The organism is Streptomyces sp. P1-3, assembly GCF_050613155.1.
Classification (GTDB): domain Bacteria; phylum Actinomycetota; class Actinomycetes; order Streptomycetales; family Streptomycetaceae; genus Streptomyces.
This window is the reverse complement of sequence record NZ_CP192512.1, coordinates 620644-677250: the sequence shown is the minus strand read 5'-3', so window position 1 is coordinate 677250 and position 56607 is coordinate 620644. Positions and strand designations below refer to the sequence as shown.

The following is a 56607-nucleotide window of genomic DNA, read 5'->3' as shown; positions in this document are numbered from 1 at the left end:
GGCGGCTTCCACTACCCCCAGGACGCGCAGGTCATGCCGGCGCTGGCCGCCGCGCACCTGCTGCGCGCCGGCGGCGACCGGGTGCGGCTGCGGCTCGGGGAGGAGGTCACCGGCCTGCTCATCGGAGCCAGCGGCGAGGTGCGGGGGGTGCGGACGGCGGCCGGTCCCGTCCACGCTCCGTACGTGGTGAACGCCGCCGGCACCTGGGGCGGCGAACTCGCCCGCCTCGCCGGCGTGGAACTGCCCGTACTGCCCCGCCGGGGCTTCGTCCTCGTCACCGAACCGCTGCCGCGCGTGGTGCGCCACAAGGTCTACGCGGCGGACTACGTCGCCGACGTGGCCAGCGGCTCCGCCGCGCTGCAGACCTCGGCGGTGGTCGAGGGCACCCCGGCGGGCCCGGTCCTGATCGGCGCCAGCCGGGAGCGGGTCGGCTTCGACCGGACGCTGTCAGTGGAGGTGCTGCGGCGCCTCGCGGCCCAGGCCACGGCGCTGTTCCCGGTCCTGGCCGGGGTGCGGGCGATCCGTACGTACGCGGGCTTCCGCCCCTACCTGCCGGACCATCTGCCGGCGATCGGACCCGACCCGCGCGTCCCGGGACTGCTGCACGCCTGCGGCCACGAGGGCGCCGGGATCGGGCTGGCGCCGGCGACCGGGCTGATCATCGCCCAGTCCGTGGTCGGCGGCGAAGTGCCGCTCGACATCCACCCGTTCAGGCCGGAGCGCTTCACCTCCGACGCCTGAGCCCGACCGCCTCCGGCCGCCAGATCCCGTCTGCCGACGCCGTCCGTTACGAGAGGAGTGCCCACATGGCCCGTACCCCCGCCGAGCTGGTCGGCGCGCAGCCCGATCCGCCGTTCGAGATCACGATGGACGGCCGGACCGTGACCGCCCTGCCCGGGCAGTCCGTCGCCGCCGCGCTGTGGGGCGCCGGCATCGTCGCCTGGCGCACCACGCGCAACGGCGGGCGCCCGCGGGGCGCGTTCTGCGGCATCGGCCAGTGCTACGACTGCCTCGCCACCATCAACGGAGAACCCAACCGGCGGGCCTGCCTGGTTCCGGCCCGGCCGGGGGACGCGATCACCACCCAGGAAGGAGACGGCCATGCCGGGCTCGCCGTCTGAACCCTACGACCTCGCCGTCATCGGCGCGGGCGCCGCCGGTCTGTCCGGTGCCGTCGCCTCCTCCGAACACGGGCTGTCGGTCGCCCTGCTGGACGCGTCCGGCTCTGTCGGCGGCCAGTTCTACCGGACCCCGGAACCCGCGCTCGGAGCGGTCCGGCCCGAAGCGCTGCACCACGAATGGTCGGCCTTCGCCGACCTGCGCCGCCGCCAGAAGGCCAGGAGCGGCATCGCCCACCTCGCCGGACACCACGTATGGACGGTGACGCGGGACAGCGGCGACCTGTGGGCGGTGCACGCCGTGACCGGCGCCGACGGTGCGGACGGGCGGCCCGTGCGCGTACGGGCACGGGCGGTCCTCATCGCGACCGGCGCGTACGAGCGGCAACTGCCCTTCCCCGGCTGGACCCTGCCGGGCGTGGTGGGTGCCGGAGGCGCCCAGGCGATGCTCAAGGCGGGGCTGGTGCTGCCCGGCAAACGGGTCGTCGTCGCGGGCAGCGGGCCACTGCTGCTCGCTGTGGCCTCCTCGCTCGCCGCGGCCGGGGCGCGGGTCCCGGCGGTGGTGGAGGCGTCCGGCTACCTGGGATACGCCCGCTTCCCGCGGGTCCTCGCCGCCAATCCGCACAAGCTCGTCGAGGCGGTGGTGCACGGATCGGCGCTGCTGCGCCACGGGGTCCGGCTGCGGACCCGTAGCGCGGTCACCGAAGTCCACGGAGACGAGCGGGTGGAGGCGGTCACCGTCTCCCGGCTCGACCGCGACTGGCGGCCGGTGCGGGGGAGCGGCCGCCGGATCGAGTGCGACGCGCTGGCCGTGGGGCACGGCCTGGCGCCGCAGATCGAACTCGCCGTCGGGCTCGGGTGCGCCACCCGGCGCACCGCGGACGGCACCGCCGCCCTCGTCCTGGACGGCCTCCAGGAGACCTCGGTGCCCGGCGTGTGGGCGGCGGGGGAGACCGGCGGGGTCGGCGGCGCGCGACTGGCCCTCGCGGAAGGCGAACTGGCGGGCATCGCCGTCGCCGCCCGCCTGCACGGGCGGCCCGCGCTCGCCGTGTCGGCTCACGTGGCGCGACTGCGCCGCCGACGCGACCGGATGCGGTCCTTCGCGGACGCCATGGCGGTGGCACACGCCCCCGGTCCCGGCTGGCCCGAGTGGCTGGCCGACGACACCGACGTGTGCCGCTGCGAGGAGGTGACCGCCGGACGGATCCGCGAGGCGGTCACCGACCTGGGGGCCCGCGACGCGCGGACCGCCAAACTCCTCACCCGGGCGGGCATGGGGTGGTGCCAGGGCCGGATGTGCGGGGCGGCCGTGGCCTGCCTCGCGGCCGAGGGCGGCGGTGCCGTACCGCCGTCGGACGAGCGCCGCCCGTTCGCCGTCCCGGTGCCCCTCGGGGCGCTCGGGGCCCTTGCGAAGCCCACGGAAGACCAGAACGCCCCACACTGAAACGTCACCCACTACAAGCGTCACCCATCAAGAGCGTCACACCCTTCACGAAAGGCTCGATCGGCATGACCGCCACCACCTGGAACTCCACCCGCCCCTGGCGCGGCGTCATGGTCGCCACCGCGCTCCCCCTGCGCGACGACCTCTCCGTCGACTACGACGCCTACGCCGAGCACGTCCGCTGGCTCATCGACAACGGCTGCGACGGCGTCGTCCCCAACGGCTCGCTCGGCGAGTACCAGACGCTCACCGACGAGGAGCGCGCCCGGGTGGTCCGGACCGCGGTCGAGGCCGCGGGCGACGGGGCCCGGGTGATGCCCGGAGTGGCCGCGTACGGAAGCGCCGAGGCCCGCCGCTGGGCCGAGCACGCGGGCGAGGCCGGATGCGGCTCGGTCCTCCTGCTGCCGCCGAACGCCTACCGCGCCGACGAGGAGGCCGTGCGCGCCCACTACGCCGAGGTGGCCACGGCCGGGGTGCCGGTCGTCGCGTACAACAACCCCATCGACACCAAGGTCGACCTGTCCCCGGCCGTCCTCGCCCGGCTGCACGGCGACGGGAACATCGTGGCCGTGAAGGAGTTCAGCGGCGACGTGCGGCGCGCGTACGAGCTCGCCGAGCTCGCCCCGGAGCTCGACCTGCTGATCGGCGCCGACGACGTGCTGCTCGAACTCGCCGTGGCCGGGGCCGTCGGCTGGATCGCCGGCTACCCCAACGCCTTCCCCGCCACCTGCGCCGAGCTGTACCACGCCGCCGTCGCCGGCGACCTGGCCACGGCGCTGCCCCTGTACAAGTCGCTGCACCCGCTGCTGCGCTGGGACTCCAAGACCGAGTTCGTCCAGTCGATCAAGCTGTCCATGGACATGGTCGGGCGCCGTGGCGGCCCGGTGCGACCGCCGCGCGCCGCGCTCACCGGGGAGATCGAGACCGGGGTGCGGACCGCGACCGAGAAGGCCGTGGCCGACGGCCACCGCTGACCGCCCGCCGGCTGCCGACCCCGACCCCCGACCGCTGACAAGGAACCTGAAGTGCGTACTCGTCATGTCTTCCACGCCGTTGACTCGCACACCGAAGGGATGCCCACCCGTGTGATCACCGGTGGGGTCGGGGTGATCCCCGGCGCCACCATGGCCGAGCGCAGGCTGCACTTCATCGAGCACATGGACCACCTCCGTACGCTCCTGATGTACGAGCCGCGCGGCCACTCCGCGATGAGCGGCGCGATCCTCCAGCCGCCCACGCGCCCCGACGCCGACTACGGCGTGCTGTTCATAGAGGTGTCCGGGCTGCTGCCGATGTGCGGGCACGGCACGATCGGGGTGGCCACCGTGCTGGTCGAGACGGGAATGGTGCCGGTCACCGAACCGGTCACCACCGTCCGCCTCGACACCCCGGCGGGCCTGGTCTCCGTCGACGTACGGGTCGAGGGCGGGGCGGCGCGTTCGGTCACGCTGACCAATGTGCCCGCGTTCTGCGCGGGCCTGGACCAGCGGGTGGACGTGCCCGGCCACGGCACGGTGCGGTACGACCTCGCCTTCGGCGGCAACTTCTACGCCTTCGTCGAACTGGACGAGCTCGGCCTGCCGTTCGACCGCGCCCGCAAGGACGACCTGCTGGCCGCCGGGCTCGCCATCATGGACGCCATCAACGCCACCGACCGCCCGGTCCACCCCGAACACCCCGAGATCGGCGGCGTCAAGCACGTCTATCTCGCCGCCCCCGGCTCCGACGCCGTGCGGTCCCGGCACGCCATGGCCATCCACCCCGGCTGGTTCGACCGGTCGCCGTGCGGCACCGGCACCTCGGCGCGCATGGCGCAGCTGCACGCCCGCGGCGAGCTGCCCCTGCACCGCGACTTCGTCAACGAGTCCTTCATCGGGACCCGGTTCACCGGCCGCCTCATCGGCGAGACGGAGGTCGGCGGCCTGCCGGCCGTCGTCCCCACCATCACCGGGCGCGCCTGGATCACCGGGACCGCCCAGTACCTCCTCGACCCGGACGACCCCTTCCCCGGAGGTTTCCTCCTGTGACCAGCACACTGACCCCGGTTGTCTCACGCAACCCGGCCGACCCCTCCGACGTCGTCGTGGAGGTGGCCGCCCCCGGCGCGTTCGCCGCCGCCGACGCCGTCGAGCGGGCGCGCGCCGCCCAGCCCGGCTGGCTGCTCGGCGGCGCGGCCGCCCGGTCGGCCGCGCTCTCCTCGATCGCCGCCGCCATCGAGGCAGCGGCCGACGAGCTGGCCGCCCTGGCCGTCCGCGAGGTGGGCAAGCCGCTCACCGAGGCGCGGGCCGAGGTGGCGCGGACCGTCGCGATCTGGCGGTACTACGCCCAGGCGCCCTATGAGCCGGCCGGCGCCGTCCACGAGCCGGCCGCCGGAGCGGGGCTGCTGCTGACCCGCCGCCGCCCGCACGGCGTCGCGGGGCTCGTCACGCCCTGGAACTTCCCCTTCGCCATCCCCAGCTGGAAGGCCGCCCCGGCGCTCGCGGCCGGCAACGCGGTCGTGCTCAAGCCCGCGCCCGAGGCCACGGCCTGCGCCCAGCGGCTCGCCGAGATCCTCCATCGGGTGCTGCCCGAGCAGGTGTTCACCGTCGTCCCCGGCGGGGCCGCCGAAGGCAACGCCGTCATCTCCGCCGCCGACGTCGTCTCGTTCACCGGCTCGACCGCGGTCGGCCAGGCGGTCGTCCGCGCGGTCACCGAGCGAGGCGTCCCGGTGCAGGCGGAGATGGGCGGCCTCAACGCGGCGATCGTCCTCCCGGACGCAGACGTCGAGCGGGCCGCCGCCCATATCGCCGCCGCGATCGCCGGATACGCGGGGCAGAAGTGCACCGCCACCAGCCGGGTGATCGCCGTCGGCGCCGCCTACGACCCGCTGCGCGAAGCCCTCGCGGAGGCGCTGCGGACCGTGCCGGTGGGAGACCCGGCCGACCCCGCCACGGTGTGCGGGCCGCTCATCTCCGAGCAGGCCCGCGGGCAGGTCAGCGGCGCCTGGGAAGGCCTGTCCGCGGTGGCCGGGGGCACCGTTCCCGACGGCTCCGGCTGGTACGCGGTCCCGACCCTGGCCGCGGGGGTGCCATCGGACCACCGGCTGCTGCGCGAGGAGGTCTTCGGGCCGGTCGCGGCCCTGCTGGCGGCCGACGACCTGGCCGAGGCCGTGCGCGTCACCAACTCGGTTCCGTACGGCCTGGTCACCTCGGTGCACACGGCGGACCTGGACGCGGCGCTGTACGGACTCGACCAGCTCGACACCGGCATGATCCGGATCAACGCGCCGTCCAGCGGCGTCGACTTCCACCTGCCCTTCGGCGGCGCCAAGTCCTCCAGCCACGGCCCGCGCGAGCAGGGCCGCGCCGCCCTGGAGTTCTACACGGCCGGCCGCACGTACACCCTTACGCCCTCATAAGCAATGTGACATTGTACAATGGTGGTTCCGTTGCGGCACGAAGGGAACACCATGGGGCACCTGAAGCAGCGCACCCTCGTCACCACCAGGGAGCGGCTGCGCGACCAGGTGGCCCACGCCCTGCGGGCCGCCCTGATCTCCGGCGAGCTGCGGCCGGGCGCGGTCTATTCCGCGCCCGGCCTCGCCGAGGACTTCGGCGTCTCCGCGACACCCGTGCGCGAGGCGATGCTCGACCTGGCCCGGGAGGGCCTGGTCGAGCCCGTCCGCAACAAGGGCTTCCGGATCACCGAGGTCACCGAGGGCGACCTCGACCGGTACACCGAGATCCGGGCCCTGATCGAGATCCCCACGGTCGGCCGGATCACCAGGACCGCGGACCGCGCGGCACTGGAGGCGCTGCGACCGGTCGCCGAGGAGATCGTGCGCGCCGCGCGCGAGCACGACCTCATCGGCTATCTGGAGGCCGACCGCCGGTTCCACCTCTCGCTGCTGGCGCTCTCCGGCAACGACCGGCTCGTCGAGACCGTCGGCGACCTGCGCAAGCGCTCCCGTCTGTACGGCCTGACCGCACTGGACGAGCGGAACCAGTTGATCCCCTCGGCCGAGGAGCATCTGGAGCTGCTGGACCTGATGCTGGCGGGCGACGCCGAGGGGGCGGAGGCGTGCATGCGCCGGCACCTGGGCCATGTGCGGTCGCTGTGGGCCGGGCCCGAGGGCCCGTGACCGCCCCCCCTTCTGTTCTTCCCGCTGCCGAAAAGGGAGCCATGAACCCCGCGTACGCGACCGTCGACCATGTCTTCACGGTGCCCCTGGACCACTCCCGGCCGGACGGGCCCACCATCGAGGTGTTCGCCCGGGAGGTCGCCGACCGGGCCCGCGCCGACCAGAAGCTGCCCTGGCTGCTCTACTTGCAGGGCGGTCCCGGCGGCAAGTCGCCCCGGCCGTCCGCCGGGTCGCCCGGCTGGCTGGCACACGCCCTCAAGACCCACCGGGTGCTGCTGCTCGACCAGCGCGGAACCGGCCGCTCCACCCCCGTCACGGCACGCGAGGCCGCACGGATCGCCGACCCGGCCCGGCTCGCCGCGCACCTCACCCACTTCCGCGCCGACGCGATCGTCGACGACGCCGAGCTGATACGCCGTGAGCTGTGCGGCGACGAGCCCTGGGAGACGCTCGGCCAGAGCTACGGCGGCTTCGTCACGCTCACGTACCTGTCCCGGGCGCCCCAGGGGCTCAAGGCGTGCTACGTCGCGGGCGGCCTGCCGGGCCTGACCGCGACCGCGGACGACGTGTACGCGCGCACCTATCCCCGGGTGCGGGACCGCGTGCTGGAGTACTACGCCCGCTACCCGCACGACGCGGACCGGCTGCGCCGCATAGCCGACCTGCTCGCCGCCACCGAGGTCCGCCTGCCCGACGGAGACCGGCTCACCGTCCGCCGTCTGCGCGCGCTCGGCCTCGTCTTCGGCATGGGCGACGGCTTCGAGCGGGTGCACTGGCTGCTCGACGAATCCCTCGACGCGCGCGGCGAGTTGACCGACACCTTCCTCCACCAGGTGATGAACCTGACGGGGTTCACGGACAATCCGCTCTTCGCCGTCATGCAGGAGTCGATCTACGGCCAGGGCGCCACCCCCGCCCGCTGGGCGGCGGACCGGGCCCTGCCCGCACACCCGGAGTTCGCCGATGACGCGGACCCCCTGCTGCTCACCGGCGAGATGATCTACCCCTGGATGTTCCGGGAGGTCGCCGGCCTGCGCCCGTTCGCCGACGCCGCCGACGCACTGGCCGAGAAGGCCGACTGGCAGCCGCTGTACGACACGCGTGCTCTCGCCGCCAACCAGGTGCCGCTCGCGGCCGTCGTCTACCACGACGACATGTACGTCGACGCGGGCCTCTCGCTGAGTACCGCCCGCGAGGTGGGCGCCGCCCGCGTCTGGGTCACCAACGAGTGGGAGCACGACGGCGTCACCGCCTCGGGCGACCGCGTGCTCGCCCGCCTCATGGACCTGGCCGCGGGCCGCGCATAGCCCTCCTCGGCCTCAGGCGTCGGACTCGAGGACGGCCTCGACGTCGACGACGACGTCGACCATGTCGCTGACGACCACTCCGCCCCGGTCGACCACGTCGTTCCAACTGACCCCGAAATCATGGCGGTTGATACGCGTCGTGGCGGTGAAACCGGCACGGCGCCTGGGGCCGAGGTTCCGCCCGCCCTCCCACCAGGGCGTGTCCCACTGCCCCAGATAGGCGACGTCGAAGGTCACGGAACGCGTCACCCCGCGCACGGTGAGGTCCCCGGTGACCTCGAACCCGGTGGCGCTGACCTGGCGGACGCGCGACCCGGCGAACGTCCACGTCGGGTGGTGCTCGACGTCGAAGAAGTCCGCGCTGCGCAGGTGGGCGTCGCGCTCGGGAGCGCCGGTGTACACCCCGGTCGCGTCGATCGTCGCCTCGACGCGGGCCTTCTCCGGCTCCTCGGGATCGACCTCCAGCCGGCCGTGGATGTTCTTGAACTGCCCGCGCACGTAGGCGACCATCATGTGCCGGGCACGGAACTCCGCGCCCGTATGGCTGGGTTCGAAGAACCATTTGGTCGTCGCCATGGCCGTCACCGGTGCTTGTTCCCGCACTCGGCGATGAGGGACAGGCCGATGCCCAGCATCCACACGTCCTTGGCCAGCGGGATTCCCTGGTCGGTGGGGCGCAGGCTGCCTTCCCGGCGCATCCCCGGCGTGCGCAGGTAGAGCCCGAGGGTGCCGGCGGAGAAGGCGGTCAGCGCGGCTCCGGCGACGGCGGCGGGGACCACGGGCAGGAGCAACGCGGCGGCGACGGCGATCTCGCCGGTGGAGAGCAACCGGACGAAGCGCTGGGCGTCGAGTTTGCCGAGGAACGGATAGGTGGTGGCCGCGAACTGGTGCAGCTGCTCGGCGGCGGCCTCGTCCGCGTCGCGCTTCGCCAGCCCCGAGTTGAGGAAGAACGTGCCGACGGTGAGCCTGAGCGGCAGCTGCCGCGCCGCGGATCGCCAAGCAGAACCGGATCCCATCCTGAGCCTCCAACCGGTGGCCCCCGCCTACCACCCTGCCATCCGTCCCAGGCGTGTCAAACGCACGGATCCGCCTGGGGGAGCGGCGTTTCAGTGCAGGTACCGCCGCCAGTCCGCGGGCACCTTGCCCCGCGGGCCCGGGGTCGGCTGGGAGGCCGGGTGCGAGGCGGGCGGGGGCAGCGGCGGCCCGTCGTAGTACTGGTCGGTGTCGATGTTCCAGAACCAGCTCTCGCCCGGCTCGAAGCTGGTCAGGAACGGGTGCCCGGCCTCGCGCGCGTGCTTCGTGCCGTGCTGCGAGGGCGAGGAGTCGCAGCAGCCGATGTGCCCGCACGCGGCGCAGCGCCGCAGGTGCAACCACCATCCCGGCCCGTCACCCGCCAGGCACTCGACGCAGCCGTCTCCACTCGGAGCCGCGGTCGGATCGATGCCCGGGGCCGCATCACGTCCCATGGACCCAGCATGCATCCGCCGGCTCCGGCACGCCCGCGCACCGGAGCCGACGAGCCTGGCCTCAGGCGCGGGCGGAGCGCCTACGAGCGGCCAGGCCGACCACCGTGTCCACGGCGAGGAACAGCACCAGCCCGATCCCGAACAGCGGGACCAGCCAGCCGACCACCGCGAGAGCGCCCACCAGCGGCAGCAGCGTCGGCAGCGGGACGCGCCGCCACGTGCCGCGCGGCATCGGCCGCCCGACGCCCAGACGGCGCTCCTGCGCGGGCCGCCGCTGCCACCACATCCGGTAGCCCCACACGATGAGCAGGATGAGCCCCACCATCAGGGCCGCCAGCGCGATCTGGTTGGCCAGCCCGAACAGCACGCCCATGTGGCCGTCGATGCCCCAGCGGGTGAGCTTGGCGAGCAGCGGATAGTCCGCGAAGCGCACCTCGTCGACGACCGCGCCGGTACCGGGGTGCACGGCCATCGAGTCCAGGTGCACCGGCCACTGCTTGTCGATCTGCTTGACGACGTACGCGGTGCCCTCGCTCGGCGCGGCGATCTCGATGGGGGCGCCCGCCAGCTTCTTCTCGCGGGCGATGTCGAGCACCTTGTCGATCCCGATGTCCGGGCCCTTGGTGGCGTGGGTGCCGCCACCGCCATGGCCGGCGTGGTCGCCGTGCCCGCCGGCCGCCTCATCGGCGCCGGGCAGCGTCGCCGTTATGGCCGGGGTGGCGCCGCGCAGCTCCGTACGCAGCACGTCGATCTTCTCGCCCGCGTACGTCGACCAGGTCAGACCGGTCGCCGAGAGGAACACCAGCCCGAGCACGGCCCACAGGCCGACCGCTCCGTGCCGGGTCAGGGTGCGCTTGCGGCCCTTCGCGGCGCGCTCGGGGAGCAGCAGGCCGCGCGCGCCGCGGCCGGATCGCCTGCGCTTGATCCACAGCAGCAGGCCGCCGAGGGCGACGACCCACAGCCAGCTGGCGGCCAGCTCGCTGTACAGCCGGCCAGGCTCGCCCAGGTGCAGGTTCCCGTGCAGGTCGGCGACCCAGGAGCGGAAGGGCAGCGCGCCGAAGTCGCTCTCGAGCGCGCCGCGCACCTCGGCGGTGTACGGGTCGACGAAGACGGTGAGCGACTTGTCCTCGTCCACGCTCGGGTCGCTGAGGATGACCTGGGTGGTGGCGCCGTCCTCGGCGGACGGCCGCACCGCGGAGAGCGTGCCGTCGGGATGTGCGTCCAGGGCCGCCCGCACCTGACGGGACAGCGGAACGGTGTGCTCCCCGACCGGGACGCGCAGCTCGTCCGCGTAGAGGTACTTCTCTATCTGGAAGGACGCCGCGTAGAGCGTCCCCGTGACGGCTGCGACGAGCAGGAACGGCGCGATGAGCACGCCGGCGTAGAAGTGCAGCCGCATGACGAGCGGGCGCAGCCCTGCCCAGCCGCGCTGCGGTGCGGTGGTGTCGGCCGTGGGCGGCGCCTCGGGTCTCTCGGCGGCCTGGTCCTCGGCGTGGACGGTCTCGGTCCCCTGTACGGGGTCGTCGGCGGACATGGGTTTCCTTCGGGGTTCGGCGCCCGCGTACGGGCAGGGCCGTGCGCGGTGATGACGGGGGAGTGGCCGCCGTGCTTCTTGCGCGCGGCGGAGCGCGCCCGTCGCCTGGCCGAGGTCGGAGGGACCTGCGAGGTCGGAAGGACCTGTCCGGGGCCTCCCCCAGGTCCTTCAGGCCCCCTGTGCCTGCGGGCCGACGGGCGCGGTGTCGAGGAACACCGCGCTGGTCGGCGGCCCGCGCCGGGACAGGACGTGACCGAGGAGTACGCTCCGCGGCCGCCCGCCGCCGGTGTACCGCGCCGGTGGCCGTACGGCGGGAGGCGTGGCCCATCGCCGTATCGCGGCCATGGCCAGGGAGAGCGGTGCGAAGGCGAGCGCCCGCACACATCGCAGGAGCTGGAAGAAGGCGGCTTCGCCGCGCCACAGCCACAGCGCGCAGAGGAGCGCCGCGAGCAGGTGGAGGGTGAGCATGGCCGCCGAGCCGTAGCCGGTCGCGCACATGGCCGTCTCGGCACTGTCAGCGAGCGACGCGGCGCGCGGCGGACGCGTCGCATGGTGGGCCGCGTACTCGGCCGCGTGCCGGACCGGTGCCGCGTGTGCCGCGTGCTCCGCGTGTGCCACGGCCCGCTGCCCACCCGAGAAGATCAGGTGCAGGCCCCCTTGCACCGCCAGCAGCCCGCCGCCGATCGCGAGGACACCGCGCCGCCGGCCCCCGGCCAGCCACGCGGCCACGCCCGTGACGGCGAACGTCGCGAGCAGCGCGGACAGCGGAATGTGGTGGCCCGATGCCGCAGCGTGTCCGGCCGCTGCCAGAAGCACGCACACCGCCGCGAACAGCGCGGCGCGTACGAGCCGCACAGGCGACCGGGCTTCCACCATGACCCGACATGTTCGCATCACGGCGCGACGGGCGTGTCGGTGGGGCCGCCCAGCCGCGGCCGGGGGCAGGGGCCGGCCGAGCGGCTGCCGGAGACGAGGCCTTCGGCGGCCGGTTCCGATCGGTCTCCCGGCCGGTGCGGTCGCGGTCATGCGTACGGTCGAGCCCGCTGGGCAGCGTGACGGAGCGGCACAGAGCCGCGGCCACTGACAGTCGGGAGGGGTGCGGACATGGCCGGTGGGGCATTTGACCGTCCGGGCGGCGCAGGGGGAACGGCCCATGGCGCCGCGCGCCGGAGCGCGGCAGGGGAGGGCGACGCGCGGACCGGGCAGGAGCAGGCTCACGACGGCGCGCTGCCGCGCCAGGTCGCCGAAGCGTACGTCGACGCCCTCATCCGGCTCGACCCGCTCGTCGGCACCCTCCTCGGAGTGCCGGAGAGCGCGGGTGACCTCCCCGACTTCTCGCCCGCCGGCCAGGAGGCCGCCGCCGAGCTCGCCCGTGCCACGCTCGCCCGGCTCGGGGCGGCCGAGGCCCTGCCGAACGCGGACAGCGACGGGGAGCGGCGCTGCGCGCGGCTGCTGCGCGAGCGGCTGACCGCGGAACTCGCGCTGCACGAAGCGGGAGAGGGGCTGCGGCAGGTCAGCAACCTCGCCTCCCCGCTGCACCGGGTCCGCAAGATCTTCCCCCTCATGCCCACGGCGACCGACGACGAGTGGGCCGCGATCGGCCGGCGGCTGCGGGCGGTGTCCGACGCGTTCGACGGGTACCGGGCCGCGCTCGCCGAGGGTGTACGGCGCGGGCTGTCCGCCGGACCCCGGCAGGTCCGCGCCAACATCGGCCAGCTGGAGGAGTGGCTGGGCGCGGACGGCGGCTGGTTCGCCGACTTCGTCGCCGCCGGTCCCGAGGCTCTGCGCACCGAGCTGGCCGAGGCCGCGGAGACCGCCACGGCCGCCGTCGCGGAACTGCACGACTGGTTCCTCAACGTGTACGGCCCGCTGGTCGCGGACGCCCCGGACGTGGTGGGCCGCGAGCGCTACGCCCGCTTCGCCCGCTACCACACCGGCACCGACCTGGACCTCGACGAGGCGTACGCCTACGGCTGGTCCGAGTTCCACCGCCTGCTCGCCGAGATGCGGGCCGAGGCGGAGAAGGCGCTGCCCGGGGCCGGTACCCCCTGGGAGGCCATGGCCTGGCTGGACCGGCACGGCCAGGCCGTCGAGGGCGTCGAGGAGACCAGGGCGTGGTTGCAGTCCCTCATGGACGAGACCGCCGAAGCGCTGGACGGCACCCACTTCGACCTGCCGGAGCGGATCAAACGCGTCGAGTCCCGGATCGCACCCCCCGGCAGCGCCGCCGCGCCGTACTACACCTCGCCCTCGCTGGACTTCTCGCGCCCGGGCCGCACCTGGCTGCCCACGCTGGGCCGGACCCGCTTCCCCGTCCACGGCCTGGTCTCCACCTGGTACCACGAGGGTGTGCCCGGACACCATCTCCAGCTGGCCCAGTGGACCCTGCTCGCCGGCGACCTCTCCCGGTACCAGACGAGGGTGGGCAAGGTCAGCGCCAACACCGAGGGCTGGGCGCTGTACGCGGAGCGGCTGATGGACGAACTGGGCTTCCTCACCGACCCCGAACGCCGACTCGGCTATCTCGACCACCAGATGATGCGGGCCATCCGGGTCGTCATCGACATCGGCATGCACCTGGGGCTCCGGATCCCCGCGGACTCGCCCTGCCACGCCGGAGAGCGCTGGACACCCGCGCTGGCGCGGGACTTCTTCGGCCGGTATTCCGGCCGCCCCACCTCGTACATCGAGAGCGAGATCATCCGCTACCAGGGCAGGCCGGGCCAGGCCATCGGCTACAAACTCGGCGAACGCGCCTGGCTGCGCGGCCGGGAGGCCGCCCGCGCCCGGCACGGCTCCGGCTTCGACCTCAAGCGCTGGCACATGGCGGCGCTGTCCCAGGGCTCGCTGGGCCTGGCCGACCTCGAGACCGAACTCGCCCTGCTCTGAGCGGCTCCCCGGCGTGCCCGGCCACCGTAGGGGGCGAGCGCGGCGGCGAGCTCGGCGGGGTCGCCGGTGCCGATCAGCACGTCAGCGCTTGGGCCAGTGCCACAGCGGTTCGTCCAACAGGCCCTCGCGGCCCGCGACATCCGTCTGACCGAGCGCGTCCTTGACCAGGGCTATGGAGTTGACATCGAGCCGGTGGCGTCCGGCGCCGCCGGTGAGGGCCTCGGCCAGGTCCGGCGCGTGCGTGACCACCACGATCTGGGTGTCCCGGGACGCGGTGAGGATCAGGTCGGCCAGCGGTGGCAGCAGGGCCGGGTGCAGGCTGGACTCCGGCTCGTTGAGGACGAGCAGCGCGGGCGGACGAGGGGTGAGCAGCGCGGCGGTCCACAGCAGATAGCGCAGTGTGCCGTCGGACAGCTCGGCCGCGCCGAGCGGGCGCAGCAGCCCGCTCTGGTGCAGCCGCAGCTCGAACCGGCCGCCCTCACTGGCGATCTCCACCCTGCTGCCGGGGAACGCCGCGTCCACGGCGGCGTCGAGGGCCTCGTGGTCACCGGTCTCGCGGATCGTCTGGAGCGCGGCCGCGAGGTCCGAGCCGTCGTGGCCGAGCACCGGCGTGCGGGTACCGATCCGGGCGCTGCGCGCGGGTGCGTGCGCGTCGGTGCGGACGTGGTCGTAGAACCGCCAGGACCGTATGTGCTCACGCAGCCGCAGCAGGTCGGGGGCGAGCTGCGGGTCGGCGAGCTCGCTGAGCATGCTGTCGTAGGGGCGGACGGTGTTCACCGAGGTGTGCCAGGTGCCGTCCGCGGTGCGGGTGCGCACGGCGGGGCCGGAGCGGTCCGAGAGGAGCGCGGCCGGGCGCAGCACGGGGCCGGCCCATGTGCACTCGCGCTTGATCTCGGGGTCCAGGTTGAACATGGACGGCGCACCCGGGCCGCCGGAGGTCGGGATCGGGTGCCCGAAGTCGACCGCGTACCCGAACTCGTCACCGGCGAAGCCGAGACGGAGGCTGACGGCGGGCGAGCGGCCCGCACCCCGCCGCTCTCCCGCCCACAGGGTGGAGGGCAGCCCGCCCTCGCGTGCCAGCGCCGCCACCGCGCCGCCCCGGGCCGCGTCCGCCAGCAGCCGCAGGGCCCGGTAGAGGCTGGTCTTGCCGGTTCCGTTCGCGCCGGTGATCACGTTGAGCCGGTCCAGCGGGACGATCAGGCGGCGCAGGGAGCGGTAGTTCTCGACAGCGAGCGTGGTGAGCATGCGATCTCTCGGTGCATAGCGGATGGATCTTTCCCCCAGTGTGCCAAGGGGGTCTGACAGCGCCCACCGGTCGCACCGCGCGCGGCGGCGTCCGCCGCCGCACCCAGCGGCCGCCGGGTGCGTCAGGGGTCCCGCCGTTCCCGCACCGGGTACGGCACGAAGGTGCTGCTGTTCTCGTCGATGGCGAGGGGCTGGCCGAGCGGGGGTACGGCGCGCTGCGGGCAGTCCAGGCGTTCGCAGACGCGGCAGCCCATGCCGATCGGGGTCGCGGCCGAGGCGTTGTCGAGGTCGAGCCCGTCGGAGTACACGAGCCGGGAGGCGTGCCGGATCTCGCAGCCCAGGCCGATGGCGAACGTCTTGCCGGGCTCACCCCAGCCGCCCCGGTGCCGGGTGACCGTGCGCGCGGTCCACAGATGGCGCTGCCCGTCCGGCATGGCGGCGATCTGGACATGGATGCGGCCCGGTGCGGCGAACGCCTCGTACACGTTCCACAGGGGGCAGGTGCCGCCGGCGCGGGAGAAGTGGAAACCGGTCGCGGACTGGCGCTTGGACATGTTGCCCGCGCGGTCCACCCGGACGAAGGAGAACGGCACCCCGCGAAGGCGCGGGCGCTGGAGGGTGCTCAGCCGGTGGCACACGGTCTCGTAGCCGAGCCCGAAGCGGTCGGTGAGGCGTTCGATGTCGTAGCGCACCTCCTCCGCGGCGGTGTGGAAGGCGCGGTACGGCAGGATCAGCGCGGCGGCGAAGTAGTTGGCGACGCCGATCCGGGCCAGCGACCAGGTGGCGGAGTCCTCCTCGTAGTCCTCCGAGGCCAGCCGGGAGAGCTCCGCGCCGTGTTCGAGCAGGGCGATCTGGGTGGCCAGCCGGAAGGCCTGCTGGCCGGGGCGCAGCCTGCTGGACAGATGCAGGACCCGGCCGGCCGGGTCGTAGTGGTGCAGCCGGTCGGAGTGGCGCGGCCGGTCGGAGCCGGTGGCGAGGCGTACACCGTGCCGTTCGGTGAGCCGGGCGGTGAGGGCGCGCAGCACCTCGCCGGGCCGGATGCCGAGCTCGTGGGCCAGCTCCTCGGCGGCGACGTCCGCGTCGTGCACGTAGTTCCGCCGGCGGTAGAAGAACTCGCGGATCTCCTCGTGCGGCGAGCGCGGCGCGGCCGTACCGGCGGCTCCGGCGCGGCCTTCGGAGACCTGGGCGAGCTGCTCGGTCAGCGCCTGGTTGCGCCGCCCCAGATCGAGCAGGACCGCGGCGGCGGCGGGCAGCCGGGAGGCGAGTTCCGACAGGTCGGAGGGGGTGATCCGGGCGCCGGCGACCTCATCCGCGAGGGCTTCCCGCAGGTCCGCCAGGACCCGGCTGGTGTCGTGCTCGGAGAAGAAGCCGGGGTCCACGCCGAACGCCTCGGTCAGCCGCAGCAGCACGGGCACCGTCAGCGGCCGGGAGTCGTGCTCCATCTGGTTCAGATAGCTCGGGGAGATGGCCAGCACCCGGGCGAGCTCCGCCTGGCTGAGCCCGCGCTCCTCGCGCAGCCGCCGCAGACGCGCCCCCGCGTAGGTCTTGCTCACTCGAAATCCGCCCTTCGCATGATTGGCAAACCGCGTGGAGAAGATTCGCAAAGCTTGGCACATGGCCACGGTTGTTGGCACCCAGTGCCGCTGACAGAGTCTCCATATGGCCAGCCGGGCCCGGTAGTCGGTTGGCTGGCCAGCAAATCGGCGGCACTCAGTGACGTGCCCTTCGCACAGTTCACAACACCTTTGCGAATCCACGCGACCCCCGGGAGACGGCCATGGCGCAGGCAGGGACGACGACGGCGACGGCTGAAGAGCTGGCACGGCGGTGGGCGACGGACCCGCGCTGGAAGGGGGTGGAGCGCACCTACGGCGCCGAGGACGTGGTGCGCCTGTCCGGCAGCGTCCGCGAGGAGCACACCCTGGCCAGGCGCGGAGCCGAGCGCCTGTGGCGCCAACTGCACGGCCAGGACTACATCCACGCCCTCGGCGCGCTCACCGGCGGCCAGGCCGTGCAGCAGGTCAGGGCCGGGCTCCAGGCCATCTACCTGTCCGGCTGGCAGGTGGCGGCCGACGCCAACCAGGCCGGGCACACCTACCCCGACCAGTCCCTCTACCCCGCCAACTCCGTGCCGCAGGTGGTGCGCCGGATCAACAACGCGCTGCTGCGCGCCGACCAGGTCGCCACCGCGGAAGGCGACGGGGACACCACCGACTGGCTCGCGCCGATCGTCGCCGACGCCGAGGCCGGGTTCGGCGGCCCGCTGAACGCCTTCGAGCTGACCAAGGCGATGATCGCCGCCGGAGCGGCCGGCATCCACTACGAGGACCAGCTCGCCTCCGAGAAGAAGTGCGGCCACCTCGGCGGCAAGGTGCTCGTGCCCACCGCCCAGCACATCCGCACCCTCAACGCCGCCCGTCTGGCCGCGGACATCGCCGACGTCCCGACCGTCATCGTGGCCCGTACCGACGCGCTCGCCGCGAACCTGCTGACCAGCGACGTCGACGAGCGGGACGCCCGGTTCTGCACCGGCGAGCGCACCGCGGAGGGCTTCTACCGGGTCGAGAACGGCATGGCACCGGCGATCGCCCGCGGCCTGGCCTACGCCCCGTACGCCGACCTGCTGTGGATGGAGACCGGCACGCCGGACCTGGCCCAGGCCCGGGAGTTCGCCGAGGCCATCCACGCCCGGTACCCGGACCAGATGCTGGCGTACAACTGCTCGCCGTCGTTCAACTGGAAGGCGGCGCTGGACGACGACCAGATCGCCAAGTTCCAGCGGGAACTGGGGGCGATGGGCTACCGCTTCCAGTTCATCACGCTGGCCGGCTTCCACTCGCTCAACCACGGCATGTTCGACCTGGCCCGCGGCTACGCCGAGCACGGCATGACCGCCTATGTCGACCTCCAGGAGCGGGAGTTCGCCGCCCAGAGCGAGGGCTTCACCGCGGTGCGGCACCAGCGCGAGGTCGGCACCGGCTACTTCGACCTGGTGTCCACCGCCGTCAACCCGGCCTCCTCGACCACCGCGCTGACCGGCTCCACCGAGGAAGAGCAGTTCCACTAGGCACCCCGTCGGCCGGGGCGCCACCCCGCGCCGGGCAACCCGCAGACAGGTGGGGGCCGGCCACTCCGCTTCACCCGGCCCCCACCGCTCCGCCCGAGGAGACCCGCATGTCCGCTACCCAATTGAGCAGCCGCGTCCAGGTTCTGGGCGAGCCGGGCGACCGCCACGACGAGATCCTCACCCCCGCGGCACTGGACTTCATCGCCCGCCTCGACGCGGCCGTCGCCGGCCGGCGCTTCGAACTGCTCGCCGAGCGCCGCCGCCGCGCCGAACGGCTCGCCTCCGGCGCACCACTGGACTTCCCGCTCGCGACCACCGCCATCCGCGCCGACCCCGACTGGCGCGTCGCCCCGCCCGCGCCGGGCCTGACCGACCGCCGGGTGGAGATCACCGGCCCGCCCGAGCGCAGGATGACCGTCAACGCCCTCAACTCCGGGGCACAGGTGTGGATGGCCGACTTCGAAGACGCCACCGCCCCCATCTGGGACAACATCATCGGCGGCCAGCTGAACCTGCTCGACGCCTGTCGGCGCCGCATCGACTTCACCACCCCCGACGGCAGGGCGTACCGGCTCGGCGACGACCCCGCCACCATCATGGTCCGCCCCCGCGGCTGGCACCTCACCGAGCAGCACCTGCTCATCGACGGCCGCCCCGTGCCCGCCTCACTCGTCGACCTCGGGCTGTACTTCTTCCACTGCGCCCAGCGGCAGATCGACGCCGGCCACGGCCCGTACTTCTACCTGCCCAAGCTGGAGAACCGTTACGAAGCCCGCCTGTGGAACGACGTCTTCGTCATCGCCCAGGACCTGCTCGGCATCCCGCGCGGCACCATCCGGGCCACCGTCCTCATCGAGACCATCACCGCCGCCTGCGAGATGGAGGAGATCCTCTACGAACTGCGCGAGCACTCCGCCGGGCTGAACGCGGGCCGCTGGGACTACCTCTTCAGCCTGATCAAGAACTTCGCGCACCGCCCCGACTTCGTCCTCCCGGACCGGGCGAAGGTCACCATGACCGCGCCGTTCATGCGCGCCTACACCGAACTGCTGGTACGAACCTGCCACAAGCGGGGCGCCCACGCGATCGGCGGCATGGCCGCCCATGTCCCCAGCCGCGACGCGCAGGCCAACGAGGCGGCTCTCGCCACGGTGCGCCTGGACAAGGAGCGCGAGGCCGAGGACGGCTTCGACGGCTCCTGGGTGGCCCACCCCGGCCTCGTCCCCGTCTGCCGCGACGTCTTCGACGGAGTGCTGGGCGACCGGCCCCACCAGATCGAACGCACCCGCGACGATGTGGAGGTGACCGCCGCCGACCTGCTGGCCGTCCGCCGCGTCAGCGGCCCGCCGACGCCCGAAGGCATCCGCGCGAACATCGCCGTCGCCCTGCGCTACTTCGACGCCTGGCTGCGCGGCAGCGGCGCCGTCGCGCTCCACGGGCTCATGGAGGACGCCGCGACCGCGGAGATCGCCCGCTGCCAGATCTGGCAGTGGGTACGCCACGGCGCCGCCGACCGCGACACCGTGCTGCGGCTGCTCGACACCGAGCGCGCGGCCCTGGAACGAGAACGACCCGACGCGCGCGCCGCGGAGGCCCGGGGCATCCTCGAACGCACCGCGCTGGCGAAGGAACTTCCGGCGTTCTTCACCCCCGACGCCTACGCGCGCCACCTCGTCCGCCGGCCGGAGGTGCGGTCATGAGCGCCTCCCTCCAGACCGTGAGCGGGTCCGTCCAGCGGGTCGGCGTGGTCGGCGGCGGCCAGATGGGCGCCGGCATCGCGGAGGTCTGCGCCCGCGCCGGGCTCGACACCGTGGTCTGCGAGGCGGACGCCGCGGCGGCCCGCGGGGCCCGGGAACGCGTGGCCGCCTCCCTCGAACGCGCCGTCCGGCGCGGCAGACTGGACCGCGTCCGCGCCGAGGACGCGCTTGCCCGGCTCGTCTTCACCGGCAGCCTCGACGACCTGGCCGACCGGCAGCTCGTCGTCGAGGCCGCCGTGGAGAACGCGGACGTGAAGACCGGGATCTTCGCCGCCCTCGACAAGATCGTCGAGGATCCGGAGGCGGTGCTGGCCACGAACACCTCCGCCATCCCCGTGATGCGCCTCGGCATGGCGACCCAGCGCGCCGACCGCGTGCTGGGCCTGCACTTCTTCAACCCGGTGCCCGTCATGCCGCTGGTGGAGATCGTCACCTCACTGCACACGAGCGCCGAAACGGTCCGTACCGCCGAGGACTTCGCCACCGCGACGCTCGGCAAGACCGCGATCCGCTCCCAGGACCGATCAGGGTTCGTCGTCAACGCCCTGCTCATCCCCTACCTCCTCGCGGCGATCCGGATGGCCGAATCCGGCTTCGCCACCGCCGCCGACGTGGACGCCGGCATGGAGCTGGGCTGCGCCCACCCGATGGGACCGCTCAAGCTGGCCGACCTGATCGGCCTCGACACGGTCGCCGCCATCGCGGAGTCCCTGTACGGCGAGTTCAAGGAGCCCCTCTACGCCCCGCCGCCGCTGCTCCAGCGGATGGTCGAGGCGGGGCTGCTCGGGCGGAAGACGGGCCGGGGATTCCACACCTACGACCGGGGCTGAGGGGCCCTGGGCCGGGGCCGGGGCCGAGGGAACCCGGGCCGCCGCGGGGCGGGGCGTGGAGCGGGCGACCGACCTGCTCCACGCCCCCGCTGCGCTGACGTTCCGTCCGGCGCTAGGCTGGCGGATGCAGCTGGTTCGCCCTGCCCGCCAGGCAGGCGCGTCGTAAGAGGGAACCCGGTGGGAATCCGGGACTGCCCCGCAGCGGTGAGCGGGAACGACCGCCGTCACACGCACTGGACCCGGCCGGGTCTGGGAAGCGACGGCCAGTAGGTGTCCGCCCTTCACGGGCGGAAGCGCCCGCGAGTCCGAAGACCTGCCCGTTGCCCGCGCGCGACCGATCGCGCGCGGAGATCTCGGTGACCTCGAGGGCGGGTCGGCGGTACTCCCGGACGCAGTCCGGGGGAGTCCACAGCGGGCGGACGCACACCGATCGTGGTGCGGTTTCCGCCTCGCTCGCCATCCCTTCGCGCCCTCGTCCCGTACCGGGATCTGTCAGGAGACACGCTCGCGAAGGAGAGTTCCGTGACAGCGAAGTCCGCAGCCGCGGCAGCACGGGCCACCGTGTACGGCTACCCCCGGCAAGGCCCGAACCGGGAACTGAAGAAGGCCGTCGAGGGCTACTGGAAGGGCCGCGTCAGCGCCGACGCCCTCCGGGAGTGCGCCGCCGCCCTGCGCCGGTCGAACTGGCGGCAGTTGGCCGACGCCGGCGTCCACGAGGTGCCGACGGGCGACTTCTCGTACTACGACCACGTCCTGGACACCAGCGTCATGGTCGGCGCGATTCCCGCCCGGCACCGCGCCGCCGTCGAGGCGGACGCACTCGACGGGTACTTCGCGATGGCCCGCGGCACCCAGGACGTGGCGCCGCTGGAGATGACCAAGTGGTTCGACACCAACTACCACTACCTGGTGCCCGAACTCGGTCCTGACACCGTCTTGACCGCCGACTCCACCAAGCAGGTCGCCGAGTTGAAGGAGGCCCTCGCCCTCGGGGCGGCCGCACGGCCGGTACTGGTCGGACCCGTCACCTACCTCCTGCTGGCCAAGCCCGCCCCCGGCGCCGCGGCGGACTTCGTCCCGCTGACGCTCCTCGACCGGCTCCTTCCGGTGTACGCCGAGGTGCTCGCCGACCTGCGCGCGGCCGGCGCCGAATGGGTGCAGCTCGACGAACCCGCCCTGGCCCAGGACCGCAGCCCGGCCGAGCTGAACGCCGCCGCCCGCGCCTACCGGGACCTGGGCGGCCTCGCCGACCGCCCGAAGCTGCTGGTCGCCTCCTACTTCGACCGGCTCGGCGAAGCCCTGCCCGTCCTGGCCAAGGCGCCGGTCGACGGACTGGCCCTCGACTTCACCGAATCCGCCGCCGCCAACCTCGACGACCTCGCCGCCGTCGGCGGGCTGCCCGGCAAGCGCCTGGTCGCCGGTGTCGTCAACGGCCGCAACATCTGGATCAACGACTTCGAGAAGTCCCTGTCCACCCTCGGCACGCTCCTCGGCCTCGCCGGCCAGGTCGACGTGTCCGCCTCCTGCTCCCTGCTGCACGTCCCGCTGGACGCCACCGCCGAGCGCGACATCGATCCGCAGGTCGCCCGCTGGCTCGCCTTCGCCCGCCAGAAGACCTCCGAGATCGTCACCCTCGCCCGCGGCCTGGCGCGGGGCACCGACACCATCGCGGCGGAACTCGCCGCCAACCGTGCCAGCCTGGCCTCCCGCGCGGGCTCCGCGCTCACCCGCGACCCGGCGGTGCGCGCCCGCGCCGCGGCCGTCACCGACGCCGACGGCCGCCGCTCGCAGTCGTACGCCGAACGGGCGGCCGCCCAGCGCGCCCACCTCCGCCTGCCCCTCCTGCCCACGACCACCATCGGCTCCTTCCCGCAGACCACCGACCTGCGTGCCGCCCGCGCCGACCTGCGCGCCGGACGCATCGACACCGCCGCCTACGAGGAGCGCATCAGGGACGAGATCCGGGAGGTCCTCTCCTTCCAGGAGAAGGCCGGGATCGACGTCCTGGTGCACGGCGAGCCCGAACGCAACGACATGGTGCAGTACTTCGCCGAGCAGCTGACGGGCTACCTCGCCACGCGGCACGGCTGGGTCCAGTCCTACGGCACCCGCTACGTCCGGCCGCCGATCCTGGCCGGCGACATCTCTCGCCCCGAACCGATGACGGTGCGCTGGACGACGTACGCCCAGTCACTCACCGACCGCCCGGTCAAGGGCATGCTCACCGGCCCCGTCACCATGCTGGCCTGGTCCTTCGTCCGCGACGACCAGCCGCTGGGCGACACCGCCCGCCAGGTCGCACTCGCCCTGCGGGACGAGGTCGGCGACCTCGAAGCGGCCGGCACCTCGGTGATCCAGGTGGACGAGCCCGCGCTGCGCGAGACGCTGCCGCTGCGCGCGGCCGACCGTCCGGCGTACCTGGAATGGGCCACCGAGGCGTTCCGCCTGACCACCAGCGGGGTCCGCCCGGACACCCAGATCCACACCCACATGTGCTACGCCGAGTTCGGCGACATCCTCCAGGCCATCGACGACCTCGACGCCGACGTCATCAGCCTGGAGGCCGCCCGCTCCCACATGCAGGTGGCCCGGGAACTCGCGACGTCCGGCTACCACCGCGAGGCCGGCCCCGGTGTCTACGACATCCACTCCCCGCGCGTCCCGACCACGGCCGAGGCCGCGGCCCTGCTGCGCAAGGGGCTCGACGCCATTCCCGCCGAGCGGCTGTGGGTCAACCCCGACTGCGGGCTGAAGACCCGCGGCTGGCCCGAGGTACGGGCCTCGCTGGAGAACATGGTGACGGCGGCCCGCGACGTCCGGGACGGCCTGCCCGCCACGACGTCCTGAGGTGCTTGCCCGCCGCGGCCTCCTGAGATGACAGCGGCCGGGACGGACGCGCGCTTTGTCCGCCCCGGCCGCGGCCGCGGCAAGCCGTGAAGATCCCACCCGGTCGCCGCCTCCCTTTCACCCGTTCTCCGGTGACGGGGTGCGGCGACCGGCAGGGCGGGCATTGAATGCTCGCATGCGGGCGCCACAGCCTCCGCGTGAGCGGGCCACATCCGGTGCACCGCGGCCGAAGGGCGGGTTGCGGCGCATCGGCGAGTGGTGCGCCCGCCACTTCGTAACCGTCATCGTCCTCTGGCTGGCCGCCCTCGCGGGACTCCAGGTACTGGACCGGGCGCACGGGGGCGAGTACTCGGACGACTTCACGCTGTCCGGCACGCAGTCGCAGGACGGCATCGACGTACTCAAGGCGCATGAACCGGCGGCCGGCGGCTACAGCGCCCAGATCGTGCTGCACGACGCCGCCGAGCCGCTCACCGATGTCAGCGGCCAGGTCTCCTCCGCCGTCGGTGACCTCAAGAAGCTGCCGCACGTGCTCGCCGTGCAGAACCCGCTGCCCGCACCAGGATCGAAGCCACCGCCGAAGCCCACCGGCGGCCAGGACGTCGGGCCGCTGTCCACCGACCAGAAGACGGCCTACATCACCGTCCGCTTCGACGTGCAGCCCTCGACGCTGGGGGACGACTACCTGGACGGCGTGGACGACGCCGTCCAACCGCTGAGGACGGCGGGCGTCCAGGTGGAATACGGCGGTCCGCTGGGCGAGCTGGACCGGCCGAGGCCGGACGACCGCGCCAGTGAGGCCATCGGCTTCGGGGTGGCGATCGTGGTGCTGCTGATCGGTTTCGGCAGCGTCCTGGCCGCCGGGCTGCCCCTGCTGACCGCGCTGATCAGCGTGATCTGCGGCCTGGCCGGCCTGGGGCTGCTGGCGGCCGCGTTCACCTTCGCCACCGTCTCACCGACGCTGGCCACGATGATCGGTATCGGCGTCGGGATCGACTACGCCCTGTTCCTGGTCACCCGGCACCGGCAGAACCTCATGCACGGCGCGGATCCGGTGCGCGCCGCCGGCCTGGCCACGGCCACCAGCGGCCGGGCGGTGCTGGTCTCGGGCTGCACCGTCATCATCGCGCTGGCCGGACTGTGGGTCTCCGGGATCTCCTTCATCGGCAAGCTGGGGCTGGCCGCGGCGGTCACCGTGGTCTCCGCGGTCCTCGGGGCGATCACCCTGGTCCCCGCGCTGCTGGGGCTCATCGGGCGGCGGATCGACACGTACCGCGTGCGCACCCCCATCGCCGAGTCGGACGCGGGGCCCGGGGAGGAGGCCCACGGCGGCTGGCATCGCCACGCGCAGCGCGTGGAGCGCCACCCCTGGTGGTTCCTGGCCGGCGGCGTCATCACCCTGGCCGTCCTGTCGATCCCGCTCTTGTCCATCCAGCTCGGGCACATCGGCGACGGCGCGGACCCGAAGTCGTTCACGGACCGGCGCGCCTTCGACCTGATGTCCTCCGCCTTCGGGCCCGGCTCGAACGGGCCGCTCACCCTCGTCATCGACCAGAGCCGGGTTCCTCAGGCCGACCGGTCCGCCCTGTCCGCACAGGCCCAGAAGGCCCTCACCGACGTGCCGGACGCGGCCACGATCACCCCGCTGACGCCCACGTCGGACGGCGACGTGCTGATCGCCACCGCCTACTCCGACGAGGCTCCGCAGGACGAGACGACCGTCGACCTGGTCAACCGCCTCACGGACGACGTGCTGCCCGAGGCGGTGTCGGGGACCGAGGCCACGACGTACGTGACGGGCACGACCGCCGCGCAGGTCGACTTCCTCGACATCGTCTCCAGCCGGCTGCCGCTGATCATCGCGGTGGTCGTCGGCCTGGCCTTCGTCGTCATCGTGATCGTCTTCCGCGGGCTGCTCGTCGCGGTCAAGGCGGCGGTGCTCAACGTGCTGTCGATCGCGGCCTCCTACGGTGTCGTGGTGGCGGTGTTCCAGTGGGGCTGGGGCGGTCCGGCACTCGGCGTCTCGGGGGATGTGCCGATCGAGAGCTATGTGCCGATGATGATGTTCGCCATCGTCTTCGGGCTGAGCATGGACTACGAGATCTTCCTGCTGTCCCGCGTCCACGAGGCATGGCTGGCGACCGGGGACCCGAAGGCGAGCGTCGCGCACGCGCTGGAGATCACCGCCCGCGTCATCACCTGTGCGGCGCTCATCATGGTCAGCGTCTTCGCGGCCTTCATCGTCAGCGACAACATCGTCGTCAAGATGCTCGGCCTGGGGCTGGCGGCGAGCGTGCTCATCGACGCCACGATCGTCCGGCTGCTGCTCGTGCCCGCCGCCATGACCCTGCTCGGCAAGTCCGCGTGGTGGACTCCGCGATGGCTGGACCGGCTGCTGCCGCACATGGACGTCGAGGGCGAGGGCGAACGGCGCGCCTCGCCCTCGGCCCCCGCCGACTGACAGCGGGCCCGGGCCCCGCGCAGGCTGTGCTGTCAGCCCAGGGGACGGGCTAGGGCGCGGGCGGCGAGTCCTGCGGCGTGCCGGCCCGCCACTCCCGTGCGATGCCTCGCATCAGCGGCGGGTACACGATCAGGTGCCGGAACGGTGCTATCGCGGCCATGTACGCCTTCCCGAACACGCCGTTCGGCTTCACCAGAACGGCCATCTGTCCCCGGTACCCACCGGCGCCGTCCGGGACCCAGGTGATGTGCATCACCCCGTGACAGGTCCGGTTGCCCATCTCCGCCGCCCACTCGTTGTCCGTCAGATAGACCGACTTGAAGGGCAGGCGGTCGAACTCCGGTCCGGACGGGCCGTCACGCAGATCGGCCGGCAGCCGGTCGCGCAGCGTCGGCACCCGGGAACCGACGCCGGCGCCCGGGTCGTCCCAGCCGAGCAGCTTCCCGAGCTTCCAGCGGATCGCGAAGAGCGTGCGGGCGGCCCAGGACGGGTTGTCCGACGTGTCGCCCGCGGTCGTCTGCCGCACCAGTCGCGGGAAGTCGTCAGGGCCTCCCGGCGTGGGCAGCGCCCACACGTCGTAGAGGCGGAAGTCGGTCGTGATCTCGTGGATCCGCCAGGGCCGGGAGGTGTGGGCGGTGTTCGGGAGCTTCATTCGTCGACCTCCAGCTGTTCGAGTGTCAGTGGTGTGTCACGGCAACGGAGTCGAGCCCGAGTACGCCGGCGGCGGCACGGGCCGCGAGCAGCTCGTCATCGGGAACCTGGCCGGCCAGTGCGATCACGGCCCCCTCGAGTACCCCGACGAAGGCGAGCGCGAGGATCCTGGCCGGCGGGCCGGGCGGGATCGCTCCCGCCTCGCGCCCGGCGTCGATGAGGCGCAGGCAGCGCGTGACGAGCATGTCGTAGTTCCGCTCGACCTCGCGCCCGACGGGATGGTCCTGCCCGCTGAACTCCAGCCGCAGCGCGATCGGCACGCGCGCCACGTCACGCCGGCAGTAGACGGCGTGGCCGCGAGCGATGGTGAGCAGCGCCGCGACGGGCTCTGATTCCTGTTCGACGAGGCGGGCCACCTCCTGCCCCCAGCTCTCGCGCCACCACTCGACCACGGCCAGGGTCAGGTCCTGCTTGTCCTTGAACTGGTGGTAGAGCGCGCCGCGCGTGTACCCGGCATCGCGTGCCACCTGTTCGAGCTTGAGGTGGCCGTAGCCGTAGCGGGAGAGCCCCCGCGCGGCCGACTCGAGCAGCGCGTTGCGCGTGCGCGCGCTCCGGTCGGCCTGGGTGGTGCGGCGAGGGCCCGCGGAACCCCGCCCTCCTGGCTGGTCCGCCCGCCGATCTCCTACATGCATGTATGTATGTTACTGCGCCGCCGCGGTCCGATGCGCGCGGGGGCGACGGTCAGCTCCCCGCGCCCGCGTCGGCCAGCTCCGCGATCACCTCGGCGTGGCAGCGCTCCGGCACGCACCAGCAGCCCAGCCTGCGGCCGCGCAGGGAGGAGAGGAGGGCGAGCAGCTCCGGCCGCTCCAGCAGATAGGCGCGGTACCGCTCGACCACTTCCTCCCGTGTGCCGTCGGGGCCCGGCCGGAACGGGCAGGCCAGCGGGGAAGCGTCGAGGTCCCAGCCGCCCCGGCGCATGGTGCGGCCGACGTACACCACGTCCGCGTACTCGGGGTCATCGCGATGGCCCTTGAGATTGACCACGGTCGTTCTGCGCATACCTGGATCCTCCGGGCCCACACCGCACCGGGCAACGCGAACCCGGTGCGGCGAGCCGCGAGACGGGCCGGCCGGCGGGCGCCGGAATGTCCGTACATACGCGACAAGCGCAGAATTAAGAGAGCCGTTCCGCCCTGCGGAGGGCGGACGAGCCGCTGTGCGCGGCGGGTGGAAGGGAAAGCTGGTGCCATCAGACCGGCCGAGCGACGACAGGGCCAGTGGTCCGCTCCGGTCCGAGCCCGGGGCGCTGCTGGAGCACGTGCCCGTGGCCGTGTTCGGCATCGACGACGACGACCGGATCTGCTACTGGGGCCCCGGCGCACGGGACCTCTTCGGCTACCACGCCACGGAGGTGCTGTCGAAGCCCGGCGCCCTCCTCCTCTCCGGGGCACCGGGAGACGGTCCCGACGCGTGCTCCCGCATGGCCGAACGAGGCAGGACCCTGGGGTACTGGCGCGGTCGCCTGCGCGCCACGCATCAGGACGGTACGGCCTTCGACTGCGGGTTCCGCGTCTTCCCCATGACCGGCGTCGACGGGCGTTCGGTGGTCATGGCCCTGGCGAGCCGCAGCGACGAGCTGGACCGGGTGAAGACCAACCTCGTCTTCCTCGACGCCCTCTTCGAGACCTGCCCCATAGGCCTGGTCATGCTCGACGAGGAACTCCGCTACCTCCACCTCAACCAGGCGCTCGCCGACATCGACGGGCTGCCGATCGACGAGCACCTCGGGCGGCGACTGCCCGAGATCATGATCACCTCGGACGGCGGTGAGTACGAGCGCATGCTGCGCGCCGTCACCGCGGAGGGCAGGTCCCTCACGGGGGTGCTGGTGGGGCTGCGCACCCGGGGCCATCCGGATCGGGACAGGGTTCTGTCGGTGAGCTTCTTCCCGCTCACCCAGGCGGTCGGCACCCGCCCGGGAGTGGGCGGGCTGCTGGTGGACGTCACAGACCGGGAGCAGGCTATCGCGGAGGCGAGCGCGGGACGCAGGCGCCTGGCGCTGCTCGACCGGGCCTCCGCCCTGATCGGCACCACCCTGGACGTGGCGACCACGGCCCAGGAGCTGGTCGAAGCCGCGGTTCCGGACTTCTGCGACGCGGCCGTCGTCGAGCTCGTGGAATGGATGGACGAGCGCGAGCCGTTCGAGCCGGCCCTGCCGGTGGTCACCCGCCGCATCGCCTCCGGAACCGTCCTGCCCCCTCCCGCGACGGAACTGGTGAGTGAGCTGGAGGTCGTGCGCTACCCACCCGGCTCCGCCATCCACCAGATGCTGAGCACCGGCCGCCCGATCTCCGTGCCGGTGGACCACGAGTTCATGGTCCGTACCGCGCTGGACGCGACCCGCGCCCGGCTGCTGGCCGACAGCGGCCTGGTCTACCTCCTCATCGCTCCGCTCATCGCCCGGGGAACGGTCCAGGGCATCGCCATATTCGGCCGGTCCGCGGCCCGACCGGCGTTCACCGAGCAGGACCTCAGCCTGGCGGGGGAGCTCGCGTCCCGCGCCGCGCTGTGCCTGGACAACGCGCGGCTGTACAGCCGGGAGCGGAACATCGCGCTCACCCTCCAGCGGGCGCTGCTCCCCAGCTCCCTGGCGACCAGCCCCTACCTGCGCATCGCCCACCGCTACCTGCCCGGCAGCCGGGTCACCGAGGTCGGCGGCGACTGGTACGACGTGATCGCCCTGCCTGACCACCGGGTCGCCCTGGTCGTCGGCGACGTCATGGGACACGGGGTGTCGGCCGCCGCGGCGATGGGGAGGCTGCGGATCACCGCCAGGGCGCTGGCCCCGCACGACCAGGAACCGGACGAACTGCTCACCGAACTCGACCTCTGCGCCCAAGAGACGGGCATCGAGCTCGCGACCTGCCTCTACATCCGCTACGACCCCACCAACGGCCGCACCCGGATCGCCAGCGCCGGCCACCCCCCGCCACTCGTCCTCCACCCGGACGGCCGGGTCGAGCTGATCGACGAGGTCCTGGGGGTCCCCCTCGGCGTCGGCGGCCGCCCCTTCCGGAAGACGGAGATCGACCTGCCCGACGGCGCCATCCTCGCCCTGTACACCGACGGCCTCATCGAGGCGCGGGGCCAGGACATCGACGAGGGGCTGCACGCCCTCCGTACGGAACTGGGCCGGGCCTCCGGCTCGTTGGAAGCCACGGCGGACCGCATCCTCGCCCGCCTCGCACCGAGCGCTCCGACCGACGACACCGTCCTGCTCCTCGCCCGAGTGCACCGCATGCGGCGGTGAGCGCCCCGTGGGACCGACGTCGCACCGACTCGTACCGACGTCGTACCGGCATCGCGGGAACGCGCGGATGCCTTGACGGCCGGTCAGCCCTCGCCCCGACGGTATCGGCCGGGTGCCACGCCGTACTCCCGTTTGAAGGCCTTGGCGAAGGCGAACTCCGAGGTGTAGCCGCATTCCGCGGCCAGGGCCCGCAGCGGGGTGTCGGTCTCCCGTAGTCGATGGCCCGCCGCCGTCATGCGCAGCCAGGTCAGATACGCCAGCGGCGGCTGGCCGATCAGAGTGGTGAAGCGGCGGGCGAAGGCCGCCCGGGACAGGCCTCCGCGGCTGCCCAGCTCCTCCACCGTCCAGGGCCTGGCCGGGTCGCCGTGCATGGCGTGCAGAGCGGCGGTGACGGCCCGGTCCCGGAGCGCGGCCGACCAGCCGCCGGTCTCCTCCGGACGCTCGCGAAGCCACCAGGTGCGCATCAGGTACACCAGCAGCGTGTCCAGGAGTCCGGACACGATCGCGTGGGAGCCGGGGTGGGGCTCGGCGAGTTCGGCACCGAGGAGGTCGATGGCAGCGCGCAGCCGGGTGTGACAGCCGACGCGGGCCGGGATGTGGATGACCGGGGGCAGCTCGGTGAGCAGGGGGTGCGCCCGCGCCCGGTCCAGCCGGTAGGCGCCGCAGAGCAGCAGTGTCTCGTCGGTGGGGACCGGGCCCGGGTCGGGCAGTACGGGCCAGGACCCGTCGGGCTCGAGTTCGACATCTTCCAAAGGGGTCTCGGGGTGGTCGGCGAGACCGTGGCCGTATCCGTGGGCCAGGAAGACGACGTCGCCCGGGCCCAGCCGCAGGGGATCGGCGGCCCCGGGACCCAGCAGCCAGGCCGAGCCCTGAAGCACCACATGGAATCCGGCGCCGTCGGAGCGGGGGAACCGCACCCCCCACGGCGCGCGCTTGGCCGTACGGGAGGAGTGGGGTCGACCGGTGCGCATGGCCGCGATCGCATCGCTGAGGACGTCCATGCCCACACCGTACTCGCACCAGAGAAAGACGATCGGACATAAAGGGAAGGTCATGAGACATGGATCGTCTCTTGCCCGCCGCATATGGTCTCTTTCATGACAAGTTCTTCTCTTACCAAGGCAGTTCTCTTCCACGAGCTCGGTGGCCCCGAGGTGCTGAAGGTTCAGGACGTGCCGCTGCGCGCGCCGGGCCCGGGCGAGGTCCTCTTCAGGGTGGCGGCGATCGGCCTCAACCGGGCCGAGGCGCTGTTCCGTTCCGGCACGTACTACTACCAGCCGACGCTGCCCGGCTCGCGGCTCGGCTATGAGGCGGCCGGCGTGGTCGAGGCGGTCGGCGAAGGCGTGACGGCGTATCAGCCCGGCGATCCGGTGATGGCCGCGGCCAACTTCGACTTCGGTGTCCACGGTGTCTACGCCGAACGGGTACTGCTGCCCGAGGAGTCGGTCGTCCGCAGGCCCGCGGGCGTGGACGCGGTGACCTCCGCGGCGGCCTGGCTGACGTACTCGACCGCATACGGAGGCCTGGTGGAGACCGCCGGACTGGCCCCCGGCGACCATGTGGTGATCACGGGCGCCTCCAGCGGGGTCGGCACGGCGGCGCTCCAGACGGCCCTGCGGTTGGGCGCGATTCCGATCGCCACGACGCGCGGCGAGGCCAAGCGGCAACGGCTGCTGGAACTGGGAGCCGCCCATGTGATCACGACGGACTCGGAGGATCTGGCGAAGGAGGTCAGGCGGTTCACCGGTGGCAAGGGCGCCGAGGTGGCCTTCGATGGCATCGGCGGCCCCGGGTTCGCCGCGCTGGGCGACGCGCTGGCGCCGGACGGCACGGCGGTGCTGTACGGCTGGCTGGATCCACGCCCCGCCCAGCTGTCCATGAACTGGCCTCAGGCCGTCCACATGTACGCGAACGGCGTGCTCGCCGGCACCGAGGGCTACCGTCGGCGCGCGTCCGCCTTCATCGGTTCGGGCCTGGCGGGCGGCACGCTGGCGCCGGTGATCGCCGAGACCTTCGACGGGCTGGGGGAGATGGCCGACGCGCACCGCCTGATGGAGTCGAACGCGCACACGGGGAAGATCGTGGTAGCCGTCGGTTAGGGCGGCCCGGGTGGCGGCGTGCGGGTGGCGCTCCGGCTGGGCGGTTGAGCGCGGGGAAGGCGGCGGTTGCTCGGATCCGTGACCGTTGTCGATCGTTGTGATGCGACTACCGACCGTTATATTGATCGTTTTCCGTCTGCACGATCCGCGCCCGCCCACGCGCTGTACAGATGGAGGCGATCGCCTCCCGCGCAGTGGGGTGGGGTACGGCGCCGCCGGGACGTCAAGGGGAGGATACGTGCAGCACACTGCTGCAGCGTGGTTGGTAGAGATCACGCTGATCAGCCGGGACTTCGGGGACCGTAGCGAGGCGGAGCGGTGAGCGACGCCGGGCCGGAGGAGTCCGGTGGCGCCGTGGGACTGCCCAGCCGCCGCCGGCAGCCCATCCCCATGAGCGAGTGGAAGCCCGCCGAGCGGCTCTCCTTCTGGGCCTTCCACAACAGCCGGTTCAAGGGCTACATGCGTTTCGCCTACCTGCAACTGGGATCCGACGCCGACGCGGAGGAGGCGGTTGATCGGACGTTCGACGCGATCATGGACGCCTGGCAGCGCATGCTCGAGATGAACCACCTCGAGAAGTACGCGTGGACCGTCCTCAAGCGCCGGATCATAGACCAGCAGCGCATGCGCAGGCGGCGCCCCGAGCCGGCCGACATCACCGCCTTCGAGGCCGCCGTCAAGGACACGGGCGTCGACCCGTACGAGGTCCTCACCGGCACGATCCAGTTCTACGCGGCCGTGCGACGGCTCAGCGAACGCCAGAGGGACGCGGTGGTCCTCCGCTACGGCCTCGACTGCACCTCCCGGCAGGCCGCCGCGATCATGGGCGTCGAAGAGGCCACCGTCCGCTCCCTCCTCCGCCAGGCCCGCACCCGCCTGGCCCAGTTACTCGACGTCCCCACCGAAGCCGGCGGAGACGGGAAGGCCACATCATGAGGGACCGCCAGTTCTTCCAGTACTTGGACGACTACATCGCCAAGGCGGGAGTCCCGGACCGGTACGCCCACTACGACGCCTCCGCCGCCAAGGTCCGGCTCCTTCGCCGACGGGCCGCACACCAGGCGCTCGCCGCCTCGCGCGCCGGCCGACAGCACATCGGCCTCGGATCGCCCTGCCCGTACGCCCCGCTGAAGTGGATCGACCCCCGTCAGGACTGCTTCGTCGACGCCGAGGACGCCTGGCGCGACCTGAACTCGGTCAGCGCGCTGGTCGTGTGCACCCCGGACGCCGCCGACGAGCTCAGCCGCCTCGTCGAGGCCGGCCCCACCGGGTGGCACGGCCCCCTCGTCTTCGCCTGCCTGCTCTACCTGATGGGGCACGAGGAAGGCGCCCGCTTCTGGTGGCAGTTCGCCGCCGGGGCCGACGGCGACCCGGCCGCGTACTGCCTCTTCCTCGACCACGCCAGGCAGGGCGAGTACCAAGACGCCGAGCTGTGGGCCCGGCACCTGGACCACCGCGGCTTCGCCCCCGAACCCTCCTGGGGGCAACACCCCGCCGTCCCGGCGGCCACCGCCCTCCCGCCCACCCTGCTCGTGTACGTCACCGAGCACGCCCACCGGGACCTGGGCGCCGTTCCCACCCCCCGGCACACTCTCCCGGCCGCCGTACGAGGGCTCGCCGCACGCTCCCCCGAGGACGCGACGCTGCTGCCCCAGGCGCTGCACCTCGCCGAGCCACCGCCCGAGGACCACGACCGGACCCGCCCGCACCCCGGCCCGCGGCCGATCGCGGCGGCAGCGCCGGCCGCACGGCCCGCGCCGGTGTCCCCGTGGTCCGAACTCGCCTTGCGGCACCCCAGCGTGGCCGCCGCCGCCCGAGCGGCCGTCACCTCCGCGCCGGACAGCGGCGCCCTGCGGCAGGCATGCCTCGCACTCAAGGTGGTCACGGTCCTCGAACACCACCGCCTCGGCGTCGACACCGACCAGATCACCCGCGAATCCGGCCTCCCCCCGCAGCGGCTGGGCCCGATCCTGACCATGCTGTGCGAGGAGGAGTTCGCCCAGCCGCTCGCCGAGAGCGTCTACGCACCCGGGCCCGCGCTCGACCGGCTCGCCGCCCCCGGATCCTCCGGTGTCGGCATCCAGCTCCAGCGCACCCTCGCCCTGGCACGGGACACCATCGGCGCCGCCATCTACCTCAGCCACTACACCGACGGCGAAGTCCACATCAGCCAGATGGCCGACGGACCCGTCACCCCGGCCGTCAACGAGTGGGTCGACTTCCGCTCGGCGGCGCACGCCAGCGCCGTCGGCAAGTGCCTGCTCACCCAACTCGACCACGACACGCGGGCAGACCACCTCGCCCGATACAAGACCGCCCGTCTCACCGCCCGCACCATCACCAGCCCCCGTGCCCTCCTCCACGCACTCGACCGGCTCGCCCCCCACGAACCCGTCTTCGACCTGCGCGAATACTCCCCCCACGTCGTCTGCTCCGCCGTCCCCATCACCCTCGGCACCGCGGCCGGGAGCCTCGCCCTCTCCCTTCCCGCCACCAGCGCCGACCGCCTGAAGGACGCGACTCGGACCCTCGCCCACAAGGCGGTCCCGGTGCTCCTCACCCTCCTGCTCGCCGGTGCGCTCACGCCCGACCACCCCGATCAAGGCAGCACCCCGCTCCTGGACTCCTCAAGCAGCGGCGCCATCACCGCCGACACCCTCAACCACCTGCGCGGCCTGTTCCGAACCCCGCTCATCACCGCGAAAGCCATCCAGCAGGCGGCACTCGCGCCCACGGCGGGACCCCACCTGGCCACCGAGACCGCCGGGTCGGCCCTCTACCTCTTCGACGCCGCACCCGCGCCCAAGGCCCTGTCGGAAGAACCGGCACTCGCCCTGCCGCACACCTACGCCGCCCCGACCCCGGCGCCCCTGCCCGCACCTCCCGCCGACGGCCTGCTCGTCTTCGGCACGTGAGCTCACCTGCCCCAGATCTTCCGGTACGCCGCGCGGTAGCCGGGCGGGTCCCAGGACGTGGCCCCGCCGCTGTTGGCGGCCGTGGCGATGTGCACGGGGGCGATGTACCCGCTGGCGGGCCTGCCGGAGAAGGCGCGGTTGAACTCGTCGACGATCTGCCAGCCCTGCTGGGAGAGCGGCTCGGGAACGGTGGCCGCCTGGAACTGCCCGCTGTTGACGCGCTGGAAGGCGGAGGGATCGCCGTCACCCGCGCCGATGTTGAAGGGGGCGTCGGCGCCCTTCCGGCGCGCCGCCCGCAGGGCCGGGGCGGCGTCGGCGAAGTACACGTCGTTGATGGCGACGGAGTGCGTCCACTCGTCCGGGAAGCGGGAGAGGAGCGAGGAGACCGCCTGGGGCGTGCGGCTGCTCGTGTCCGAGATCGGGATGTTCTCCTCCGCCAGCAGCCGCACGCCGGGGCAGGTGGCGAGTTCCTTCTTGATCTGCTCGGACTTGTATCTGGCGAACGGGATCGAGGCATCGGTGAAGACGACGGCTCCGGCGCGGCCGTTGGAGTGCGTGATGATCCAGTCGGCGCTGATCCTCGCGACGTCCTCGACCCTGGTGGTGATGTTGGTGAAGAGTTCCGGGTCCTCGCTCGGGCCGGGGGCGTCGACCGCGTGCCAGCCGACGAGCGGGATGTGTGCCTTGTTGGCCTTCGCGACCTGCTGCGCCGTCAGGTGGGGGTCGAACCCGCCGATGGCGATGCCCGCGGGCTTGAGGGCGATGGCCTGGCTGAACGCCGCCTGGATCCCGGCGGGTGTCCCCTGGCCGTCGATCACCCGGACCTTCCAGCCGATGGCCTTCGCGGCTTTCCGTACGCCCTCGGCGGTGCCCGCGACGCCGGGGTTGGTCATGGTCTGCGCGACGTAGACGATGGTGCCGGAGGCCGCCTTGGGGCCGGTGGTGGGGCCGTTCCACACGGAGTCGGTCCGCTCGGCCCGGTGGACGGCGGCCCTGGCGCCGGCGAGGACGGCGGGGCAGCCGGGCTTCGCCGGTTCTGCCGAGAAGGGCCCGCCGCCGGTCGACGAGCCGCGCTCGCAGCCGGCGAGGACCGCGGCCGCCGCCACCGCCAGGACGACTGAGCTTCTCAGGGGGGTCATGAGCGGACTTCGGCGCTGTCGTGGACGGCGCGGGGCGGCGCCGCCCGCCGCTGGCGCAGCTGCCGGCGCGCGGCATAGCCGGCGATGCCGACGGCGAGGAGCAGGGTGGCGCCGTTGAACAGCGGGGTGACCCAGAACTGGGCGCCGAGCTGGCCGATGCCCGCCAGGCCGATGGCGAGGGTGGTGACGGCGACCAGGGTGCCCAGGGCGTTCGCGCGGCCGGGTCTGATCGTGGTGGAGCCGAGCAGCGCGCCGACGAAGGCGGGCAGCAGATAGTCCTGGCCGACGCTGGGGTTGCCGATGCGCTGCTGCGCGGCGAGCAGGACCCCGGCGATCCCGACGACCAGGCCCGAACCGGCGAAGGCGTGGACGACGTAACGCCGGACGGGGATGCCGACCAGGTCGGCGGCGCCGGGGTTGGCGCCGATGACGTACAGATACCGGCCCAGCGGCAGCCGCTCCAGGAGCAGCCACAGTACGGCGGTGAGCGCGAGGACGTAGAAGGCGGGTACGGGCAGGCCGAGGAACCTGGAGTCGTAGATGTCGGTGAAGGCGGCCGGCAGGCCGTCCGGTCCGGGGACGATCCGGGCCCCGTCGGTGATCCAGCCGGTGACGGCGTACAGGATGCTGCCGGTGCCCAGGGTGGCGATGAAGGAGTCGATCTTCGCGAACTCGACGACGACGCCGTTGAAGGCGCCGATGACCGCGCCGCCGAGGACCACGACGAGGCAGGCGAGCGGCCACGGCCACCGCTCGTGGACGACGAGTTGCATCGTGACGACGTGCGCGAGGCCGAGGCCGTAGCCGATGGACAGGTCGAACTTGCCGGTCACGATGGGGATCATGGCGCCGAGCGCGAGGACGGCGGGGATCGCGTGGTTGGACAGGACCGCGGAGATGTTGTCCAGGGTGGGAAAGGTGTCCGGCAGAGCGAGGGAGAAGGCGAGGAACAGCGCGGCGGCGAGGGCCAGGAGGCCATAGGCGCCGAGGAGGTGCCCGAACCGGCGGCCCAACGGCGGACCGGGGGAGCGGGAGGTCATCGCCCCGTCGTCCCGGTCAGGGCCGGCATGGCGGAGGAGGCACGGGCGAGTCCGGCGACCGTGAGGGCCTCACCGCTCAGCTCCACCGTCACCACCCCGCGGACGAATACCAGGGCTCGGTGGCACACGCCGACGATCTCCTCGAAATCGGTGGAGACGAGCAGGACGGCGAGGCCCTCGGCCAGCGCGTCCCGGAGCAGGCGGTAGATCGCCGCCTTGGCGCCGACGTCCACTCCGGCGGTCGGCTCTTCGAGGATCAGCAGGCTGCGCCGCACCCTGAGCCACCGGCCGACCATGACCTTCTGCTGGTTCCCGCCGGACAGGGTGGCGATCGGGGCCTCACTGTCCGGGGGGTGCACCGAGAACCGCCTGACCAGGGCCGCGGTCTCGGCGCGCTCGCGCCGGGGGCTGATCCAGTGCCAGGCCGGCAGGCCGCCCGCCCGGGGGTTGGCCAGGAAGTTCTCCCGCACCGTCAGCTCGGCGGCGCAGCCCTCTTCCTGGCGGTTGCTGGTCACCAGGCCGACGCCGGAGTCGACGGCGGCCGCGACCGTGCCCGGCCGGTACGGCCGGCCCAGAAGGCGGACCCGCCCGCCGAGGAGCTGCCCGGCCCCGGCGAGGGCACGGCCCAGCTCCATGTGTCCGGCGCCGGTGAGTCCCACCATGCCGAGGATCTCCCCGGCGCGCAGCTCCAGGCTGACCGGTGCCGTGTTCTCCGTCCGTACGCCGTCGAGGCTCAGCACGGTGGTGCCCGTGGCGGGGGCGAACCGGTAGCCGCCGGGTTCGCGGCCCACGATGTCGCGCACCAGCCGCGCGGGGCCGTAGCCGGCGAGCGGGCCCCGGCTGATGAGGCGGCCGTCGCGCAGGACGGCGAAGGCGTCGGCGACCTTGTACACCTCGTCGAGCCGGTGGGTGACGAAGACGATGGCGTGGCCCTGGTCGCGCAGGGTGTGCAGGACGTCGAAGAGCCGGGCGCAGTCCGCCGCCGGGAGGCTGGCGGTCGGCTCGTCGAGGACGATGAGTTCGGCTCGTGTGGACAGCGCGCGGGCGATGGCCACCAGGGAGCGTTCGGCCCGTGGGAGGTCGGCGACGGTGGCGCGCGGGTCCAGGTGTGCGGCGACGATGCCCAGCGCCTCGGCGCACCGCTCGCGGGTCATACGCCAGGAGAGCAGCCCCGCGCGGCGCGGATAGCCGGTGCCCAGGGCGATGTTCTCGGCGACGGTCATCCACTCGACCAGCCCGAGGTCCTGGTGGATGAAGGACATGGTGCGGGAGGCCGCCTCGGTGCCGAGCGCGTGCCCGGCGACCGTCACCTCGCCCGCGTCCGCGCGGTGGACGCCCGCGAGCACCTTGATGAGCGTGGACTTCCCGGCGCCGTTGGGGCCGAGCAGGGCGAGGACGCTGCCGGAGTCGATGTCGAGGTCGACCGCGTCCAGCGCGACCGTGCCGCCGAACCGCTTGCTGAGGCCGCGTACGCGGACGAGCGGCTCCGGGCCGGGGCGCGGGGGAGGGGTGGTGTCGGCAGCGTCAGCGTCACGCACAGACTGCTCCGGGGGTCGGCCTGTACCGGTTTGCGCGGTTCTGTCACTCTACGGCAGAGCGCACTCGGCCCAGATGACCTTGCCGCCCGCGGTGTATCGGGTGCCCCAGGCCCGGGCGAGTTGCGCCACGAGGAACAGGCCGCGGCCGCCCTCGTCGGTGGTGGCCGCGTGGCGCAGGTGCGGGGCGGTACTGCTGGTGTCGGAGACCTCGCAGGTCAGTGAGGAGTCGTGGAGCAGACGTACCTGGATGGGACCGGTGCCGTAGCGGATCGCGTTGGTGACCAGCTCGCTGAGCAGGAGTTCGACGGTGAAGGCGAGCTCGTCCAGCCCCCATTCGGCGAGTCGGCGGGCGACGGCGGCGCGGATGCCGCAGACGAGCGCCGGGTCGGCGGCCAGGTCCCAGGTGGCGATCCGGTGCGGGGCCAGGGCGCGGGTGCGGGCGACGAGCAGGGCGATGTCGTCGGCGGGGTGGCTGGGTGCCACGGCCCGGAGAACCGCCTCACAGATGTCCTCGGGCGGGCGGCTCGGATGGGCCAGCGCCTGGCGCAGCCGGTCGAGGGACGTGTCGAGGTCGCGGTGGCGGCCTTCGACGAGTCCGTCCGTGTAGAGGACGACCTGACTGCCTTCGGGCAGGTGGAATTCGGCGGTTTCGAACGGGAGGCCGCCCAGGCCCAGCGGCGGACCGGCGGGCAGCTCGGGAAAGGCGACGGTGCCGTCGGGCAGGACCAGTGCGGGAGTGGGGTGGCCGGCCCGGGCCATGACGCAACTCCGCGAGGTGGGGTCGTAGATGGCGTACAGGCAGGTGGCGCCGATGATGCCGGGGCTGCCGGTGGTGGGCACCTCGCCGCACTCGTCCCGGTCGAGGCGCCCCACGAGGTTGTCGAGGTGGGTGAGGACCTCGTCCGGGGCCAGGTCCAGTTCGGCGAAGTTGCGCGCGGCGGTGCGCAGCCGGCCCATCGTGGCGGCGGCGTGCATCCCGTGGCCGACGACATCCCCGACGACCAGGGCGACGCGGCTGCTGGAGAGGGGAATGACGTCGTACCAGTCTCCGCCGACGCCGGACTCGGCGGGCAGATAGCGGTGGGCGACCTCGACGGCGTTCTGCTCGGGGAAGCGGCGCGGCAGCAGGCTGCGCTGCAGGGCGAGGACCATGGTGTGCTCGCGGGTGTAGCGGCGCGCGTTGTCGATGGAGATGGCGGCGCGGGCGGCGAGTTCCTGGGCCAGGGAGCGGTCGTCGTCTCCGAAGGGCGCCGGATCCGCCGAGCGGTAGAAGCTGGCCACGCCCAGCGCGATGCCGCGGGCGAGCAGGGGGACGGCGATGAGGGAGTGGACGCCGTGGTCCAGGAGGCTCTCGGTGTGGCCGGGATCCTGGGCGGTCCAGCCCGTGGCGGCCCTCAGGTCGGGCTCGAGTACCGGATGCCCGCCGGCCAGGCAACGGAGCTGGGGCGCGGTCGGGCGGAGGTCGACGCGTTCACCAGTGGGGAGGAAGGGGCAGTCGTCGCGGATGCCGTGGACGACCGCGCGGCGGAGGTCGGCGCCGGGGTCGGTCGGCTCCTCGCCGCGCAGTACCGCCTCGGGAAGGTCGATGGTGACGAAGTCGGCCAACCGCGGGACGGCCATCTCGGCGAGTTCCCGGGCGGTGCGGCTCACGTCCAGGGTGGTGCCGATGCGGGCGCTCGCCTCGGACAGCAGCTCCAGGCGCCGACGGGCCGCCATGGCGTACGCGCCCACTCGCGGCTCGCCCACCAGCACCAGCCCGCTGGTCGTACCGTCGTCGGTGCCTTCGGTGCCTTCGGTGCCTTCGGTGCCTTCGGTGCCTTCGGTGCCTTCGGTGGTGCTTCGGGCGGGGCGGGCCGTCGCGGCCGCACGGCCGGGTGCGGTTCCGCGAAGGTGCGCGGCCGGCGGGACGGCCGAGGCGCGGACCCGCTGCGCCGGGGCGGGGGCCGACACATCCGCTTCGGTGGGGACCGCGAGGCGCAGACGCGGTGTGGGGAGGACCGCTTCGATGACGATGCCCTCCACCCCGGAGGGGCTGGTCACCGGGCGGCTCAGCAAGGTGGCGCGCCGGCCGCCGGGCAGCGGGACCTCGACGGCGGCCAGCTGCGCCGAGGAGATCAGCTCCGTGGCCTTCTCCTTGAGGATCATCTGGTCACGCCAGTCCAGTCCGCTCTCGGCGAGCTCGCAGGGCTGTTCGTTGTTCGCCGACCCGCCGGTCGGCACGCGGCGCCTGGCGTCGAGGTACGCCGCCAGCAGGGCGCGTTCTCGCCGCGAACTCTGCTCCAGCAGCCGCCGTTCGATGGCACGGGCCGCCCTGCCGATCACGGTGTTCAGCGCCGTGTCCGCGTCGGTGAGCGGATAGCCGAAGCACAGGATGCCCTCTATGCGCCCGCTGAGCGGGTCCCGGACGGGGACGGCCGCGCATGCGTTCGACTGGGAACGTTCGGCGAAGTGCTCGGCGCCGTGGACGTTGATCAGCCGCCGTTCGGCCAGCGCCAGGCCGATGCCGTTGGTCCCGGCGAACCGCTCGGCGAACACGAAGCCCGGGACGCTCTGGATCGCGGCCAGACGTCTGACCATGGAGGCTTCGCCGAAACGGCGTTGCAGCACCGCCCCGCGTCCGTCGGCGAGCGACACGTTCATGTTCCTGCCCGCGAACCTGCACTCCAGCCGGTCCAGTACGGGCCCTGCCGCGCGGACGAGGCGGCCGTCCAGATCGAGATCGTCGAGGTAGGGAAGCTCGCATCCATCGGGTGAGAGCCCCAGGGACCGGGAGCGCTGCCACGAGCTCAGGATCGGGCTCCGCACGGCCTCCTCGATCGACCCACCGCGAAGGAACTGCTCACGGGCGCGCACGGGACCGATGCCTTCTCCCGCGAGCCCCATCCGAATCACTTCCCTCATTGGCGCGTGCCGCTATGGCCACCCGTACGTCGGCAGCCGCACCACGTGATCCAATTGTAGAACTGTGCACATATTTCCGGATATCACGAGGCGCGATCCGGGCATCACAAGACCGCGATGGGGTTGACCGGCGAGCCGGTGCCACCGGGGATGTTCAGAGGGGCCACGAGGAGCAGGAACGCGTATCGGCCCGTTTCGGCGCAGGCGACCGAGAGCGCTTCCAGGTCAAGGTTGTCCAGGAGCGGCACTCCCATCGCGGTGATGGCGAGCGCGTGGACCGGCGAATGCACGCCGTCGACCGGGGAGGGCCGTACGTCGCTGTCGCCGTCGCCGCCGAGCAGGGCGATGCGGCGTTCGGCCAGGAGGGGCACGGCGTCCACGTGGAAGCCCGCGCTCGCCCCGTCGGGGTTCCAGGCGCCCAGTTCCCGGCGGCGGCGGACGCTGCCGGATCGCAGCAGCACCGCGTCGCCCTCGCCGATCGCCACGTCGAGTGCCCGCTCTGCGGCGACGACGTCCTCGGCGCGCACCGCCCGTCCGGGCTCCAGCCATCGGTCCCCCACGACGGCGGGCAGGTCGAGGAGCACGCCTTTGGTCACGAGGGGGCCCAGTGCCGGCACGGCGCCGAAGCGGGCGCCGCCGGCGTCGACGAGCTCGCGCGCCGTGCCGCCGCCGTAGAGCCGTCCGCGGTAGGCGATGTGGGACAGCGCGTCCAGATGGCTGACGGCCTTGGCGTGGTAGTCGACGGCGATGAAGTCCTTGTACGTCGCGGGTTCGGGAGGCTCGACGTCGCCGAGGTCGGACATGTGGTGCAAGGCGGGCTTGGCGTTGTCCGGGCCCGGTGCCGTGTCCCAGGGGCGTGCCATCGGGACGACCGTTCCGGACCGGACCAGGGCGGTGGCCCGCCGTACGTGGTCCGCGGTCACCCGGTTCCAGGCGCCGCGGTCGGCGGGCGTCCAGCGGCCCCACGTACGGACCGTCTCGAACAGCGCGTCGAACTCCTGGCGGGAGACGGCGGGCCCGTTGCCGGTCATGTGTCCTCAGCGCTCCATGGGGGGATGGGCTGTGGTCCGGGTCGGCGGGGTGCGTTCCGTACAGGGCCACTATGCCCTGATGGCGCAGATCACGCCCCTGCGACCAGCAGCGCGCCCATCGTGACCATGGTGGCGGCGACCAGGCCGTCCAGGACCCGCCAGGCGGCGGGGCGCGCCAGCACGCCGCTGAGGAGCCGGGCCCCGTAGCCCAGGGTGGTGAACCAGGTCAGGCTGGCCAGGACCGCGCCGAGCCCGAACGCCCAGCGCAGGGAGCCGTGGTCGGAGGCCACGGAGCCGAGCAGCAGCACGGTGTCCAGGTAGACGTGCGGGTTGAGCCAGGTCATCGCCAGACAGGTCAGGACGGCCCTTCGGGCGGAGCCCGCCGCGGCGCCCTGTGCGGTGAGGCCCGCGTCGTGGGCGGGCCGCAGCGTCCGCCGCGCGGCGAGGACGCCGTAGCAGAGCAGAAAGCCGCCACCGGCCAGCCCGACCGCGGTCAGCGCGGCGGGCCACGCGGTGACCACGGCTCCCACCCCGGCCACACCGAGCCCGATGAGGACCGCGTCGGACACGGCGCAGATGGCCACCACCGCGAGGACGGCGTGCCTGCGCACCCCCTGGCGCAGGACGAAGGCGTTCTGCGCGCCGATGGCGACGATGAGGGACAGTCCGGTGCCGAATCCGGCGAGCGTCGCCGTGATGATGCCGTGCGTCATGCAACCGACGCTATGGATCGGCCAGTCATCAGTAAAGCTAAACTTTCTTACGTATCCTTAGCGTCCGTGATGGATGAGCTTCCCCTCGACCAGGTGCGCACGCTGCTCGCGGTGGTGGACGAAGGCACCTTCGACGCGGCCGCGGCGGCCCTGCACGTGACGCCGTCTGCCGTCAGCCAGCGGGTCAAGGCGCTGGAGCAGCGCATCGGACGGGTGCTGCTGATGCGCACGAAACCCGTGCGGCCGACCGAATCCGGGCAGGTCGTGGTGCGGTTCGCGCGTCAGCTGGCCCGCCTGGAACGCGACGCGCGAGCAGATCTGGGCATCGCCGACGAGCAGGGCCCGGCACGGCTGCCCATCGCGGTGAACGCCGACTCCCTGGCCACCTGGTTCCTGCCGGCGCTGACCCGGGTGCCGCAGGATCCGTCGGTCTGTTTCGAGCTGCACCGCGAGGACGAGTCCCACACCACGGCGCTCCTGCGCGAGGGCCAGGTCATGGCGGCGGTCACGTCGTCACCCGACCCGGTCGCGGGCTGCACGGCACGCCTCCTCGGCCTGATCCGGTATCTGCCGGTGGCCAGCCCCGGATTCGCGGCACGTCACCTGACCGGGCCGCTCGCGCGCGACCTGCACGACGCGCCGGTCATCATCTTCGACCGCCGGGACGACCTCCAGGACGCCTTCGTACGGTCGCTCTCGGGAGAGGGGACGGGCGCGAGCCGGGTGCGCCACTACATCCCCACGTCGGAGGGGTTCTGCGACGCGGTGGCCGCGGGCCTCGGCTGGGGCATGGTGCCGGAGGCGCAAGCGGCGCCGCTGCTGCGGTCAGGCGCGCTCACCACCCTCGCGTCCGGCCGCCCCATGGACATCCCGCTCTTCTGGCAGCAGTGGAGACTGGACTCCCCTGCTCTGGCCGCGGCGGCGGACGCGATCGCCTTGGTGGCGGCCGAGGCGCTGCGGGCACCCGCCTGAGCGTGCCCGAGTGGGGAGAGCCGCGATCAGCCAGAGCGGTTACGCCCCGTCGGCGGCCGCCCGCAGCGCGGCCAGGTCGATCTTCTTCTGGCCGAGCATGGCCCGCATGGCGCGCGTGGAGCGGTCCTTGTCGGGGTCGCCCAGGAGGTCGTTGGCCTGGGTGGGCCAGACCTGCCAGGCCAGGCCGAACCTGTCCCTGAGCCACCCGCACTGGACCTCCCGGCCGCCGCCCGCGGTGAGCTTCTCCCAGTAGTAGTCGACTTCCTGCTGCCCGTCGCAGTTGATCAGGAACGAGACCGCCTCGTCGAAGGTGAACTCCGGGCCGCCGTCGATGGCGGTGAACGCCTGGCCGTCCAACTCGAAGTCGACGGTCATCACCGTGCCCGCCTCGCGCGGCCCGGCTTCCCCGTAGTACGTGATGTCGGTGATCCGGGAGTTCGGAAACACCGAGCAGTAGAACTCGGCGGCCTCCTTGCTCTGCGTGTCGAACCAGAGATTGGGGGTGATCCGGGGCATGGTCCTCTCCTCACGTCGCCGGGTTTCGGCTCTGCACCAGTACTGACTGGTGCGCCACCCGAAACTCATCGGCACGCAGGCGCCGGTCCATGAGATGCCGGGCCTGCCGGAACCGGCGCGCCCTACGGCGCCGTCAGCGGTTGGAGACGACGGCGGTGCCGCTGAGCCGGTCGTGGAGGCCGCGTTTGCCGGGCAGCAGCATCACCCACGCGCCGAGCACCGCCGCGATGAACACCAGCGACCACCCGAAGCTGGCGAAGCCCTCGTGCCGGACCCCGGCCCGGATCCCGTACCCCAGCGCCAGCATCGGCACCCCCAGGAACAGCGAGGCGCGCAGCAGCCCCCGGACGCGTCCGGCACGGCCCAGGCCGTCGGAGCCTCGTACCCCCAGCCCCCACACGACCTTGCCCAGGCTGCGGCCCAGGACCAAGTGGCACAGCAACTCGTAGACGGCCGGCAGCGCGATGCAGGCAACGGCGAACCACGTCAGCAGGTCCTGGGTGTCCTGCAACGTCTGTGCGCGCTCGGCGTCCACGGCGGCGCGCACGTCGCCGACGGTGTTCTCAGCGAACGCGTTCTTGAAGAAGTTCCACGGCGCCGCGGCGATCCGCTCCCGGATCCGGTTGGCGAAGTAGCCGATCAAGGGGATGTACAGCAGTGAGATGACGACCAGGTCGATCACGCGGGCGCCGATCCGCCTGCGCCGCAGGCCGGCTGCCGTGCGGTCGCCCGAACGTCCTCCCGGAGGTGTCCGACGCGCGCCGACACCGGTGGCCAGGCGGTCGCGGAGGGATCGGCGCGCGTCCCCGCCCCGCGCGAGCAGCCGCGCCACCGGACCCTGCGGCGCCGGTGGGTTCGGGCCTAACGGGGCGCCGTACGGCTGCCCACCCGACCCGCTGTACGGGTTTCCGGACGATCCCGAAGGATTCCAGCCTGACATCGCATCCCCCTCCCGAATGCGGCCCCGCGTAAACGCCGGTTACTGTCGGCACACGAATCGGAACCGCCCCACTCCATGAGCGCAGCGTACGGGCGCGCGGGGATCACGCGCAGCGTTTCGGGGCGCTTCGGGGCCGGGCCGGCACCGAGGCCGAGAGGAGGGCTCGGCGCCGCCGCTGGAGGGGCTGTGGAAGCCGCGCGGCAGACGGCGACGAAGGATGGTGCGGGAGTTCACCCAGCCCGTCTACCGCGGCGAAGCACTGTTCTTCCGGGCGACACAGCACTCCCTGTGGCCCTCGTTCGCCGAGAACCCCGAGGGCTGGCGGACCGCCTTCGGCCCGGAGGAGCGCCAAAAGCGCCTGGAGTGCATGCGCCAAGCGGCACCCGGCGCATGCCTCCCCCCCTCGGAGTGGGGGGCTGCCCGAGGTGGTGAACACCGGCTGCCCGCCCCTGGACAAGGTCACCTACACCAACGGCGACATCCGCATCGAGGGCGCCTCGTGGCCGGTCGACGGACAGCAGGCGTCCTACGCGCCGCGGCGCTTCCTGCTCGACCAGATCCATGGTGCGGGCCGCGGCCGAGCAGTGAACTCTCCGACCGGTACTTCTCGACGCTCTCAGACGCCTGCCCGATCGACGAGTTCATCACCCCCGAACTCCTCGACATCATGGACGAGATGAGCGACATGGCCGAATAGGAGCGCCCGGCCGCCCTGCCGGCGTGGGTCCCGGACCTGGCGACGCAGTCCTGAACCCACCCCTGCGCGCCGCCCGCCCCTGACTCAGTTCCCGGTGCCGAAGTTCTGGACCCACCAGGGGCCGTTGGCACTCGGATTGACGCCGGCGCCGAAGTCCTTGAGCGCGCAGTTGAGGATGTTGTCGCGGTGCCCGGGGCTGTTCATCCAGTCGCGCATGGCGGTCTCGGGGTCCTTCGGTCCCTTGTGTATGTTCTCGGCCCACATCCCTGCCGGGTAGCCCGCCTTCCGCATCCGGGAACCGGCGTCCTCGCCCTCCGGACTGTTGTGCTCGTAGTAGTTGCGGGCCGCCATGTCGTCGGCGTGCGCCTGGGCGGCGGCCTGCACCCTGCTGTCCAGGCGCAACGGGGTGCAGCCCGCCTTCGCCCGTTCGGCGTTGACGAGGACCAGGACCCGCTGGGCGTAGCGCGCGGCCGGGCCAGTCGCCGGGCCGCTGTGGGGAGTGGCGCGCGGAGCGGGGGTGCTCTGCTGCGGACGGCTCCCGGTGGTGTTGCTGGTGCCCCCGCTGGTGCCGCCCGGGTGACTGCCGCCGCGCGTCCTGCGGGGCGCCGAGGGGCGGGCGGAAGGCTTGGCGGCTGCCGAGACGGAGGCACGCGGCTTCTTCGACGGCGAGGCCGAGGCGGAGGCGGAAGGCGCGCTGGACGGTGCCTGGGGCGCGGGCGCCGTGCCATCCGTGCCGCGGACGGAAGCGGCGCTCGGCTCCTCGTCACCGGAAGAGCCGCCGAGCGCGACGGTACCGGCCACGCAGAGCGCGGCGACCACCAGCGCCCCGGCGGCCACGGCCCCCGGCCTGCGCCCGCCCCGTCCGCGGCGGCCGCGCCGCCCACCGCCCGTGGTCCGCGACCGGTTGCCACGGCCCTCGGACGGGGCCGCGCCCTCGGTCACCGGGGGGAGAAACAGGGTCTGATCGTCGTCGTGGGGGTGCATGTCCGCTCCGCTCTGCTCCGTGCGCCGGTCGGTCCGGCGTATGGGAGAGCGGGTGGGCACCCCGGCGATAACACTTTTTACGGAAGCCATGCGGCGCACTGGCCGGTGCCGACGCCCTCCGGCCCGAGCGGCGGGTGGCCGATCCACCAGTCCTCCAGCACGCCTCGACCTCGCGGGCAGCTCCTATAGAGAGCAGAAGCACGGAGCGCGAAGCACAGGAGGAATCGGTGTTTGAGAACAGGGCAGAGGCGGAAATGCGATTGTATTCAGAAAGGCTGGCCAAGGAGCTTGCTCTGAAGAGGGAGTACGAAGAGGACGGCGAGGACGACGGCGACACCGGAACACCGCTTCCCGCCGACGAGGAACAGGAGAACGCCGATGCGCCTGTCGCCACCGACGATCCCCAGACTGACAATCCCCAGGTCGCCCCGTGAACGGTGTACCGGTGCGTCTCTCACGCCGTGCCAGTTCCGCAAGGCGCCCGAAAGGCGTAACTGCGATGTGGAACCACTCGGCCAGGTGAATGTGCGTTACATTGTCAATTGACTACCGTGGCCGTGTGAATGGTTGGGGCCATGCCGCTCGGCGTTTCGTTGAGCGGTCTGCAGCCGTCGCGCTGATCTCCATGCTGCTCGTGCTGGGTGGTGCGCAATGCGGTGAGCACGCCATGGGCTCGGCGGAATGCACTGCGACGCAGGCAGCCGATCCTTACGCCGATGAGAGTGCCGCGTATTTCTCTGGAAAACGGCGGATGCCTCGCTCTGGCCGGGAAGACCGCTCCGTCGACAAGCGTGCCTGCTCATCTCGCCCCACGCTCAGGACCGGCCTCGCCAGGAGCCTTCCGCCGCAGCAGACCTCGCCCTGGCCTGATCGCGCCATCCTCGCCGCTGCTCGCGCACGCCACGAGGTCCTGCGCTGCTGAGGGGACCCGGGCCCCGCCCGGCGCGGGAACGCTTCCCACCCCTCGGCACGACGGCAGGAGGACACCATGCCCATCGACCCCGCGCGCGCTCTGGACGCCTATGTGCGCGCCCACACCTATCTCGCCCACCACCCGTCCCTCGACCGAGAACCCGATCCCGAACCAACGGCTGAGGAAGGCGCTGCCGATCCTGCCGCGGTGGAGGGGAGACCCCTTCCGCCGCCGGACGAGGCTCCCGCCGCGCAGCGTCGACACGGAGTCCTCGCCCGATTCCTGGCCATGCGTCACGCGGCGGCCGTCGCCGAAAGCGTCCGGCAGGCGTGAGCCTGGTCGTGTGCGAGCGCTGATCGGGGCAGGCCGGTGAGATGCCCGGCCTGCCCCCCCACAGGGGTTCCTACTGAGCAGGGCGCCAGCTCATACCCCCGGACTGGCACATGAGTTCGGATCGAACTGGAAGGTGAACGACTGCATGAAGACTCCTCCGATCGTTTCGCCACAGGAGTGGGAGGCCGCGCGCCAGCAGCTGCTCGTGGAAGAGAAGCAGCTGACCCGCGCCCGTGACGCACTGGCCGCCAAGCGTCGGCGGATGCCGTGGCTGGCAGTGGAGAAGCGGTATGAGTTCGACGGCCCCGAGGGCAGAGCGAGTCTGCTCGACCTGTTCGACGGCCGTCGTCAGCTGATCGTCTACCGCGCCTTCTTCGAGCCCGGGGTGTCCGGCTGGCCGGACCACGCTTGCGTCGGCTGCTCCATGGTGGCCGACCACGTTGGCCACCTCGCCCATTTGAACGCCCGCGGCACCACTCTCGTCTTCGCCTCGCGCGCGCCGCAGCCGGACATCGAGCGCGTGAAGGCGCGGATGGGCTGGGCGATGCCCTGGTACACGATCACCGACGAGTTCGACGGCGACTTCGGTGTGGACGAGTGGCACGGCACGAATGCGTTCATCCGCGACGGCGACAGCGTGTACCGCACCTACTTCGTCAACGCCCGCGGTGACGAGGCGTTGGGGAGCACCTGGAGCTACCTCGACATGACCGCGCTCGGGCGGCAGGAGACGTGGGAGGACTCGCCTGAGGGCTATCCCCGAACCCCGCCGTACGAGTGGTGGAACTGGCACGACGAATACGGCGGCGCCGAGTCGGCGCCGAGTGGCTGACCCAGACTCATCGACGTTCTCGGAGCAGCCTAGGGTGGCTGGGATGAGCAACGATCCCGTGATACTGCGTCCAGTGATCGAGAACGATCTGCCAATGCTCGAGCGTTTCCTGACGGACCCGGAGGCGACCGGGCCGTTCCAGTGGCTGGGCTGGTCGGATCCGGGGCGCTGGCGGCGGCGCTGGGCGCAGGACGGCCTGTTGGGCGACGAGGGCGGCCAGCTGATGGTGGCATCCGGAGCCGACCGGCTCGGCTTCGTGGCCTGGCGCAAGGTCGTGACCTCGCGGAGCTCGTACTGCTGGAGCATCGGAGCCCAACTGCTGCCGGAGGGCAGAGGCCGGGGCGTCGGCACGCAGGCCCAGCGGCTGCTGACGCGGTACCTGTTCGCCCATACACCGGTGGTCCGGCTCGAGGCGGACACGGAGGCGGAGAACATCGCCGAGCAGCGGGCATTGGAGAAGTCCGGCTTCACCCGCGAGGGCGTGCTGCGCAGCACCGTGTTCCGGGACGGGCAGTGGCGGGACGTCGTGCGCTACAGCGTGCTGCGCGGCGACATCTCCTGAGACGGGAGCCGGATCCCGGCCGGGAACACCTCGCCGAACAGTTCGTCTACCGCATCTCCTGTTCGGCGTACTCGCGGAAACTGCGGGCCGGGCGGCCGGTCACGCGCTCGACGGTGTCTGTGGTGCGGTCTTCTGCTCCCTCGGCGATGGCGCGGCCCATCCCCGCCAGCATCGCGGCGAACTCCTCCGGCATCGCCCTCCTGCGCGGTGGCGTGGCGGCTGGCGGCCGTCACGGTGTGGCCGAGCGCGGTCAGTCGAGGCACGATGCGGCTGCCCGTGTTACCCGTGGCCCCGGTGACCAGGATCGTCGTGAGGTCGGTCATCTTCGTCGTTCCTTACCGCGTGGGGCGGGCGAGGGCTCCCGGGCGTCACGGACGGCGACTTCACCGCGCACGCCCTGCTGGCCGCCACCGAACCGACTGCACAAGGGACCAGGTGAGGGTCCCTGCGAGACCTGCCCCATGCGGGGGTACGGAGACACCGGGGTGCTCCGTGGGAGCCGGTCCGGCGACCGGGCCCCCAGCGGATCGCCGTCGGGTGCCGCCTAGCCGTTCACAGGGTCACGATGGTGGCTTCGGTCGCCTTGACGCTGGTCCATACTGGCGTCCCGTCGGCGAGGCCGAGTTCGGCCGCGGCCTGCGGGGTGATCTCGGCGACGAGATCCGGCGCGTGGTCGGAGGTGATCAGGACGCGGAGTCGGCTGCCGCTCGCGGTGATCTCGCGGACGGTGCCGGGCCAGACGTTGCGGGGGCTGCCGCCGGGCTTGTCGCGGTGTACGGAGACGGCTTCCGGGGCGATGACCGCCAGGGCGCTGGTGCCCGGGGGGAGGGGGTCGGCGACGACGAGGCGGCCGCCGCCTTCGGTGAGTTCGAGGCCGTCGGCGGTGGCGGTGCCGGGCCAGGCGTTGCGTCCGAGCATCCGGGCGACCCAGGGCGAGCGCGGGTGCCGGGTCACGTCGGCGGGTGGCGCGTCCTGGAGGGCGCGGCCTTCGTCGAGGACCAGGACGCGGTCGGCGAGGGAGACGGCCTCCACCGGGTCGTGGGTGACGATGAGGCAGACCCCGCCGAAGCCGTCGAGGTGGCGGCGCAGGGTGTGCCGGACGTGGGCGCGGGTGGTCTGGTCGAGGGCGGCCAGTGGCTCGTCGAGGAGCAGCAGGCGGGGGCGGGCGGCCAGCGCGCGGGCGAGCGCGACGCGCTGGGCCTGGCCGCCGGAGAGCTGGGCGGGTCTGCGGTGGGCGAGGTGGCCGACGCCGAGTCGGTCGAGCCACTGCTGGGCGGTGCGGCGGGCTTCGGCGCGGGGCACGCCGTGGGTGCGCAGGCCGTACGCGGTGTTGGCCAGGGCGGTGAGATGCGGGAAGAGGGCGCCGTCCTGGGGCACCCAGGCGACTCCGCGGCGGTGCGGCGGCAGGTCGGTCACGTCGGTCTCGCCCAGGTGGAGTTCGGCGTGGGCGCGCGGGGTGAGGCCGAGCAGGGCGCGCAGCAGGGTCGTCTTGCCGGCGCCGTTGGGGCCGACGACGGCGATGGTGGTGCCCGGTTCGGCGGCCAGGGTGAGGCGGTTGAAGCCGGTGACCTCGGCATGCAGCGGCCACCGCTCATGCGCGACCACGGGCCCGGGACCGGCTTCCGGCACAGGAGCCGTGGCAGGCTCCGTGTCGTCGGCCGCGGGTGCGGGAGCGCGGGAGCGGTCGGACGGTGCCCCGGTCCAGCGGCCGCGCAGCGCGATCAGTACCAGCATGGCGATGGCGAGCAGCAGCAGGGACACGGAGGTGGCGGCCTCCGGCTCGTTCTGGAGCAGCAGGTAGACCTGGAGGGGCAGGGTCTGCGTCGTACCGGGGAGGTTCCCGGCGAAGGTGATGGTGGCGCCGAACTCGCCGAGGGCGCGGGCCCAGGTGAGGGCGGCCCCGGCGAGCAGCCCCGGGGCCACCATCGGCAGGGTGACGGTGAAGAAGACGCGGACCGGCGAGGCCCCCAGGGAAGCGGCCGTCTCCTCGTACCGGGGCCGGAGCCCGCCCAGCGCGCCTTCGAGGCTGATGACCAGGAACGGCATGGCGACGAACGTCGCCGCGACGACCGCACCCGAGGTGTGGAACGGCAGGGTGATGCCGAACCAGTCCTCCAGCCACGGCCCGAGCACACCGCGCCGCCCGAAGGCCAGGAGCAGCGCGACACCGCCGACCGTGGGCGGCAGCACCATGGGCAGCAGCACCAGGGAGCGGACGAACGCCTTGCCGGGGAACGGGACACGCGCCAGCAGCCAGGCCAGCGGCACCCCGAGCACGAGGGACAGCCCCAGCGCCCAGAACGAGACGACCAGCGACAGCCGCAACGCCTCGGTGGTTCCGGGGCTGCCGAGATGGTCGCCCAGTTCGCCCCAGTCGGTGCGGGCCAGGATGCCGATCAGCGGCATGAGCAGGAACGCGACGGCGAGCAGCGCCGGGATCGCCAGGGTGACCGGGGTGCGCGGGCCCCTGGCTCGCGGTCTGCCCACCGACGGCGGGCGGCGGGTGTGCAGGCGTTTCATCGGCGTTCCTGGGCGGCTCGGGCGGGGAGTGCGGCGAAGCCGTGCGGGGGCTGTCCGGCCCCCCCCGGCCGGGCAGCCCCCGCACGTGATCGGTTGCGGGCTTACGGCTGCTGGAAGCCCGCGTCCCGGAGGATCTTCTGCGCCTCGGGGGTGCTGAGCCACTTGACGAACGCGGCCGCGGCCTCGGCGTGCTTTGAGCTCTTCAAGGTGGCGGCCGGGTAGGAGGCGATGGCGTTCTGGCCGTCGGGGATCCGGACCGCGTCGACCTTGTCGGCCGCGGACTCCGCGTCCGTCTTGTAGACGAGACCGGCGTCCGCCTCGCCCAGCTCGACCTTGCTCAGGACGGCGCGGACGTTCGGCTCTTGGGAGACCGGCTTGACCTCGACGTTCTGCTTCTCGAGGATCTGCTCGCTGTAGCGGCCGGCCGGGACCTCGGGCGCGGCGAGGACGACCTTGAGCTTGCTGTCCGCGAGGTCCTTGAGGCCTGCGATCTTCTCCGGGTTGCCCTTGCCGGTGGCGATGACCAGGCGGTTCTTGGCGATGACGGCGGGGGTGCCGGTCTCGCCCTCCAGGCCGTCCATCGTCTTGGTATCGGCGGTGACCAGGACGTCGGCCGGGGAGCCCTGGTTGACCTGGGCGGCCAGCTCCTGAGAGCCGGCGAAGGAGAAGGTGACCTTCGTGCCGGGGTGGGACTCCTCGTACGCCTTGCCGGCGGTCTCGAAGACGTCGGTGAGCGAGGCGGCGGCCAGCACGGTCAGATCGGCCTTGGGAGCGTCCGAGGCGGACTTCGTGGCTTTGGAGCCGGAGTCCTTCTTGTCGTCGTCGTTGCCGCAGGCGGCGAGCGGGACGAGGAGGGCGGCGGTCAGTACGGCGGCCGCGGCAAGGCGCCGGGTGAAGGCGAGGGACATGAGGGTGGGACTCCCTGGGAGTGCGGCCGGCTGATGCCGCCCGAGCGGATGGGGACGAGCCGCGCCGGTGACGGGCGACGCCGCTTGGTGAGTGCCGAGGGTCAGGTGCGGTCGATGTGCACGCTGGTCGACTTCACGCGGGCGGTGGCCTGCATGCCGACCTCCAGGCCCAGCTCCTCCACGGCCTCACGGGTCAGGAGCGAGACGAGCCGGTGCGGACCGGCCTGGATCTCCACCTGCGCCGCGACGTCGCCGAGCTTGACGGCCGTGACGATGCCGGGGAACGCGTTGCGGGCCGAGGTGTACGAGGTGTCGTCCTCGCCGCTGCCGCCCTGGGCGATCTCGACGGAGAAGGCGGCCAGGTCGCGGCCGTCGATGAGGCGGCGACCGCCCTCGTCGCGATGGGTCGCGACCCGGCCCGCGTCCGCCCAGCGGCGCGCGGTGTCGGGACTGACGCCGAGCAGACGCGCCGCCTGTCCGATGGTGTAGGACTGCATGTGTGCCACATTAGGATGATCGGGCTCGCATCTGCAATCAATCGGATGAGTATCCATGGCAGATGCGACTCTGTTCGGAGGAAGGCCTGAAGCCTCACTCACGGGGCATGGGATGCCCCTCCCGCGGCCCCTTCGGGCAGCCGGGCAGCGGACCGGTGAGGTGCGGTACCGGTCCGTGTACTCCGAGGACCGGTACCGCCCCGGACTTCATTGGGCCACGGGCCTGGGACGCCTGCGGGGGAGCCTCGGAAGTGGTGCTACGCCACCTCGGTGTGTGCGGCATCCTTCCGTGCCAGCCAGGGCGCGGGTGCCGTGGCGAGGCGCGGCAGCGCGTAGGGATGCTCCTCGCGCAGCCAGCCGATCAACTGCTCCCGTACCTCGCAGCGCACCGCCCAGGCGTCGTCGCCGTCCCGAGCCGTGACAAGGGCGCGCACCTGGATGGTGCTGGGCGTGGTGTCGGTGACGGCCAGTCCCCAGTCACGGCCGTCCCACGCCGGGGACGCCCGGAGGATCTCGTGCAGCTTCTCGCGCATCGCCTCGATCGGCGCGGCGTGGTCGAGGTGGAGGAAGACCGTGCCGGTCTTCTGCGTGCCGCCGCGCGACCAGTTCTCGAAGGGCTTGCTGGTGAAGTACGACACCGGCATGGTGATCCGGCGCTCGTCCCAGGTCCGGACGGACAGGAAGGTCAGGGTGATCTCTTCGACCGTGCCCCACTCTCCGTCCACCACCACCGTGTCGCCGATGCGCACCATGTCGCCGAAGGCGATCGACAGCCCCGCGAACATGTTGCCGAGCGTGGACTGAGCGGCGATTCCGGCCACGATGCCGACGATTCCCGCGGAGGCCAGCATGGAGGTGCCGAAGGCGCGCAGCGCGGGCAGGGTCAGCAGGATCGCCGACCCTGCCACCACCCCGACCACTGCTGTCACCACCCGCTGGATCAGCGTCACCTGTGTCCGTACGCGGCGTACCCGTGCCGGGTCGCGCGCGCCGGCCGCGTAGCGGGAGTACGTGGACTCCACCACGGCCGCCGAGGCGCGCATCGCGAGCCAGGCCGCGGTGGCGATGAGGACCAGCGTGAGGATCCGGCCGATGGCCACCGCGTGGTCTTCGGCGAGATGCGCCTTGTCGTACGAGCCGCGCAGGGTCGCCGTGCAGACAAAGGCCCGCAGCGGCGGCCCGCAGCGGCGCAGCAGGCCCCACAGCGGGGTCTCGGGGTGCCGGGCATCGGCGCGGCGCAGCAGCTGGTCGGCCACCCAGCCGACGATCAGTGTGATCGCGACCGAGACGCCGCCGACGATGAGTGGACGCGTCACGTCCTCCATGAACGGTGCTCCTTCCTGCCAACCCCGGCTGGCACAGCGGGGGGCCTGTTCGATGAACGTGGCACGAAGTGCGCGTACCCGGTTTGGACGGAGGGCAGCCGGGGAGACGGGGAGGGGAATGCGGCCCGGTGGACGGCCGACGGCGGATGGTCACCGTCACACGGCTACCGCCACACGGTCACTGTCACGCGGCTACCGCCGAGCAGAGCCCCGCCGCTGCCGCCGCCGACGGCCACCGCCGCCAGCTGATCCGCCGCAACCGACCTGACCGCTGTCGCCACCGGCACAACCCCGCTAGACGCTCGCCCACACCCCCGTGGCCGCGGTTTCCCTCACGTACTCGGCGAACGCCCTCGGCTCGCGCCCCAGTACGCGCCGCACACCGTCTGAGACATCCGCGTACGCACCGCTGCGCAGGGCCGCGAACCGCCCCAGTTCCAGCGCCACGAACTCCGCCGGCACGCCCGCCTCCCGCAAGCGCGGCGCCGCGGCTTCCCAGGTCCGGCAGGTACACCAGATAGACGCCGCACAACGCGGCGGCCGATCTTCCCTGTGCCGCCCAGCACCACCGTCGGTTGGTGAGACATCGATTTCCTCATACGGAGAGTCAAACCGCCGCCGCAGCCGGCGATCAAACGGTTTGCCTGATCGCTCGGGCTGCGGTTCCTGCACGGCCGGGATCGTCGCCACGATGTCGCGCATCCCGGCACAACGGCCCACCCTCTCGGGTCACGGCTACGCGCTCAGCTGACGGCAGCGCCGAACCACTTTGGCATCTGGTCGAGCAGATCTGCCTGATCCTCACCGACCCACGCCACGTGACCGTCCGGCCGCAGCAGTACCGCGGGCACGTCCAGTTCCTCGCTGACGTCGACGACGTGATCGACCCGATCCGCCCAGCCCGCCACCGAGAGCCGGCCGGTCTGGTCGAGCAGCAGCCCGCGTCCGCCGTGCATCAGCTCGTAGAGGCGACCCCGCTTCAGCCCCACGTCCCGCATCCGCAGGCCGAGCAGTTCATGGCCCTCGCCGAAGTCGTAGCGGACCCCGACCGCGGTGATCATCTCGGTCACGTACCGGTTCACCTCCTCGAAGTCCATCAGCTTCGAGAACAGCTCCCGCAGCGCGGTCGCACCCGGATCGGTTCCCAGCAGCGTGATCTGCGCGCGGGTGTTCTCCAGCACGCGGG

General features: G+C 72.7%; 49 protein-coding genes, 3 pseudogenes and 1 riboswitch (2 of these 53 cut by a window edge). Of the genes and pseudogenes, 24 read left to right on the top strand and 28 right to left on the bottom strand.

The annotated features are described in order from the left end of the window. The 8 genes from ACQUSR_RS02980 to ACQUSR_RS02945 all read left to right on the top strand — a co-directional run. A protein-coding gene (locus tag ACQUSR_RS02980; RefSeq protein ID WP_431040947.1) for an NAD(P)/FAD-dependent oxidoreductase crosses the window boundary here: on the top strand, window positions 1-741 show its 3' portion. 417 nt of this gene lie to the left of the window's left edge; only the last 741 of its 1158 coding nucleotides appear in the window; its start codon lies off the left edge, out of view; it ends in the stop codon at window positions 739-741. Between the two features lie 65 nt (window positions 742-806). Next, window positions 807-1121, top strand: a complete 315-nt coding sequence (locus ACQUSR_RS02975) for a (2Fe-2S)-binding protein (RefSeq protein WP_431040946.1) — start codon at window positions 807-809, stop codon at window positions 1119-1121. Then, window positions 1102-2562, top strand: a complete 1461-nt coding sequence (locus ACQUSR_RS02970; protein WP_431040945.1) for an NAD(P)/FAD-dependent oxidoreductase — start codon at window positions 1102-1104, stop codon at window positions 2560-2562. The genes ACQUSR_RS02975 and ACQUSR_RS02970 overlap by 20 nt, the downstream gene beginning before the upstream one ends. Window positions 2563-2627: 65 nt before the next feature. Then, window positions 2628-3536 (top strand): dihydrodipicolinate synthase family protein, encoded by a 909-nt coding sequence (locus tag ACQUSR_RS02965; protein ID WP_431040944.1) that lies wholly within the window; start codon window positions 2628-2630, stop codon window positions 3534-3536. A gap of 51 nt (window positions 3537-3587) precedes the next feature. After that, window positions 3588-4589 (top strand): proline racemase family protein, encoded by a 1002-nt coding sequence (locus tag ACQUSR_RS02960; protein ID WP_431040943.1) that lies wholly within the window; start codon window positions 3588-3590, stop codon window positions 4587-4589. Then, the gene (locus tag ACQUSR_RS02955) at window positions 4586-5959 is read left to right on the top strand and encodes an aldehyde dehydrogenase family protein (RefSeq protein WP_431040942.1); all 1374 of its coding nucleotides are present in this window, start codon (window positions 4586-4588) and stop codon (window positions 5957-5959) included. Before ACQUSR_RS02960 ends, ACQUSR_RS02955 begins: the two co-directional genes overlap by 4 nt. A gap of 51 nt (window positions 5960-6010) precedes the next feature. Beyond that, the gene (locus tag ACQUSR_RS02950; protein ID WP_431040941.1) at window positions 6011-6682 is read left to right on the top strand and encodes a GntR family transcriptional regulator; all 672 of its coding nucleotides are present in this window, start codon (window positions 6011-6013) and stop codon (window positions 6680-6682) included. Window positions 6683-6723: 41 nt separating this feature from the next. After that, on the top strand, window positions 6724-7989 hold the full coding sequence (locus tag ACQUSR_RS02945) for an alpha/beta fold hydrolase (protein ID WP_431040940.1): 1266 nt from the start codon (window positions 6724-6726) through the stop codon (window positions 7987-7989). A gap of 12 nt (window positions 7990-8001) precedes the next feature. On the opposite strand, the gene ACQUSR_RS02940 is transcribed toward ACQUSR_RS02945, so the two are convergent. The 5 genes from ACQUSR_RS02940 to ACQUSR_RS02920 all read right to left on the bottom strand — a co-directional run bounded on the left by ACQUSR_RS02940 (window position 8002) and on the right by ACQUSR_RS02920 (window position 11865). Then, window positions 8002-8565 carry a YceI family protein gene (locus ACQUSR_RS02940; protein WP_431040939.1) on the bottom strand — a complete coding sequence of 188 codons (564 nt, stop codon included), beginning with the start codon at window positions 8563-8565 and terminating at the stop codon, window positions 8002-8004. A 5-nt stretch (window positions 8566-8570) separates the two neighbouring features. Continuing rightward, window positions 8571-9005 (bottom strand): hypothetical protein, encoded by a 435-nt coding sequence (locus tag ACQUSR_RS02935; RefSeq protein ID WP_431040938.1) that lies wholly within the window; start codon window positions 9003-9005, stop codon window positions 8571-8573. Window positions 9006-9095: 90 nt separating this feature from the next. Beyond that, window positions 9096-9455, bottom strand: coding sequence for a UBP-type zinc finger domain-containing protein (locus ACQUSR_RS02930; RefSeq protein WP_431040937.1), 360 nt, complete (start codon window positions 9453-9455; stop codon window positions 9096-9098). Window positions 9456-9516: 61 nt separating this feature from the next. Further along, on the bottom strand, window positions 9517-10989 hold the full coding sequence (locus ACQUSR_RS02925; RefSeq protein ID WP_431040936.1) for a PepSY-associated TM helix domain-containing protein: 1473 nt from the start codon (window positions 10987-10989) through the stop codon (window positions 9517-9519). 168 nt (window positions 10990-11157) lie between these two features. Continuing rightward, entirely contained in the window at window positions 11158-11865 is a 708-nt protein-coding gene (locus ACQUSR_RS02920; RefSeq protein ID WP_431040935.1) for a hypothetical protein, read from the bottom strand. 228 nt (window positions 11866-12093) lie between these two features. Here ACQUSR_RS02920 and ACQUSR_RS02915 point away from each other — a divergent pair, with 228 nt between their 5' ends. Then, the gene (locus ACQUSR_RS02915) at window positions 12094-13878 is read left to right on the top strand and encodes a DUF885 domain-containing protein (protein ID WP_431040934.1); all 1785 of its coding nucleotides are present in this window, start codon (window positions 12094-12096) and stop codon (window positions 13876-13878) included. 81 nt (window positions 13879-13959) lie between these two features. On the opposite strand, the gene ACQUSR_RS02910 is transcribed toward ACQUSR_RS02915, so the two are convergent. Both ACQUSR_RS02910 and ACQUSR_RS02905 read right to left on the bottom strand, forming a co-directional pair. Continuing rightward, window positions 13960-15123, bottom strand: a complete 1164-nt coding sequence (locus ACQUSR_RS02910; protein ID WP_431040933.1) for an AAA family ATPase — start codon at window positions 15121-15123, stop codon at window positions 13960-13962. Window positions 15124-15245: 122 nt separating this feature from the next. After that, window positions 15246-16676 (bottom strand): short-chain fatty acyl-CoA regulator family protein, encoded by a 1431-nt coding sequence (locus tag ACQUSR_RS02905; protein ID WP_431040932.1) that lies wholly within the window; start codon window positions 16674-16676, stop codon window positions 15246-15248. 224 nt (window positions 16677-16900) lie between these two features. Between ACQUSR_RS02905 and aceA the strand changes: the two genes are divergently transcribed. From aceA to ACQUSR_RS02880, 5 genes are all read left to right on the top strand, one after another. Then, entirely contained in the window at window positions 16901-18190 is a 1290-nt protein-coding gene (gene aceA, locus ACQUSR_RS02900) for an isocitrate lyase (protein WP_431040931.1), read from the top strand. Between the two features lie 107 nt (window positions 18191-18297). Then, window positions 18298-19890, top strand: coding sequence for a malate synthase A (aceB, locus tag ACQUSR_RS02895; RefSeq protein WP_431040930.1), 1593 nt, complete (start codon window positions 18298-18300; stop codon window positions 19888-19890). Then, window positions 19887-20777, top strand: a complete 891-nt coding sequence (locus ACQUSR_RS02890; RefSeq protein WP_431040929.1) for a 3-hydroxybutyryl-CoA dehydrogenase — start codon at window positions 19887-19889, stop codon at window positions 20775-20777. Before aceB ends, ACQUSR_RS02890 begins: the two co-directional genes overlap by 4 nt. A gap of 127 nt (window positions 20778-20904) precedes the next feature. Further along, window positions 20905-21100: riboswitch (cobalamin riboswitch) on the top strand. A 199-nt stretch (window positions 21101-21299) separates the two neighbouring features. Continuing rightward, on the top strand, window positions 21300-23624 hold the full coding sequence (metE, locus tag ACQUSR_RS02885) for a 5-methyltetrahydropteroyltriglutamate--homocysteine S-methyltransferase (protein WP_431040928.1): 2325 nt from the start codon (window positions 21300-21302) through the stop codon (window positions 23622-23624). A 175-nt stretch (window positions 23625-23799) separates the two neighbouring features. Continuing rightward, window positions 23800-26085 (top strand): MMPL family transporter, encoded by a 2286-nt coding sequence (locus tag ACQUSR_RS02880; protein WP_431040927.1) that lies wholly within the window; start codon window positions 23800-23802, stop codon window positions 26083-26085. Between the two features lie 49 nt (window positions 26086-26134). Here ACQUSR_RS02880 and ACQUSR_RS02875 read toward each other — a convergent pair whose 3' ends face one another. From ACQUSR_RS02875 to ACQUSR_RS02865, 3 genes are read right to left on the bottom strand one after another with little or no spacing between them, the layout of a single operon-like run. Further along, complete coding sequence (locus tag ACQUSR_RS02875; RefSeq protein WP_431040926.1) at window positions 26135-26737, bottom strand: DUF2867 domain-containing protein; 603 nt, start codon at window positions 26735-26737, stop codon at window positions 26135-26137. A gap of 25 nt (window positions 26738-26762) precedes the next feature. Then, window positions 26763-27428 (bottom strand): TetR/AcrR family transcriptional regulator, encoded by a 666-nt coding sequence (locus tag ACQUSR_RS02870; RefSeq protein WP_431040925.1) that lies wholly within the window; start codon window positions 27426-27428, stop codon window positions 26763-26765. Window positions 27429-27477: 49 nt separating this feature from the next. After that, a complete protein-coding gene (locus tag ACQUSR_RS02865) occupies window positions 27478-27795 on the bottom strand; it encodes a DUF4326 domain-containing protein (protein ID WP_431040924.1) in 318 nt (105 codons plus the stop codon). Between the two features lie 184 nt (window positions 27796-27979). Here ACQUSR_RS02865 and ACQUSR_RS02860 point away from each other — a divergent pair, with 184 nt between their 5' ends. Beyond that, window positions 27980-30046 carry a SpoIIE family protein phosphatase gene (locus tag ACQUSR_RS02860; protein WP_431040923.1) on the top strand — a complete coding sequence of 689 codons (2067 nt, stop codon included), beginning with the start codon at window positions 27980-27982 and terminating at the stop codon, window positions 30044-30046. Window positions 30047-30129: 83 nt separating this feature from the next. Here the strand turns inward: ACQUSR_RS02860 and ACQUSR_RS02855 are convergent, their stop codons facing one another. After that, a complete protein-coding gene (locus ACQUSR_RS02855; protein ID WP_431040922.1) occupies window positions 30130-31047 on the bottom strand; it encodes an AraC family transcriptional regulator in 918 nt (305 codons plus the stop codon). A 96-nt stretch (window positions 31048-31143) separates the two neighbouring features. On the opposite strand from ACQUSR_RS02855, the gene ACQUSR_RS02850 reads away from it, so the two are divergent. The 3 genes and pseudogenes from ACQUSR_RS02850 to ACQUSR_RS02840 all read left to right on the top strand — a co-directional run. Beyond that, window positions 31144-32145: a zinc-dependent alcohol dehydrogenase family protein gene (locus ACQUSR_RS02850; RefSeq protein WP_431040921.1), complete on the top strand. Its 1002-nt coding sequence runs from the start codon at window positions 31144-31146 to the stop codon at window positions 32143-32145. 318 nt (window positions 32146-32463) lie between these two features. Then, complete coding sequence (locus ACQUSR_RS02845; protein ID WP_431040920.1) at window positions 32464-33081, top strand: RNA polymerase sigma factor; 618 nt, start codon at window positions 32464-32466, stop codon at window positions 33079-33081. Window positions 33082-33995: 914 nt separating this feature from the next. Then, a pseudogene (locus tag ACQUSR_RS02840) lies at window positions 33996-34715 on the top strand (IclR family transcriptional regulator domain-containing protein); the annotation flags it as partial. A gap of 347 nt (window positions 34716-35062) precedes the next feature. Here ACQUSR_RS02840 and ACQUSR_RS02835 read toward each other — a convergent pair. The 6 genes from ACQUSR_RS02835 to ACQUSR_RS02810 all read right to left on the bottom strand — a co-directional run bounded on the left by ACQUSR_RS02835 (window position 35063) and on the right by ACQUSR_RS02810 (window position 43422). Then, complete coding sequence (locus ACQUSR_RS02835; RefSeq protein ID WP_431040919.1) at window positions 35063-36199, bottom strand: substrate-binding domain-containing protein; 1137 nt, start codon at window positions 36197-36199, stop codon at window positions 35063-35065. Next, the gene (locus ACQUSR_RS02830; protein ID WP_431040918.1) at window positions 36196-37239 is read right to left on the bottom strand and encodes an ABC transporter permease; all 1044 of its coding nucleotides are present in this window, start codon (window positions 37237-37239) and stop codon (window positions 36196-36198) included. Before ACQUSR_RS02830 ends, ACQUSR_RS02835 begins: the two co-directional genes overlap by 4 nt. Next, window positions 37236-38777: a sugar ABC transporter ATP-binding protein gene (locus ACQUSR_RS02825; protein ID WP_431040917.1), complete on the bottom strand. Its 1542-nt coding sequence runs from the start codon at window positions 38775-38777 to the stop codon at window positions 37236-37238. The genes ACQUSR_RS02830 and ACQUSR_RS02825 overlap by 4 nt, the downstream gene beginning before the upstream one ends. 48 nt (window positions 38778-38825) lie before the next feature. After that, the gene (locus ACQUSR_RS02820) at window positions 38826-41660 is read right to left on the bottom strand and encodes a SpoIIE family protein phosphatase (protein WP_431040916.1); all 2835 of its coding nucleotides are present in this window, start codon (window positions 41658-41660) and stop codon (window positions 38826-38828) included. A 122-nt stretch (window positions 41661-41782) separates the two neighbouring features. Continuing rightward, on the bottom strand, window positions 41783-42709 hold the full coding sequence (locus tag ACQUSR_RS02815; protein ID WP_431040915.1) for a cyclase family protein: 927 nt from the start codon (window positions 42707-42709) through the stop codon (window positions 41783-41785). An 89-nt stretch (window positions 42710-42798) separates the two neighbouring features. After that, window positions 42799-43422: a LysE/ArgO family amino acid transporter gene (locus tag ACQUSR_RS02810; protein ID WP_431040914.1), complete on the bottom strand. Its 624-nt coding sequence runs from the start codon at window positions 43420-43422 to the stop codon at window positions 42799-42801. A gap of 69 nt (window positions 43423-43491) precedes the next feature. On the opposite strand from ACQUSR_RS02810, the gene ACQUSR_RS02805 reads away from it, so the two are divergent. Then, a complete protein-coding gene (locus ACQUSR_RS02805) occupies window positions 43492-44394 on the top strand; it encodes a LysR family transcriptional regulator ArgP (RefSeq protein ID WP_431040913.1) in 903 nt (300 codons plus the stop codon). A 39-nt stretch (window positions 44395-44433) separates the two neighbouring features. Here the strand turns inward: ACQUSR_RS02805 and ACQUSR_RS02800 are convergent, their stop codons facing one another. Both ACQUSR_RS02800 and ACQUSR_RS02795 read right to left on the bottom strand, forming a co-directional pair. Then, window positions 44434-44910, bottom strand: coding sequence for a VOC family protein (locus ACQUSR_RS02800; RefSeq protein WP_431040912.1), 477 nt, complete (start codon window positions 44908-44910; stop codon window positions 44434-44436). 133 nt (window positions 44911-45043) lie between these two features. After that, entirely contained in the window at window positions 45044-45850 is an 807-nt protein-coding gene (locus ACQUSR_RS02795) for an RDD family protein (RefSeq protein ID WP_431040911.1), read from the bottom strand. A gap of 217 nt (window positions 45851-46067) precedes the next feature. Here ACQUSR_RS02795 and ACQUSR_RS02790 point away from each other — a divergent pair, with 217 nt between their 5' ends. Next, window positions 46068-46547 carry an MbtH family NRPS accessory protein gene (locus ACQUSR_RS02790; protein WP_431040910.1) on the top strand — a complete coding sequence of 160 codons (480 nt, stop codon included), beginning with the start codon at window positions 46068-46070 and terminating at the stop codon, window positions 46545-46547. A gap of 84 nt (window positions 46548-46631) precedes the next feature. On the opposite strand, the gene ACQUSR_RS02785 is transcribed toward ACQUSR_RS02790, so the two are convergent. After that, a complete protein-coding gene (locus tag ACQUSR_RS02785; protein ID WP_431040909.1) occupies window positions 46632-47531 on the bottom strand; it encodes a CAP domain-containing protein in 900 nt (299 codons plus the stop codon). Window positions 47532-47758: 227 nt separating this feature from the next. On the opposite strand from ACQUSR_RS02785, the gene ACQUSR_RS02780 reads away from it, so the two are divergent. From ACQUSR_RS02780 to ACQUSR_RS02765, 4 genes are all read left to right on the top strand, one after another. After that, window positions 47759-47965, top strand: coding sequence for a hypothetical protein (locus tag ACQUSR_RS02780; RefSeq protein ID WP_431040908.1), 207 nt, complete (start codon window positions 47759-47761; stop codon window positions 47963-47965). Between the two features lie 554 nt (window positions 47966-48519). Beyond that, on the top strand, window positions 48520-48777 hold the full coding sequence (locus tag ACQUSR_RS02775; protein ID WP_431040907.1) for a hypothetical protein: 258 nt from the start codon (window positions 48520-48522) through the stop codon (window positions 48775-48777). 145 nt (window positions 48778-48922) lie between these two features. Next, window positions 48923-49609 (top strand): DUF899 domain-containing protein, encoded by a 687-nt coding sequence (locus ACQUSR_RS02770; RefSeq protein WP_431040906.1) that lies wholly within the window; start codon window positions 48923-48925, stop codon window positions 49607-49609. A gap of 43 nt (window positions 49610-49652) precedes the next feature. After that, complete coding sequence (locus ACQUSR_RS02765) at window positions 49653-50171, top strand: GNAT family N-acetyltransferase (RefSeq protein ID WP_431040905.1); 519 nt, start codon at window positions 49653-49655, stop codon at window positions 50169-50171. A gap of 46 nt (window positions 50172-50217) precedes the next feature. Here ACQUSR_RS02765 and ACQUSR_RS02760 read toward each other — a convergent pair. The 8 genes and pseudogenes from ACQUSR_RS02760 to rox all read right to left on the bottom strand — a co-directional run. Continuing rightward, a pseudogene (locus ACQUSR_RS02760) lies at window positions 50218-50364 on the bottom strand (ergot alkaloid biosynthesis protein); the annotation flags it as partial. 55 nt (window positions 50365-50419) lie between these two features. Next, window positions 50420-50494, bottom strand: a pseudogene (locus tag ACQUSR_RS02755) (hypothetical protein); the annotation flags it as partial. A 229-nt stretch (window positions 50495-50723) separates the two neighbouring features. Then, window positions 50724-52691 carry an ABC transporter permease gene (locus ACQUSR_RS02750; RefSeq protein ID WP_431040904.1) on the bottom strand — a complete coding sequence of 656 codons (1968 nt, stop codon included), beginning with the start codon at window positions 52689-52691 and terminating at the stop codon, window positions 50724-50726. Window positions 52692-52792: 101 nt separating this feature from the next. Further along, on the bottom strand, window positions 52793-53599 hold the full coding sequence (gene modA, locus ACQUSR_RS02745; protein WP_431040903.1) for a molybdate ABC transporter substrate-binding protein: 807 nt from the start codon (window positions 53597-53599) through the stop codon (window positions 52793-52795). Window positions 53600-53700: 101 nt separating this feature from the next. After that, window positions 53701-54096, bottom strand: coding sequence for a TOBE domain-containing protein (locus tag ACQUSR_RS02740; protein WP_431040902.1), 396 nt, complete (start codon window positions 54094-54096; stop codon window positions 53701-53703). A gap of 257 nt (window positions 54097-54353) precedes the next feature. After that, entirely contained in the window at window positions 54354-55421 is a 1068-nt protein-coding gene (locus ACQUSR_RS02735; RefSeq protein ID WP_431040901.1) for a mechanosensitive ion channel family protein, read from the bottom strand. A 294-nt stretch (window positions 55422-55715) separates the two neighbouring features. Next, complete coding sequence (locus ACQUSR_RS02730) at window positions 55716-55883, bottom strand: hypothetical protein (RefSeq protein WP_431040900.1); 168 nt, start codon at window positions 55881-55883, stop codon at window positions 55716-55718. 281 nt (window positions 55884-56164) lie between these two features. Then, window positions 56165-56607, bottom strand: the 3' portion of a protein-coding gene (gene rox, locus ACQUSR_RS02725; protein WP_431040899.1) for a rifampin monooxygenase. The gene runs 985 nt beyond the window's last position; 443 of the gene's 1428 nt are visible here — the last part of the coding sequence; the start codon falls outside the window, past its right edge; the stop codon is at window positions 56165-56167.

Bases quoted from the DNA above. Each gene is read 5' to 3' on its own strand.
- ACQUSR_RS02750 (WP_431040904.1), bottom strand. From the start codon at position 52,691: ATGAAACGCCTGCACACCCGCCGCCCGCCGTCGGTGGGCAGACCGCGA.
- ACQUSR_RS02965 (WP_431040944.1), top strand. From the start codon at position 2,628: ATGACCGCCACCACCTGGAACTCCACCCGCCCCTGGCGCGGCGTCATG.
- ACQUSR_RS02950 (WP_431040941.1), top strand. From the start codon at position 6,011: ATGGGGCACCTGAAGCAGCGCACCCTCGTCACCACCAGGGAGCGGCTG.
- ACQUSR_RS02915 (WP_431040934.1), top strand. From the start codon at position 12,094: ATGGCCGGTGGGGCATTTGACCGTCCGGGCGGCGCAGGGGGAACGGCC.
- aceA (WP_431040931.1), top strand. From the start codon at position 16,901: ATGGCGCAGGCAGGGACGACGACGGCGACGGCTGAAGAGCTGGCACGG.
- ACQUSR_RS02830 (WP_431040918.1), bottom strand. From the start codon at position 37,239: ATGACCTCCCGCTCCCCCGGTCCGCCGTTGGGCCGCCGGTTCGGGCAC.
- ACQUSR_RS02870 (WP_431040925.1), bottom strand. From the start codon at position 27,428: ATGCATGTAGGAGATCGGCGGGCGGACCAGCCAGGAGGGCGGGGTTCC.
- ACQUSR_RS02945 (WP_431040940.1), top strand. From the start codon at position 6,724: ATGAACCCCGCGTACGCGACCGTCGACCATGTCTTCACGGTGCCCCTG.
- ACQUSR_RS02810 (WP_431040914.1), bottom strand. From the start codon at position 43,422: ATGACGCACGGCATCATCACGGCGACGCTCGCCGGATTCGGCACCGGA.
- ACQUSR_RS02890 (WP_431040929.1), top strand. From the start codon at position 19,887: ATGAGCGCCTCCCTCCAGACCGTGAGCGGGTCCGTCCAGCGGGTCGGC.
- ACQUSR_RS02795 (WP_431040911.1), bottom strand. From the start codon at position 45,850: ATGTCAGGCTGGAATCCTTCGGGATCGTCCGGAAACCCGTACAGCGGG.
- ACQUSR_RS02925 (WP_431040936.1), bottom strand. From the start codon at position 10,989: ATGTCCGCCGACGACCCCGTACAGGGGACCGAGACCGTCCACGCCGAG.
- ACQUSR_RS02880 (WP_431040927.1), top strand. From the start codon at position 23,800: ATGCGGGCGCCACAGCCTCCGCGTGAGCGGGCCACATCCGGTGCACCG.
- ACQUSR_RS02865 (WP_431040924.1), bottom strand. From the start codon at position 27,795: ATGCGCAGAACGACCGTGGTCAATCTCAAGGGCCATCGCGATGACCCC.
- ACQUSR_RS02910 (WP_431040933.1), bottom strand. From the start codon at position 15,123: ATGCTCACCACGCTCGCTGTCGAGAACTACCGCTCCCTGCGCCGCCTG.
- ACQUSR_RS02975 (WP_431040946.1), top strand. From the start codon at position 807: ATGGCCCGTACCCCCGCCGAGCTGGTCGGCGCGCAGCCCGATCCGCCG.
- ACQUSR_RS02770 (WP_431040906.1), top strand. From the start codon at position 48,923: ATGAAGACTCCTCCGATCGTTTCGCCACAGGAGTGGGAGGCCGCGCGC.
- ACQUSR_RS02835 (WP_431040919.1), bottom strand. From the start codon at position 36,199: ATGACCCCCCTGAGAAGCTCAGTCGTCCTGGCGGTGGCGGCGGCCGCG.
- ACQUSR_RS02940 (WP_431040939.1), bottom strand. From the start codon at position 8,565: ATGGCGACGACCAAATGGTTCTTCGAACCCAGCCATACGGGCGCGGAG.
- ACQUSR_RS02740 (WP_431040902.1), bottom strand. From the start codon at position 54,096: ATGCAGTCCTACACCATCGGACAGGCGGCGCGTCTGCTCGGCGTCAGT.
- ACQUSR_RS02800 (WP_431040912.1), bottom strand. From the start codon at position 44,910: ATGCCCCGGATCACCCCCAATCTCTGGTTCGACACGCAGAGCAAGGAG.
- modA (WP_431040903.1), bottom strand. From the start codon at position 53,599: ATGTCCCTCGCCTTCACCCGGCGCCTTGCCGCGGCCGCCGTACTGACC.
- ACQUSR_RS02930 (WP_431040937.1), bottom strand. From the start codon at position 9,455: ATGGGACGTGATGCGGCCCCGGGCATCGATCCGACCGCGGCTCCGAGT.
- ACQUSR_RS02820 (WP_431040916.1), bottom strand. From the start codon at position 41,660: ATGGGGCTCGCGGGAGAAGGCATCGGTCCCGTGCGCGCCCGTGAGCAG.
- ACQUSR_RS02790 (WP_431040910.1), top strand. From the start codon at position 46,068: ATGGTGCGGGAGTTCACCCAGCCCGTCTACCGCGGCGAAGCACTGTTC.
- aceB (WP_431040930.1), top strand. From the start codon at position 18,298: ATGTCCGCTACCCAATTGAGCAGCCGCGTCCAGGTTCTGGGCGAGCCG.
- ACQUSR_RS02785 (WP_431040909.1), bottom strand. From the start codon at position 47,531: ATGCACCCCCACGACGACGATCAGACCCTGTTTCTCCCCCCGGTGACC.
- ACQUSR_RS02970 (WP_431040945.1), top strand. From the start codon at position 1,102: ATGCCGGGCTCGCCGTCTGAACCCTACGACCTCGCCGTCATCGGCGCG.
- ACQUSR_RS02855 (WP_431040922.1), bottom strand. From the start codon at position 31,047: ATGGACGTCCTCAGCGATGCGATCGCGGCCATGCGCACCGGTCGACCC.
- ACQUSR_RS02775 (WP_431040907.1), top strand. From the start codon at position 48,520: ATGCCCATCGACCCCGCGCGCGCTCTGGACGCCTATGTGCGCGCCCAC.
- ACQUSR_RS02815 (WP_431040915.1), bottom strand. From the start codon at position 42,709: ATGACCGGCAACGGGCCCGCCGTCTCCCGCCAGGAGTTCGACGCGCTG.
- ACQUSR_RS02875 (WP_431040926.1), bottom strand. From the start codon at position 26,737: ATGAAGCTCCCGAACACCGCCCACACCTCCCGGCCCTGGCGGATCCAC.
- ACQUSR_RS02935 (WP_431040938.1), bottom strand. From the start codon at position 9,005: ATGGGATCCGGTTCTGCTTGGCGATCCGCGGCGCGGCAGCTGCCGCTC.
- ACQUSR_RS02850 (WP_431040921.1), top strand. From the start codon at position 31,144: ATGACAAGTTCTTCTCTTACCAAGGCAGTTCTCTTCCACGAGCTCGGT.
- ACQUSR_RS02735 (WP_431040901.1), bottom strand. From the start codon at position 55,421: ATGGAGGACGTGACGCGTCCACTCATCGTCGGCGGCGTCTCGGTCGCG.
- ACQUSR_RS02765 (WP_431040905.1), top strand. From the start codon at position 49,653: ATGAGCAACGATCCCGTGATACTGCGTCCAGTGATCGAGAACGATCTG.
- ACQUSR_RS02920 (WP_431040935.1), bottom strand. From the start codon at position 11,865: ATGGTGGAAGCCCGGTCGCCTGTGCGGCTCGTACGCGCCGCGCTGTTC.
- ACQUSR_RS02805 (WP_431040913.1), top strand. From the start codon at position 43,492: ATGGATGAGCTTCCCCTCGACCAGGTGCGCACGCTGCTCGCGGTGGTG.